The 57671-nt window shown below is 37.0% G+C and carries 45 protein-coding genes and 1 pseudogene (1 of these 46 running past the window's edge); 31 read left to right on the top strand and 15 right to left on the bottom strand.

What is annotated here, in order from left to right:
- From H4J62_RS12840 to H4J62_RS12795, 10 genes are all read left to right on the top strand, one after another.
- Window positions 1-466, top strand: partial view of a tetratricopeptide repeat protein gene (locus H4J62_RS12840; RefSeq protein WP_182231340.1) — the 3' portion only. 2792 nt of this gene lie to the left of the window's left edge; 466 of the gene's 3258 nt are visible here — the last part of the coding sequence; its start codon lies off the left edge, out of view; it ends in the stop codon at window positions 464-466.
- Between the two features lie 55 nt (window positions 467-521).
- Window positions 522-4475, top strand: a complete 3954-nt coding sequence (locus H4J62_RS12835; protein WP_182216561.1) for an AAA family ATPase — start codon at window positions 522-524, stop codon at window positions 4473-4475.
- Between the two features lie 165 nt (window positions 4476-4640).
- Window positions 4641-4883 carry a hypothetical protein gene (locus tag H4J62_RS12830; RefSeq protein WP_182216563.1) on the top strand — a complete coding sequence of 81 codons (243 nt, stop codon included), beginning with the start codon at window positions 4641-4643 and terminating at the stop codon, window positions 4881-4883.
- Between the two features lie 95 nt (window positions 4884-4978).
- Entirely contained in the window at window positions 4979-5731 is a 753-nt protein-coding gene (gene lepB, locus H4J62_RS12825; protein WP_182216565.1) for a signal peptidase I, read from the top strand.
- Between the two features lie 910 nt (window positions 5732-6641).
- Window positions 6642-7136, top strand: a complete 495-nt coding sequence (locus H4J62_RS12820) for a YqhA family protein (RefSeq protein ID WP_182216567.1) — start codon at window positions 6642-6644, stop codon at window positions 7134-7136.
- 55 nt (window positions 7137-7191) lie between these two features.
- On the top strand, window positions 7192-11043 hold the full coding sequence (locus H4J62_RS12815) for an AAA family ATPase (protein ID WP_182216569.1): 3852 nt from the start codon (window positions 7192-7194) through the stop codon (window positions 11041-11043).
- Window positions 11044-11336: 293 nt separating this feature from the next.
- Window positions 11337-12854 carry a hypothetical protein gene (locus tag H4J62_RS12810; RefSeq protein WP_182216570.1) on the top strand — a complete coding sequence of 506 codons (1518 nt, stop codon included), beginning with the start codon at window positions 11337-11339 and terminating at the stop codon, window positions 12852-12854.
- Between the two features lie 2 nt (window positions 12855-12856).
- Window positions 12857-13912 (top strand): PEGA domain-containing protein, encoded by a 1056-nt coding sequence (locus tag H4J62_RS12805; RefSeq protein ID WP_182216572.1) that lies wholly within the window; start codon window positions 12857-12859, stop codon window positions 13910-13912.
- Window positions 13913-14080: 168 nt separating this feature from the next.
- Entirely contained in the window at window positions 14081-14431 is a 351-nt protein-coding gene (locus tag H4J62_RS12800) for a hypothetical protein (protein ID WP_182216574.1), read from the top strand.
- Window positions 14432-14483: 52 nt separating this feature from the next.
- The gene (locus H4J62_RS12795; RefSeq protein ID WP_182216575.1) at window positions 14484-20150 is read left to right on the top strand and encodes a tetratricopeptide repeat protein; all 5667 of its coding nucleotides are present in this window, start codon (window positions 14484-14486) and stop codon (window positions 20148-20150) included.
- A 93-nt stretch (window positions 20151-20243) separates the two neighbouring features.
- Here the strand turns inward: H4J62_RS12795 and H4J62_RS12790 are convergent, their stop codons facing one another.
- Genes H4J62_RS12790 through H4J62_RS12775 form a run of 4 tightly spaced genes read right to left on the bottom strand, consistent with a single transcriptional unit; the run spans window position 20244 to window position 22681 of the window.
- The gene (locus H4J62_RS12790; protein ID WP_182216577.1) at window positions 20244-20564 is read right to left on the bottom strand and encodes a hypothetical protein; all 321 of its coding nucleotides are present in this window, start codon (window positions 20562-20564) and stop codon (window positions 20244-20246) included.
- 45 nt (window positions 20565-20609) lie between these two features.
- Window positions 20610-21380, bottom strand: a complete 771-nt coding sequence (gene lepB, locus H4J62_RS12785; protein WP_182216578.1) for a signal peptidase I — start codon at window positions 21378-21380, stop codon at window positions 20610-20612.
- Window positions 21371-22084 carry a protein kinase domain-containing protein gene (locus tag H4J62_RS12780; protein ID WP_182216580.1) on the bottom strand — a complete coding sequence of 238 codons (714 nt, stop codon included), beginning with the start codon at window positions 22082-22084 and terminating at the stop codon, window positions 21371-21373. The genes lepB (H4J62_RS12785) and H4J62_RS12780 overlap by 10 nt, the downstream gene beginning before the upstream one ends.
- A gap of 3 nt (window positions 22085-22087) precedes the next feature.
- A complete protein-coding gene (locus H4J62_RS12775) occupies window positions 22088-22681 on the bottom strand; it encodes a sigma-70 family RNA polymerase sigma factor (protein WP_182216582.1) in 594 nt (197 codons plus the stop codon).
- A gap of 193 nt (window positions 22682-22874) precedes the next feature.
- Between H4J62_RS12775 and H4J62_RS12770 the strand changes: the two genes are divergently transcribed.
- The 10 genes and pseudogenes from H4J62_RS12770 to H4J62_RS12725 all read left to right on the top strand — a co-directional run bounded on the left by H4J62_RS12770 (window position 22875) and on the right by H4J62_RS12725 (window position 30876).
- Entirely contained in the window at window positions 22875-23699 is an 825-nt protein-coding gene (locus H4J62_RS12770) for a hypothetical protein (RefSeq protein ID WP_182216583.1), read from the top strand.
- Window positions 23700-23745: 46 nt separating this feature from the next.
- The gene (locus tag H4J62_RS12765; RefSeq protein WP_182216585.1) at window positions 23746-24123 is read left to right on the top strand and encodes a hypothetical protein; all 378 of its coding nucleotides are present in this window, start codon (window positions 23746-23748) and stop codon (window positions 24121-24123) included.
- 7 nt (window positions 24124-24130) lie between these two features.
- The gene (locus tag H4J62_RS12760; protein WP_182216587.1) at window positions 24131-24481 is read left to right on the top strand and encodes a hypothetical protein; all 351 of its coding nucleotides are present in this window, start codon (window positions 24131-24133) and stop codon (window positions 24479-24481) included.
- Window positions 24482-24620: 139 nt separating this feature from the next.
- On the top strand, window positions 24621-26600 hold the full coding sequence (locus H4J62_RS12755) for a M10 family metallopeptidase C-terminal domain-containing protein (protein ID WP_182216589.1): 1980 nt from the start codon (window positions 24621-24623) through the stop codon (window positions 26598-26600).
- Between the two features lie 86 nt (window positions 26601-26686).
- A pseudogene (gene rimO / locus H4J62_RS12750) lies at window positions 26687-27079 on the top strand (30S ribosomal protein S12 methylthiotransferase RimO); the annotation flags it as partial.
- A 148-nt stretch (window positions 27080-27227) separates the two neighbouring features.
- On the top strand, window positions 27228-27932 hold the full coding sequence (locus H4J62_RS12745) for a porin (protein WP_182216590.1): 705 nt from the start codon (window positions 27228-27230) through the stop codon (window positions 27930-27932).
- A 209-nt stretch (window positions 27933-28141) separates the two neighbouring features.
- On the top strand, window positions 28142-28834 hold the full coding sequence (locus H4J62_RS12740) for an SOS response-associated peptidase family protein (protein ID WP_182216592.1): 693 nt from the start codon (window positions 28142-28144) through the stop codon (window positions 28832-28834).
- A 492-nt stretch (window positions 28835-29326) separates the two neighbouring features.
- A complete protein-coding gene (locus H4J62_RS12735; protein ID WP_310733550.1) occupies window positions 29327-29776 on the top strand; it encodes a methyltransferase in 450 nt (149 codons plus the stop codon).
- Window positions 29777-29967: 191 nt separating this feature from the next.
- Entirely contained in the window at window positions 29968-30417 is a 450-nt protein-coding gene (locus tag H4J62_RS12730) for a hypothetical protein (protein WP_182216596.1), read from the top strand.
- Between the two features lie 213 nt (window positions 30418-30630).
- Window positions 30631-30876, top strand: a complete 246-nt coding sequence (locus tag H4J62_RS12725) for a hypothetical protein (RefSeq protein ID WP_182216598.1) — start codon at window positions 30631-30633, stop codon at window positions 30874-30876.
- 49 nt (window positions 30877-30925) lie between these two features.
- On the opposite strand, the gene H4J62_RS12720 is transcribed toward H4J62_RS12725, so the two are convergent.
- Genes H4J62_RS12720 through H4J62_RS12710 form a run of 3 tightly spaced genes read right to left on the bottom strand, consistent with a single transcriptional unit; the run spans window position 30926 to window position 33328 of the window.
- Window positions 30926-31906: a biotin-dependent carboxyltransferase family protein gene (locus H4J62_RS12720; RefSeq protein ID WP_182216600.1), complete on the bottom strand. Its 981-nt coding sequence runs from the start codon at window positions 31904-31906 to the stop codon at window positions 30926-30928.
- Window positions 31899-32603 carry a 5-oxoprolinase subunit PxpB gene (pxpB, locus tag H4J62_RS12715; protein ID WP_182216602.1) on the bottom strand — a complete coding sequence of 235 codons (705 nt, stop codon included), beginning with the start codon at window positions 32601-32603 and terminating at the stop codon, window positions 31899-31901. The genes H4J62_RS12720 and pxpB overlap by 8 nt, the downstream gene beginning before the upstream one ends.
- On the bottom strand, window positions 32603-33328 hold the full coding sequence (locus H4J62_RS12710; RefSeq protein ID WP_182216604.1) for a 5-oxoprolinase subunit PxpA: 726 nt from the start codon (window positions 33326-33328) through the stop codon (window positions 32603-32605). Before H4J62_RS12710 ends, pxpB begins: the two co-directional genes overlap by 1 nt.
- Window positions 33329-34108: 780 nt before the next feature.
- On the opposite strand from H4J62_RS12710, the gene H4J62_RS12705 reads away from it, so the two are divergent.
- Window positions 34109-34882, top strand: coding sequence for an ABC transporter substrate-binding protein (locus H4J62_RS12705; protein WP_182231339.1), 774 nt, complete (start codon window positions 34109-34111; stop codon window positions 34880-34882).
- Window positions 34883-34907: 25 nt separating this feature from the next.
- On the opposite strand, the gene H4J62_RS12700 is transcribed toward H4J62_RS12705, so the two are convergent.
- The 4 genes from H4J62_RS12700 to H4J62_RS12685 are packed head-to-tail and all read right to left on the bottom strand — an operon-like array spanning window position 34908 to window position 41726.
- Window positions 34908-35936, bottom strand: coding sequence for a zinc-binding dehydrogenase (locus tag H4J62_RS12700; RefSeq protein ID WP_182218260.1), 1029 nt, complete (start codon window positions 35934-35936; stop codon window positions 34908-34910).
- A 15-nt stretch (window positions 35937-35951) separates the two neighbouring features.
- Window positions 35952-37388, bottom strand: coding sequence for a TolC family protein (locus H4J62_RS12695; protein ID WP_182218258.1), 1437 nt, complete (start codon window positions 37386-37388; stop codon window positions 35952-35954).
- A gap of 3 nt (window positions 37389-37391) precedes the next feature.
- Window positions 37392-40535: an efflux RND transporter permease subunit gene (locus H4J62_RS12690; RefSeq protein WP_182218257.1), complete on the bottom strand. Its 3144-nt coding sequence runs from the start codon at window positions 40533-40535 to the stop codon at window positions 37392-37394.
- Between the two features lie 9 nt (window positions 40536-40544).
- The gene (locus tag H4J62_RS12685) at window positions 40545-41726 is read right to left on the bottom strand and encodes an efflux RND transporter periplasmic adaptor subunit (RefSeq protein ID WP_182218255.1); all 1182 of its coding nucleotides are present in this window, start codon (window positions 41724-41726) and stop codon (window positions 40545-40547) included.
- Window positions 41727-41845: 119 nt separating this feature from the next.
- On the opposite strand from H4J62_RS12685, the gene H4J62_RS12680 reads away from it, so the two are divergent.
- Complete coding sequence (locus H4J62_RS12680) at window positions 41846-42790, top strand: LysR family transcriptional regulator (protein WP_182218253.1); 945 nt, start codon at window positions 41846-41848, stop codon at window positions 42788-42790.
- A gap of 23 nt (window positions 42791-42813) precedes the next feature.
- Here the strand turns inward: H4J62_RS12680 and H4J62_RS12675 are convergent, their stop codons facing one another.
- Both H4J62_RS12675 and H4J62_RS12670 read right to left on the bottom strand, forming a co-directional pair.
- Entirely contained in the window at window positions 42814-43506 is a 693-nt protein-coding gene (locus tag H4J62_RS12675) for a cupin domain-containing protein (RefSeq protein WP_182218251.1), read from the bottom strand.
- A gap of 89 nt (window positions 43507-43595) precedes the next feature.
- The gene (locus tag H4J62_RS12670; RefSeq protein WP_182218249.1) at window positions 43596-44213 is read right to left on the bottom strand and encodes a glutathione S-transferase; all 618 of its coding nucleotides are present in this window, start codon (window positions 44211-44213) and stop codon (window positions 43596-43598) included.
- A 190-nt stretch (window positions 44214-44403) separates the two neighbouring features.
- Between H4J62_RS12670 and H4J62_RS12665 the strand changes: the two genes are divergently transcribed.
- The 7 genes from H4J62_RS12665 to H4J62_RS12635 all read left to right on the top strand — a co-directional run bounded on the left by H4J62_RS12665 (window position 44404) and on the right by H4J62_RS12635 (window position 53402).
- On the top strand, window positions 44404-45516 hold the full coding sequence (locus H4J62_RS12665) for an FAD-dependent oxidoreductase (protein ID WP_182218247.1): 1113 nt from the start codon (window positions 44404-44406) through the stop codon (window positions 45514-45516).
- A 12-nt stretch (window positions 45517-45528) separates the two neighbouring features.
- Window positions 45529-45780 carry a glutathione S-transferase N-terminal domain-containing protein gene (locus H4J62_RS12660; protein ID WP_182218245.1) on the top strand — a complete coding sequence of 84 codons (252 nt, stop codon included), beginning with the start codon at window positions 45529-45531 and terminating at the stop codon, window positions 45778-45780.
- A gap of 76 nt (window positions 45781-45856) precedes the next feature.
- Window positions 45857-46387, top strand: coding sequence for a TetR/AcrR family transcriptional regulator (locus H4J62_RS12655; RefSeq protein ID WP_182218243.1), 531 nt, complete (start codon window positions 45857-45859; stop codon window positions 46385-46387).
- Window positions 46388-46623: 236 nt separating this feature from the next.
- Window positions 46624-47475 (top strand): DUF6279 family lipoprotein, encoded by an 852-nt coding sequence (locus H4J62_RS12650; RefSeq protein WP_182218242.1) that lies wholly within the window; start codon window positions 46624-46626, stop codon window positions 47473-47475.
- Between the two features lie 258 nt (window positions 47476-47733).
- Window positions 47734-49146 carry an efflux RND transporter periplasmic adaptor subunit gene (locus H4J62_RS12645; protein ID WP_182218240.1) on the top strand — a complete coding sequence of 471 codons (1413 nt, stop codon included), beginning with the start codon at window positions 47734-47736 and terminating at the stop codon, window positions 49144-49146.
- 9 nt (window positions 49147-49155) lie between these two features.
- A complete protein-coding gene (locus H4J62_RS12640; protein ID WP_182218239.1) occupies window positions 49156-52293 on the top strand; it encodes an efflux RND transporter permease subunit in 3138 nt (1045 codons plus the stop codon).
- Window positions 52294-52601: 308 nt separating this feature from the next.
- Entirely contained in the window at window positions 52602-53402 is an 801-nt protein-coding gene (locus H4J62_RS12635; RefSeq protein ID WP_182218237.1) for a hypothetical protein, read from the top strand.
- Window positions 53403-53648: 246 nt separating this feature from the next.
- On the opposite strand, the gene H4J62_RS12630 is transcribed toward H4J62_RS12635, so the two are convergent.
- Window positions 53649-53819 (bottom strand): CopG family transcriptional regulator, encoded by a 171-nt coding sequence (locus tag H4J62_RS12630; protein ID WP_182218236.1) that lies wholly within the window; start codon window positions 53817-53819, stop codon window positions 53649-53651.
- A 370-nt stretch (window positions 53820-54189) separates the two neighbouring features.
- Here H4J62_RS12630 and nhaD point away from each other — a divergent pair, with 370 nt between their 5' ends.
- Window positions 54190-55611: a sodium:proton antiporter NhaD gene (gene nhaD, locus H4J62_RS12625; RefSeq protein WP_310733551.1), complete on the top strand. Its 1422-nt coding sequence runs from the start codon at window positions 54190-54192 to the stop codon at window positions 55609-55611.
- Window positions 55612-55679: 68 nt separating this feature from the next.
- Here the strand turns inward: nhaD and speB are convergent, their stop codons facing one another.
- A complete protein-coding gene (gene speB, locus H4J62_RS12620) occupies window positions 55680-56621 on the bottom strand; it encodes an agmatinase (protein WP_259365005.1) in 942 nt (313 codons plus the stop codon).
- 213 nt (window positions 56622-56834) lie between these two features.
- On the opposite strand from speB, the gene H4J62_RS12615 reads away from it, so the two are divergent.
- A partial coding sequence (locus tag H4J62_RS12615; protein WP_182218229.1) for an adenosylmethionine decarboxylase occupies window positions 56835-57671 on the top strand: 837 nt, incomplete at its 3' end.

Raw genomic sequence — 57671 nt, 5'->3', positions numbered from 1 at the left:
ATCTCGTTTATGCTCTTATACAGGACAAAGTAAATTATCAGTAGAATATAGTCGCTCAGCTTTAAAACTTACGTTATCCATTTTCAGCGAAGAAAGCGAGCAACTAAATAATATCAAAGCGGCTAAGTTGAACCTTATTTTCGCGTTAATCGATAATAAAGACTTTCAAGAAGCGACCTCTATCTGTGATGAAATAGTAAGTTCAATTGGTATCAATGGCGATTCTGAATCTATTAAAAACCTGAATGATAGGTCTAGAATTCAGGAAAGTGTAGGAGACGCTTATCATAGAGCGGGTGAAAAAGAATATGCATTGAAATATTACCAACGATCTTTTAAAAATGGGCAAAGACGAATAAAAGAATTTCAATCTAAAAATGTGCGTAATGTTGATCGTCTCCCTCATCCTTTTGAGAAATTGAGAATAAAAATAGATGATTTATCCACTGAATTGGCAACTAGCTAAAACGAAGCCTTATAATGATTAATAAGCTTTCTATTAACACTTAAAGGGATATTTTGTGAAAACAACTCAACTAATAGAACAACTTTTCGGCGGTGCAAATGTAGCCTGCCGTGATATGTCGGTTGACTACGGTACTCTAGCTGGAGCAGATACCTTGTTACCCTTTTTATGTCTTCAAATTGAAAAGGTAGGCGCAGGTACAGACGAAGAAAATAAAATCATAAAATGTAGTTACATTAAAACGGAAGAGTCTTTAATGTTTTTACAAGTTGAAAATTTTGAATTGCTCAACGTTGACCGCGCAGGTGCAATAATAAATGATTTTACCGATACAGCATTAGGAAAAAACTTTATAGAACGATTACCTAGTGGCGATTATGACATTACTAATATTGTGGTGCATTTTAGGCAAGAGCTGCAAAATATTGAAGATAATAAATCTATAAGTGCGGATGCGCTTTTTGAACTAATTAGTGAAGTTGTGTTTACGCCTGGGTCAGGTTTTAATTTGGTTAATGATGAAAGTAAATTGAATACGCTAAAGAAAAAAGAAGAGAAAGTGAATGATGAACCAAAAAGTTCGTTTAGAGAAAACGACAAAAAAAGGCTATTAAAAGCCTCTCGTCATAATATTCGAACTGAGTTTCCTAAATCAAATAAGCCGTTTGATCTATCCTCTGTTTTAAGTGAACAAAATTCAGATGTTAAAAAGTTTTTTGAAGAAATAGCCATACTTCAAGCTGCCCTCCATTTAAATAAATTTCCCGAAAAACACATTACTGATCTTAAGGGTAAAGACTTACCTAAAGTAAGTATAGAAATGGTATTCAACGCAACTATTGCTTCTCCGTTCGCACTTAAGTGTTTGGCTGATTACTTTAGTACGTTGCCTTATCAATTAAAGTTTTTACCTAGTACATTACAGGTTAGGTCGATATTAGATACCGTTGTTGATAAGCGCACTTCACAAGCAAATGAACAAGGTTCTAAATCTTGGTATTGCTATGCAATAAAGAAGGCTTCTTTACTTGTTTTTGATGATGATGTTGGTTTATGCCTAAAGCATGCATGTTCAAATGGCCAAATAGATTTAATTAATTTCTTTGATTCTTTATTAAATACCGAACACGCTGCGGTAGTCGGGTTTAACAAAGCTAACAGGGAACCAATACAAACATTACAAGTTGTTAAAGCGAGTAAGGCTTTAAAAGCACAGCTTTTGACCAAAGTAATAGGTCAAGATTCTGCTATTAATAGTTTAGCAAAAGGCTTTTTAGCTTCAACATTAAAGCCTAGCCAAGGTCCTAGGTTAATATATACCTTTGTTGGACCTTCTGGTGTTGGTAAAACGTATTCAGCCTCATTATTTGCTGAGTATTTAAAAGAAAATGAAGGTAGCGATTATATTTTCTCAAGCTATAACATGGAAGGTTACGCTGATGAAAGAGATGCCATGAAATTGTTTGGTAGTGGTAGTCAATATGTAGATTCTGCTTTGGGGCTTTTAACTACGTCAGTACGAAATTATCCACGACAAGTCATTTTATTTGACGAAATAGAAAAAGCTCATAATACAGTGACTACCTCATTACTAACCTTATTAGACTCAGGTGTAGTCAATGACAATACAATACAAGTACCTGTAGATTTCAGCCAATGTATTATTATTTTTACCAGTAATCTCGGGCAAGAAACATTTCTAAAAAATAAAACTGAACAATCTTTGAGTGTATTTGACGTATTAAAAACAGCAAAGAATCCAAATACGGGGGTGGGCTTCTCTCCAGAGCTTGTTAATAGACTGTCTAAAGGTTATCCGGTTATTTTTAATTCTTTAAAAATGAACCATCTTATTCGTTTAGCTGAAAAAGAGGTAGCGTCAACGTTTAACCACAAGGGTATAAGTTTCAATTATTCACCTGAATTTTCGTCCTTTTTATTGCAATCGATTTCACCTGACATCAGTGTTAGACGCTTACAAACATCTATTGCTAAATTTCAAGCTGATGTATTAATTGATGCTATCGAACATATAAAAAGTGATGTAAATAATGTGGCTATTGATGTGAAAATAGCACAAGCACTTCAAGTTAAAAATGAAGAAATAAAAGTATTATTTTTAGATGATGATCATAGAGTAATTAATGCTGAAAAACGTTTCAATTTAGCGTCGTCAAATACTGAGTTTGAAGGTGTAGAGGTTAATCATTGTCATCAGGTAGATGAACTAGAACAGAGCATTATTCTTTTTAAACCTGATGTGGTATTGCTTGATTTAGAACTAATAACGACCGAAGAAAAACTGCAAAGTGCGATAAATCTAATTAATGGCTGCGATAAACAACTTGCCATATTCACGTATATTGTTGATGAACAAACTAAAGTAAGTAATCTGATTGGTTTGAATAACGAAGTACGAGAACACTTTGTTCTAAGTTCGAATAATGCTGCTATACAACAACTAGATCATTTAGTTGAGCGTATACGTTATTATTTGATCACAGAGCGTCAAGTAAGAAAAATAACCCAACGACACCAAGCATTAACCTATTCAATGGAGTTTACTCATACTGATGAAGGTTTAGCACTTACACTAAATAACTTTAACTATGAGCAGATGATCTTTTCTGATGATTTAACTAATAGCGAATTTTTTGATTTCACACTGCCCGATATTTGTTTGAATGATGTAATAGGTTTAGCTCGAGCTAAAAAACGTTTAACCGAAGTGATTGGTTGGATGAAACAGCCTAAAAAACTTGCTTCTATGCAAGTTGAATTACCAACCGGTTTTTTATTTGCTGGTCCTCCAGGAACAGGAAAAACGTTATTAGCAAAAGCACTTGCCGGAGAATGCCAATTACCCTTTTTTAGTGTTAGTGCCGCTGATTTATCAAGTAATCATGTTGGAGGAACAACTGAAAACATTAAAAAACTTTTTAAAACGGCTAGAAAATATGCGCCTGCCATTATTTTTATCGATGAAATTGATGCCATAGGACGTAAACGCACGCATGATAGCCAAGGTGAGAGTAACCTTGTGGTGAATACATTATTGACTGAAATGGATGGATTCAACCAATCAGATGAACCGGTGTTTGTGCTTGCGGCTACAAATTACCCTGAAGTGTTAGATTCTGCTCTTACTCGATCTGGCCGGTTTGATGAAACTATTATTTGTGATTTACCTAATAAAAAGGCACGTAGTCAATTTTTTGAAATGTTTATAAAGAAACATCTATTGCAGTGGGAGATTATTGACGTTGAACCGTTAATAAACCGAACTCAAGGTATGTCATCAGCAGAACTTGAACAAGTTTTACGTGAGAGCTTATATCAAGCATTAAGCGATGAAGAGCCTGCTACGGTCAAACACGTTAATGAGTGCATAACACGTATAAGCTATGGCCTACCATCTGACAAAGTGATCATGAGTGATGAAGAGAAAAAGCGCACGGCATATCATGAAACAGGGCATTTATTAGCTTATAAATTACTCTTTCCAAACTTACCTGTAGATTTCATTACAATTATTCCTAGAGATCAAGCGTTAGGTTTTGTAGCAACTGGCCGACCTGATAAATATAATGGAAATACACGAGTAACGATCGGCTACCACCTTCAAGTGATGTTAGCTGGCCGAGTTGCTGAAAAAATACTTCAGGGGAGTAGTGACTTAGTTAGCACTGGTGCATCTAGTGATATTGAAAAAGCAACAGGTATGGCAATGAGCGCAATATTTGAAGGCGGACTTAGTGATGATATTGGTTCGGTAAATTTGAGTGTACTTACCAAGTTTGAAGAAAGTAATTTATTGCACACAGCGCAAGAGAATGTGCGAAAGTGGATAGCAGACAGTGAACAAGAAGTAGAAAATTTACTTCAAGAGAATGTTGAGTTGTTTACTTATTTTGCTAACGCCTTATTACAAAAAGAATCGATGCACAAAGAAGAAATAAATGATGTTATTGATAGCTTTTGGCAACTAAAAAATGTCCAATCCTGCTAATATATATTAGTGGTAATATCAATGTTAAATAAATGTTATGCAAAAGGTTAACAATCATTTTGAGTACTATTAACTGCATAAACTGATGTTAATTACGTACCTTTGAATATCCATGTAAAAACGTTATTTTATACGACTAAGTGTATTTGTTGTTGGGTTAAATTAATGTGTGCGAATAGAACATTTTCTAAAAAATATAATGAGTATTTTGAAACGTCATTTCTCGTCGAAGTTTTCGATAAATACCTTCAGTACTGTGAAAAACATTGTTTTTCCCCACAGTATTTAGCGTATGAGTTCGAGCAACTATTATGTCATGAAATTCCTGATGGGTTCGTAACTCAATTACTTTACCATGCCAAGCTTGAAGGTATGGATTCGAAAGTCCATATTGTCGATGTGCCTTAGTTGTTATAACTTTGGAAGTAACTGTTTAATATGTCATAGAAGCTTTTTCTGAAATTTGAGAACCCGAATTAGATTGTTTATATTGAGGTATTCATATGTCACAGATTCAAAATATCGGAAGAAGACTTAAGGAGAACGCCACACTACAAAAATTTATATATAGTTATTTGGAAAACAAAAAATTATGCTGGTTTGTCATTATTATATTAGTTGTTAGAACATTCTTTGTTAGTTATTACCATATTCCAACATCTTCTATGAACCCAAGTTTAATGGAGGGTGATATTGTCCTTGTAAACAAGTTGGCTTATAACGTAAAAATTCCATTTACTGATGTATCCTTCAAGTTAGGGTCTCCTAAGCGTGGAGATGTTGTTACATTTGACATAAATGGGATTAACATGGCAAAAAGAATTGTTGCTGTGGGAGGTGATACGATTCAATTTATTGACAATAGACTTTATGTTAACAAGAAGGTTTTGTCTTTAAAAAGATCTTTTAACAAATTGGTCAATGGCAAGAGATTTGAAAGACAAAAAAAATATCAATACCTTAATTTTAGTGAGACAAATGATTATAATTATTCTTATGATATTGTTTATGCAACAGGATTTACTAAAGAGCATTTAAGTAGGTTAATCACAAATACAAAGCCATTTACTATTCCTAAGCATAAATATTTTGCTTTAGGTGATAATCGAAATTTAAGTAAAGATAGTAGGTATCTCGGAACAGTACATGAGAAGGATGTTATTTCAAAAATCGAGTATGTTTTCTTTAATTACACTTCTGTTTGGAATTATTTCTTTGGAGATGTCACATCATTGAGATTTTTTGAAGTAATCTAATGTAAAGGTCTACTTGCTATGAAGTCAGGTCCAGAATATCTAACGAATATATGCAGAATAATGACGGTAAATATAACGTTCCCGGTGCGAGCAATGAAATAACCTCGAATGATGTGGTTTAGTTTACCAATTTACTAATTATGCGTCAGAAAATCGATAGACGAGGCATATTCTCTTGAAAGAATGCATGATGAAATAAGTTTGAGTCAGTTAAGTCAAACAGAGTAGAGAAGCTATTTAAAATGCAGTTTTTAGTTGAAATTCATTTTGTCACTAGAATTACCCAATAAGCAAAAAATATTTAGATTGTGGTTAGCTGTAAAATCCGACAGAAAATTATCTTTTACGTGTGTGTGGGGGGAATGTGATGGATTTTTAAGTTATTGTTACGGAGGTTTTCAATCATAATATTACTAATAATATTAGTTGCTGATTGCTTAACATAGTTATTTTCAGATGAAAGTATATAATCGAGAGCTTATAATGATTGAAATAATTACATTATCTTTTTTTATCTTTCTTGTTTTAAATTTCATAGTCGGGATTTTTAAAGAATTGCCTATTATATCTAAAAATTCAGAAGGAATTAGTTATACAATCTACACAATATACTTCATCTTTCTTTTTGGACTATTTGTGTATCACGCCTTTAAAGATGTCAATCTATGGTAATTTAAAACCTCGCTGTTATGCCACCCTATAGTCTTAGCTGAACTTTGTTGCTGGTTTCGCTAACTTTAATCATGGTTAATTTGAATCGGTCTTTTATTTCATATATGTAAATATTCTCCAAAGCTGTTAAGTGTAAGTTTAAAAGCACATCCCATACTTAACATGAAATTGACATTTTAAAACATAAGCGGCACAATCATACTATTGAAAAATAAAGTAATTTTAATAAGGATGTTAAATGGAAAAGCGTTTCGAGTCTTTGCTTTGGAGTAGCCGATTACTTCTACTTTTTGGTGTTATTTGTTGTGTGATCACAGCGGCAACTTTAATATTATTGGGTTGTGTTGAGGTCTTTCATTTATTACAAGGAATGTTCTCTTACCTAATTACTTTTAGTTCAGATGTTTCTCGAGATAACCTAGTACTTATGGTGATCGAGATCCTTGATACCTTCTTACTTTCTTCTATCCTATTTATCTTTTCCTTTGGCTTGTATGAACTATTTATTAGCCCAATTGAAGACTCTAAACAGCATCAATCAAAAGCCTTTCAAATTAGCAGTATTGACGAATTAAAAGCAAAGCTAGGTAAAGTAATCGTGATGCTGTTAGTCATAAAACTATTTTCGTATCTTGTTGAAATTAAGCCTCAAAATATTGTTGAAATTTTATATATGGCCATCATAGTTCTGCTTGTATCCGTTAGCCTTTGGCTTGGGCATGCAAAAAAATAACGGCCTTGATTAAATGAGCCTTAGCTAAGTACTTCCTAAATTTAAGATAATCATAATGAATCTGAACAAATTGCTTAACACTTTTTTTGAATATCGCACGGTACAATGCTCTGAAATGCCAATGGATGATTCTATGTTAGAGCAATCTGATGTGGTTTTACCTTTGGTTTTACTTTATATCCAGTTAGCAATCAAAAATACCAAGCTTGAAGATAAAGTACTTAAATGTAAATTGGTTAAACAAACAGAGTCGTTGTGTTATTTGGCCGCAGAAAATATTGAATTTATCGATGAATATATTGCGCTAAATATTATTGAAGAATTGGGAGGTTATAATGCAATTGAGCAGATTGAAGATAACCGTCCCTGTTTTGTAGAGATAGAGTCTTTAGTAACAATGTTTCGTAAGTATTTGCAAAATATACCAGAAAGACAAAGTTTAGACGATAATGCAGAGTTTTATCAGCATTATTCCCAAGTTTTCAAGCTGGAGTTAGATGAAGACTTTATCGAAACACAAATAGAGATAGCAGAAAGTTATTGGTATGAGGATAAACTATCAGTAAATAGCGCCATAGAAGATGGTGAAGCTCGTAAACTACCGTTTGAGCTGAAAGAGCAGTATGTACGGCTAAAATCACCTACTCAGCATTTTTTTGACGAACTCTCGGTTTTAGCATGCTCAGTCTACCTATCTGCACATCCATCAATCGAAGTACAAAATATTAAGGTAACAGAAATGCCAGAAATTGACTGTAGTCTGGTCCTTTCTGCACTTATCGGAACCCCAAGCTTTTTGACAGCATTGGCAAGCCAATTTCAGTGTCAACCAAGTCAAGTGTTAATGCCTGACGATGTCTACCATGCACGTAAAAACCTAAAGCATAAGGCTGTTACCCGAAGTTTTTCGGTAAACAATGAAACGACTAAAAACTGGTATCAAATAACAAAAAGCTTTGCAGCTAAACTCGTACTTAATGAAAACGTAAAGTCTTGCTGTGATTCTGCTTTTATTGATAACGAGTTCAATGTCTCATTATTTATTAAAGCATTATTAAAAATCAAACATCAGAGTATTACGAAGCTTAGCGTGTTAAATCAATGTGGAAATCGTATTGGCAAAGCGATAAAAGTTGAACAAAAGCTGAAGCGAGACTTAAACAAACAAGTTATCGGCCAGCGAAAGGCTATTGAAAGTTTAACTAATGGATACCTAACCTCTAATATTGGTTTAAGTGAAGGACCAAGGTTGATATTTACCTTCGCAGGGCCATCAGGTGTAGGTAAAACTTATCTCTCTTCTATTTTTTGTGATTTGCTAAATAAATATGAACAATCAGGCTATGCTTTTACTACCTTTAATATGGAGCAGTATGCAGACAAACAAGATGCGATGAAATTGTTTGGTAGCGGTTTACAATACAATGAGGCTAACCTAGGCGTTTTAACAAGTGCTGTAAGATCACAACCAAGGCAGATCTTACTGTTTGATGAAATAGAAAAAGCCCATCCCAATGTCACTCAATCACTACTCAGTATTTTGGATAAAGGCATAGCTCAAGACCAAACCAGTCAAGAATTTATCAGTTTTGACCAGTGCATTGTTATTTTTACTACAAACCTTGGTCAGGAAGTACTAGCCAATAATCATCAAAAACATCAACTGAATATTTTTGATGTATTACGTCATGCAGAAAATCCGGCAACTAAAACTAAGCTCTCGGTTGAATTCATTAATCGGCTAGCCAAAGGTTATTCAGTTGCATTCACTCCTTTACAGATAAACCACTTTGTTTATTTAGCAGAAAAAGAACTCAACAAACGCAATGATCACCAAGAGATGCTTGATTTTACCTGGCCAGAATACTTTGCCTCATTTTTGTTGCAATCTTTGGCTCCTGAAATAACGGCAAGACAATTAAGCAATTGCTTGGCCAAGCTCAAGGCTGAGATTTTAGTGAAAGCAAGTAGCCTAATTACTGAAGATATGTCGCCAATATCTTGCGTTATCAGCGTAAATGAAAATACGCCTGATCTTGACGTAAAACAATTACTGCTATTCGACAATGATTCCAGACTTAAATCCCAGTTAGCACAGTCTGAACTTGCTCTCTCAGCTAACATTATTGATAATTTCGAAGATATTAGAACCATGCTGGAACAACATCGACCTGATGCCTTTTTAGTTGATATAGAATCGGTTGCCAATGGCCAATTGTCTTTAAATGAAGTCACTGATCACGTTAATCTCATTAACAGTCGTTTACCAATATTTAGTTACCGCGTGGCAGATACACAAGCAGACAGCCTTGAAGAACAAACACTGATTCATAATGTAAGAGAGCATTTTGAATTAGATTTATCCACTTTTGAACAGTCGTTTCCTGCCATGCTTAAACGCATTAACTATTATCTGACCATGGAAAAAACCTTATTACGAATGACAACGCGTAATGAGCAACTACAATATCAATGTCGAGTTAAACGCAATAATAAGGTGCTTGATGTTTCGTTTACCAACCTTTCTTGTCGTCAGGTTATACAATCTAAAGATTTGCAAGAAACTAGTTTGTTTAATCATAGCCTGCCTGATAATTCACTTGATGATGTTATCGGCTTAGAAAGAGCAAAACGTCGTCTTAGTGAGGTCGTTAGCTGGTTAAAGGCTCCTGAAAAGTTACTGAATTTTGGTGTAAAAATACCCACAGGCTTTTTATTTGCTGGCCCTCCCGGAACGGGGAAAACCTTGCTAGCAAAAGCGGTTGCAGGGGAGTGTGAATTGCCCTTTTTTAGTGTTGCGGCGTCGGAGCTTTCATCACCTTATAGCGGAGGAACCACAGAGAACATCAAAGAGCTATTCAATACCGCGAGAAAATATGCGCCTTCTATTGTTTTTATTGATGAAATAGACGCCATTGCCACGCAACGAACGAATAACTCCGATAGTAGTTCTCGAGATAAAAACTTAACGGTAAATGCTTTACTCACAGAGATGGATGGTTTTTCGACTGCTGAAGCCCCTGTATTTGTTATGGCTGCCACTAATCATCCGCAGTTGCTTGATAGCGCAATTACTCGGCCTGGTCGGTTTGATGAAACCATTTATTGTGACTTACCCAATAAAAATGCCCGACTGATCTTTTTTAAACGCTTTGCCTGTAAACATAAACTGAACTGGCAAGAGGAAGATCTTCAACAATTAGTTTCTTCAGCTCAAGGCATGTCATCAGCAGAAATAGATCAAGTATTGCGTGAATCTATTTATCAAGCCGTAGGCGATAACAAACAATTAACCACAGAGTATATTAAACAAACCATGATCCGTATTGTTTACGGGGCACCGTCTGAACATATATTACTTGGTGAAGAAGAAAAGCGTCGCACCGCCTATCACGAAGCGGGTCATTTATTAGTTAATAAGATATTGTTTCCTAAACAACGTATTGATTTTGTCACCATAGAGCCAAGAAATCAGTCATTGGGCTTTGTTGCTACCCGTGCGGCTGAAGAGTATGAAAGCTATTCAAAACGACGGGTAATGAATCAATTACAAGTATTACTCGCGGGCAGGGTAGCAGAAAAACTTTGTACCCAAGATAGCGATGAAGTCAGTACCGGAGCGTCTAACGACATAGAAAAAGCGACTCAGCTTGCCATGCATGCTATTTATGAAGGGGGTATTGAAGCATCTGTTGGGCCCGTTAATGTTGCTATGTTAACCAAGTTTGAAGAAAGTGATTTGTTGTCTAATGCACAACTTGCAGTTAAACAATGGCTTGAACAGGCTGAACAGCAAGTAGAAAAGTTACTAACAGAGCATTATCAGCAGCTAACGTTAGTTGCTGAAACCCTGTTAGATAAAGAGTCATTGTTAGGCGATGAAATTGATCTTCTTTTTGATAATTAGATATTTGGAAAATATTGGATATGTGTTTTTAGGAATACAAATTAAGGAATATAAATATTGCTAACCAAGGCTACTCAAGGGATTAAGCAAAACGTGGGTGATAATGATTTACAAGATTTTTTTGCCATTAGTTTTTATTGGAAAAAATATTTTAATGTTTAGACGGTTTTTCAAACCGTTATTAAATTAACACCTGAATCGATTACCCATGAGTTTATTTATCTCAAGGATAATTACTAAATACTTTTATAGATTGATGTAGATGGAGATATTCACATGAAAGGACATGATAGATGACATTTATTTTTAAAGTTTTGTTTTTTGATATTATTTTAGGCTGGGGAAGTCTCTTTATATTTTGGTCCGCAGCAATATATTTTTGTTTTTGCGGAACAAAATCTTTAGCTAATATTACTAAGGAAAAAACTAGAGCTCTGAGTCACTTTTTAATAGGCTTGCCGTTTTTTTTAGTATTCTATTTCATCATTAAAATTAACGGTGTGCCTGAATACATGGTCTATGATCACGTTAAGCCCTTAAAATCTGAATATGGCATCGTTTATCCTGCGGTACAACTCCACCCATTATTACAATTTAGTCGATTTGAGCAAGAAGGAATCATTACTGCTGATTTAAGTAAGTTTGTAGGGAATGTTAAATTATTTAATGCTTTTAAGGTTCAGAGAATTCAGAATTATTCTTCAATTAATGGTTATGTGTCTTATGTTAATGAGGCAACATTATTTGGCTTATTTATCTTGTGGTATTTGTTTGTAAACAGACTCCATAACTCTATTTCCACCACTAGTTTATATCGGCATGCAATTGAAAAACCTAAGGTTTGTCATTATAAAGACTATCTTGATGCTTCGCAGTCAGTACGAATGTTTCAACCATTTAAGCGTAAGAAAGCTAGGAAAGCGTTAGCTGAAATTTCTAATATCTATAATAAACAATTGGTCTCGTATCTGGGGTTGCTCAACCATAAAAATCCTCATTCAATATATGATTCACTTATTGAACAATTAAGTCGTTGCACGGTGCACTCTCCAACGCTTAATGTAGATGTTATCTTTGAACAAATGCCATCTAAGCAAGAAATAAAACTTATTGATGATGTCATGGATTATGGTTCAGACAAAACGTTGCCAACTAGTAAACAGTTGTCTGATGGATTTTCTAGTATTTTAACCACCACACTTAATAATTTTTTATCTGAAGATTACATTGTCTCATCCTCGTCACTAACGGATACAGATATCCAGATAAAGCTACCTTTTAGAGTCATTTTTCAACAAAACCCACTTATATATCTTCTAGAGGAAGTAGACAAAAAATTCACATGGATTGCTTTTGCTTCAATAATAAGTGCCCAAGGAAACAGCTTCCAATTTGATGGCTACTTTGAGAATAAACCAAAGCACACTGGTAAATTTGGTGTAGATAAATGGAAAGATGTTGCTACGATTTTTATGTCCAAAACATTAGTTGAAAAATTCCTTCAGGGAAATGCAAATAATCAAACAGCTTTTATTACCAAGAGTAAAGAAAAAATTGCAACAGAGTTAGCTGCATTAGCACAACAAAAAAACAACCTGTTCGATGATGTTTATAAAGAAACCTTAAGTGCGGCGAAAGGAGAAATGGTTGATCAAGCTATTGCTATTGCAATTAAACAAAATAGTGACTGCTTTGATTTGATATTTGCCAAAACTTATGATCTTACGATTACTAATTTAGATGGCGTATTTGCTGACTTGTTAAGTTCTGGCTTATTTAGTTTAGCTGACAGCTTAGAAGGAGAAGGTTAGGTATGCTTAGATTATGTATTTTTTTCTTACTTGCTAGTTATTCCATTTATGCCCACACAGGATCAGTAAAGAAACTTATCAAAGAGCAAGTAGTGTCTCAACCTTTAGAATACACCTTTAAAAAAGTATTTGGTTTTATAAATATCAATTACTTTATGACCCTTAAGCAAACAAATAGAGTTCATAGTGCGACTAGAGGTAAGGGGATAAAAGTAAAGATAAAAAACTTTCAGACGAACGCTAAGTTTTCTGTGGTACCGATAAATGCTATTGGGGTGCAGAAAAGTTTATTTGAATCAAATCTACTATTTCCAGGTTCTTATAAACTCATAGCGAAAAAGGGAACTAAACTTGGTAAGTTGAATGTTTCAAAAAATATAATGATAGATTATTATCAATTAATCAAAGCTACGGGGGTAAAGAGTGATTTGAATTTTGGGCGGTTAGAAGTTAACTTAAAACCTACGAAAGCTAAGGTTAAAATTGATAACTATGATATTCCTTACAATAGTGGCATGCAACTTCCCGTAGGTGATTACCGCATTTCTATTTCAGAAGCTGGGTATAATGCATCTACTAAAAAAGTTAGTATTTCAAAAAATAAAATAACTAAAATAAATGTAAGTTTGAAAGCACTTTCATCTAAACCTAAAGCCAAACCGTTAGTTTTAGTTAGTAAGCTACCTATCGTTGTTGCTAAACCACAAAATGAACGTAAAGAAAAACCTATAAAAATTCAGGATAAGGTTCATGTCAATGATTCAGTTGAACGAATCACTGTAGTAGGTCGTTTAGTACCCCGAGATATATTATTTCACTTTGAATTAAATAATAAACTGAGAGACCGAGTTACTCTGGTTATCGATAATGAGCAAATAGAACCGATAAAAATACGTAAGAAAACCAGAAATAAAACATTTGTATTAGAAGCTGAGATTTTACCTGGGAAGTATCGTGCTAAATTATATACTAAGAAGCACGGAGATTTTGATTTGGGTGAAGTTGAAATTAAAAATCAATCGATAAATAATTTGAATTACTTTTTAACCTTGCATTAAGTCAGCGACACTTTTATTTAGATGCCGGTTTATATTGGTTAAGGTTTTTGATGTATCTCATCCGATTAACTGGGTTTAAATCTTTATATTACAATGCAAGTAATATGAAATAGAACAATTTGGCTGACAGAGTTTAATGAACGTCAAATAAATGCGGAAAGCTAACTTATGACAAGTTACCCAAATACTATTAACTTTCAAAATTTTCACTTTATGGAGCAACTCCGTAAGGTCGAACTTTGTGTTTTTGATTTATACCCAGAGCAAGACGACTCCTTAGTAGATTGGCCATTTGAAGATAAAGTAGATTTTTATATTCAGGCTTATGCGCTCAATGCGTTGGAATGCTTACTCAATAAAAATCTAACATTTGACCAGTTTAAAGCCGCTTTTGAAAATAACATTGTGGCACAAAGCAAAGGTACTGGTGAAGAGTTTTTTTATAAAGATGTACGCTTATTCTCAAAAAAAATCAGCATGGATGATAATGCTGACATGTATTACAAGTTAGTTATTTAGTCAAAGTAGTAGAAATATACAACTAATATAAAGCAACAAATCAAGGAAGAATATGACAACTTTTTATAACGATTACATCAGTGACTTACAAGGCTCTCTTACCACTCCGCTACTTATTGAAGTTCAGAATAAACATATAGATCAACTCAAAAAAGATATTCCTGATTTTTCAGAAATAGCTGCTTATGAAAATGCATACAATGCTGAGTTATATGATGTCCCAATGACCAATGTCATCACTATTAATGCGCAAGCGGGTAAAGAAGCTCAGATATTTAGTGAAATATATCACCTTATTGGAAAGGAACTTAGGAATAAACTTTTAATAGACAGTGCATTGAAATTTTCTATTTTTTTTACTGCCCAAGGAATCGGCGATATCATTGGTGGAGCCTTAGACGGAAAGGTGTCTGAATCGCTGAAAGAGATTCTTCATTGGTGTAAAGAAAGCTTAGGTGAGAATCTTTTTACTGACAAAGCAAAAGAATATGTTGTTGAAAAACCGGCGAAAACTATAGCCGATAAAATAGAAGATGTTGCAGTTTTTGGCGCGAATAAAGCGAATAGTAAACAGAAACTTGGGCGCAAGCTTCATCTTAATGACAGTGCACAAGCAAGTTTGAAAGGCTTAGCAGTCCAAATGAGTGGAAACCAAACACCGCATCAAGCAATGCAATTTCTCCTAGATTTGTTAAATGTTTTAGGGAAGGATGCGCCTAAATTGATTGTTATTAACAATCCATTTAATTTAGACGCAGCTTCACTTTCTTTGCTTTCTTTATACTTTTCACATGCTAAAGACCTAAAACAAAAAGTTAGTCACACAGAGGAAGATAAAATAACCACATTACACCCAGGGGTGTCCGTGTTGTTTAATTATACTGAGCAGCAACCGTTTGATACGCCAACGGATGATAATGTAGATATTCAGAAAAAACTAACTCGTTTACGCCACATGGTGCAACGTTACGGCATGCTAGAAAAAGTAGGGGCAAGTATCCCTATTCCTGCCGTTCGTGCTAGTAGCTTTGTTGGTCGAAGTGATGAACTGGACAAGTTATCAAAAGAGCATTATGAATTTATTGAACAGTGTCAACAAGGTGAAAACCAGTCCCAAAAAAGTCAATTGACATTAATTAAGGGAGAACCGGGTACCGGCAAAACAGCACTAGTGAAAAAACATTTAGATAAGTTATATACTGGCTCGGATAAATTAGCCAGCAGTCAAGTTAGGTTAAAACTCTTAAACCAAACAGGCCACAGCTCAGAAGTCACTGGACTCGCCTCTTTACAGGATGCAATACAAGCAGAGTTGGTTCGGCTTACTCAGCTTTATCAAATAAAAAAGTTAAATATTGTTGAACGGCAAATTAACGACAAAAGAATAGAGTGGGAAAAGGCTGAAGCTCAGTTTGGACAAATAAATGTAAAAACTGGCTCATATAAAGAGCAATATGAAGCTTTAAAAGCAAATAAAACTAAAGTTATTAAAAGCATCGAAAAGTCAGCTAAATTTATCTTAGGCTTCTCAGGCTTTGGCTCTGCATATGACGGAGCTAAATCATTGTTGGATGGCTCTAGAATCAATCAGCATAAAAACCAAATTATTGACGCGCAAAAGAACCAAAACAACCAATATGCAAAACAAGAGCAATTCGACTTACTAACTCTAGCGATAAAAGAGCTTCAAACCGTATCAAAGTTCATCGATAAACAGGCTGTAAAATTGCCACTCTTATTATTTGTTGATGACTTTCAGTGGATAGATGAGTTGGCGGCTGAATTTATATTAGCCCACCTATTGCCTGCTTTCCCAACAGAATTATTGTTTACTGCTCGTGGATCAGACAGTGAAACCAGTTATAAACTGGCAAAAGAAGGTCAAAAACATTCGCCTTATAAATTAGCGCTGTTTGATGCCGCAAAGCTTTCAACCATTAATATAAATAGTAAAACACTACCAAACACTCTAGTCGAAAATAAACTGATTATGGTTCAACCGGAAATTGTAATTAAAGGCATGGGTCATAAAACACTGTCTGATTTAATAAAACAGACCTATAAAAAGTCGAGTGAAGCGCAAATTGATACCATTGCTAGTGCGGTAATAAAGGCATTAAGCACAGCAGACATTAACGAAACAACTCAGGTTGTTACATTATTTGCTATTGAAACACTTAACTTAATAAGTGATCCTGCTTTTTATCAAAAAAACAAACTGCTTACCCCGTTAATAATACAACCTAAAAAAGGTGTGTATGAAATTAACGGTTTAGCAAAGCAAGTGTTAATCAATACAGTAGAAAATATTTTTACGCTATTACGAGATGCGCATACGCAAGCGTATACTCACGACAGTTTACAAGGTAACAGCAGCAATCATTTTACTTTGTCTTCCTACGCCGTAATGGAAGAGCGTTTATTTATCATTGGTCAATATTTTAACGAATACAGCGATGCAGCCATCTTTAGCTTGCAATTGTCAGCACTTATAGGTACGCCGTTTGACAGTGACCTTGTGCGTGAATTAATAAGTGGCTTAACTAATATCAATGAAGAAAAACATCCTGGATTAACACCTATAAAAGAGTTATTGAAAAATAATTCTCAACAAGCACTTTCGCCAGAGCACTTAGAAGTATTAGAAGAGGTGTTTGCAATACTTAAGCGCTTACAAGGAGGGGATACTAAGTACCAATACCATCATGGTTTATTTGCTGTGTTTTTACGTCAACAGGTTAAATATCGTTTAAATGAGTTGTTTAATTATCAAAAAAATACGTATGCGGTAAATAAATTTATTTCCTATTGTCAAAAAACATTAGCAAGTAAACTTAAGAAGCTGAATGATGCAGAGCAACTGTCATCTGAGATGTTTGAGGGTAAATTATACCATTTAAACTCTCTTTTTTTGTTGCATACTTTGGCTTTTGAGATAGATGAAGATCGCTGGGCCGAAGATTACATTAGCAGCATAAATATCCTTGCTAGATCTTATCATAGCGTAGGTCGATTGAATGAGGCGATAACTCTGGGAGAAGAGTCTCGTGATATTGTCAAGGAGCTATATGCTGAGCAACCAAGTAGCTGGGCAGAAAATTACATTAGCAGCATAAACATACTTGCTAGATCTTATCATAGCGTAGGTCGATTGAATGAGGCGATAACTCTGGGAGAAGAGTCTCGTGATATTGTAAAGGAGCTATATGCTGAGCAACCAAGTCGCTGGGCAGAAAGTTACACTATCAACCTTAATAACCTAGCCTCCTTCTACAGTAGAATTGGTCGAGTGACTGAGACGAGAGTGCTGTTAAAAGAAGTGCGTGATATTGTCAAGATGCTCTATGCTGAGCAGCCAAGTAGATGGGCAGAAACATACACAACCAATCTGAATAACTTAGCCTCTTTCTACAGTAGCGTTGGTCGAGCAACTGAGGCGATAGTGCTGTTAGATGAGTCACGTGATATTCTAAAGAAGCTCTATATCGAGAAGCCAAGCTGTTGGGCAGAAAGTTATACCACTAATCTTAGTAATCTAGGCGCTTCATACCAAAGTACTGGCCAAGTGGTTGAGGCGATAACGCTCTTAGATGAATCGCGTGTTATTTTAAAGGAGTTCTATGCCGAGCAGCCAAGTCGCTGGACTGATAGTTACACGAACTGTCTCAGCAACCTAGCCAGTTCTTACCAAAGTTTTGGCCAAGTGAATGAGGCAATAGCACTCTTAGAAGAATCGCGTGATATTCTAAAAGTCCCTTATATTGAGCAGCCAAGTCGCTGGGCAGAAAGTTACACCAGCAGCCTTAATAACCTAGCAGTGAGTTATCAAAAAGTAGACAGAGTGGACGAGGCGTTAGTGCTGGGAGAAGAATCGCGCGACACTATAAAACCACTCTATATCCAGCAGCCAAACCTTTGGACTGAAAGTTATATCAATAGTCTCGGAACGTTAGTCTATTTCTACAAAAAGGTTAATCGAGTAGCTGATGGAATAGTGCTGGAAGAAGAATCGCGTGATATTGTCAAGGAGCTCTATGCTGAGCAACCAAGTCGCTGGGCAGAAAAATACACTACCAACCTCAATAACTTAGCCTACTCCTACTATCGCGTTGGACGAGAAGATGAGGCGATAGCACTGGAAGAAAAATCGCGTGATATTGTCAAGGAGCTCTATGCTGAGCAGCCAAGTCGCTGGACAGAAAAATACACAACCAACCTGAATAACTTAGCCTCATCCTACTGTCGTGTTGGTCTAGAGGGGGAGGCGATAGCGCTGTTAGATGAATCGCGTGATATTCTAAAAGAGCTCTATGACGACCAACCAAGTCGCTGGGCCGAAAGTTACACAGCTAGCCTTAGTAACCTAGCTGTTTCTTACCAAAGTCTTGATCAAATGATTGAGGCGATAGCACTGTTAGAAAAATCACGCGATATTGTCAAGGAACTCTATGTTGAGCAGTCCAGTCACTGGGCAGAAAGTTACGTCATCAAGCTCAATAACCTAGCCGCTTGTTACCAAAATGTTGGTCGAGAGGGGGAGGCGATAGAGCTATTAGAGGAAGTGCGCAATATTGTAAAGGTGCGCTATGCTGAACAGCCAACTTGTTGGGCAGAACGATACACTACTAATATTAATAACCTTGCCATCTTCTACAAGAGCGTTGGCAGAGTAGATGAGGCGATAGCACTGGAAGAAGAATTGCGTGATATTCTGAAAGTGTGCTATCCGAAACAGCCAAGTAGTTGGGCAGAAAGTTATACTACCAACCTAAATACTCTAATAGCCTTCTACAAAAGTGTTAACCGAGTGGATGAGGCGTTAGGGCTGGAAGAAGAGTTGCGCGATCCATTAAAGGTGCTCTACGCCAAGGATCCAAGTCGCTGGGCCGAAAACTATACTAGTTGCCTCATTAGTCTAGCAGCCAGCTACAGCAGTATTGGCCGAGTAGATGAAGTGATAGTACGCTTAGGAGAAGCGCGAGATGTTAAAAAAGTACGTTATGCTGCACAACCAAGTCGATGGGCAGAAGATTACTCCAGCCTCCTAAATCCCCTTGTATTCTCTTACAAAAAACTTGGACGAGTGGCAGAGGCTATAACAGTGGAAGAAGAATTGCGTGATATTCAAAAGGTGCGCTATGCCGAGCAGCCAAGTCGATGGGTAGAAGATTATACGCGCAGCTTAGGAAACTTAGCGGTTAGTTATAAATCGATTGGCCGCACCTTAGAGGCGATAACCCTTGAAGAGGCAACGTTAACGATAAGAGAGAAGCTTTATCAAGAAAACAATGTTCGCTGGGCGGAGCATTACACGCGCAGCCTAAACAACTTAGCTGATAGTTATGACGACAATAATCAAAATGAAAAAGCATTTGCTTGTTACAAAAAACTAATTACTTTAGTTAAAGATAAAAGTAACGGTGATTTCAGTAAATACAGTATTAACTTATTGCGAATATTGAATCGGTTAAAAGAGTATGAAGCTTTTGATGAGCTAGCGCTAAAACATCAATCGGAATTAATGCAAAACACTCTCGAAACTTGGATACCACATAATCAAACTTGGTTATTAGGCGTTTGGGGAAACTCTTATCATGAACGCGGATTAACTCATCAAGCTAAAGAGAAAATCAGTCAGATGAATTTACTTATTCAAGAACATAATTTGGAAGGTTTTGAAGCATTTGATGAACTAATCCAGCAGTATGTTTTGAGCTAACGACGCGCTAAGATACGCAGGTTTTAATAATCTATAAACCAGCGTATCGGCTTTATTTAGCTATGCATTGCGATAGAGTCTTAAAGCTACATTTTATTTACAGTAATGCTCATTATTGTCATATACATGGTAAATAAGACCAACTAAACACAGTCCTGGAAATAAATAAGTAAAAAAGGGAAAACTATGCGAAATAACCAGACCAAAGCTAATGTGGGAATATTTAAACCAGACAAAAATAATGGCTAAAATAGCACTTAATATTAATGATAGAACAGCCATAACCCTAATTAATGAACCCGTACAGTAAGGTTTATTTGGAAAAATGTCGTTGTGTAACCAAGCATGGAGAAACTTGATAGCAATACCCAAAGGTATTCCCATATAAAATGCTTCTATAAACTCTACTCGCATACTTCTTCCCTATGTCGTTAATTTTGTTATTTTAATACGTATAAGTTACGGGTTAAGCTGTTGCCAAATCCTCAGCTTCTCAATCGTTTTTTGCTGGGTTATTTTATTCCATAGTTGCCTGTAGTTAAATAATACACGGTCAATACTACCAACAATTTGTTCTCTTTCTATAGAGCCAAAATAACGTGAGTCGTGGCTCAGTTTACGGTTGTCTCCAATCATGAAGTACTTACCCGTTGGAACAGTGAATAGAGGGCTCTTTGTGACTAAGCTACTTTTAATATAATCAGGTAAGTCACTAGCAAAAATAATATTATAATTTTTCTTTTTTGAAGCAGATATATTGTTAGTTTCTTGGTATACACTAAATGAATACTTACTGGAATAGGACAGTTCTTTGTTTTTGATAACGTTCATTGTCGTGGCTTTCAAGGGGTGTATGCTGCCATTGATATAAAAATTATTGTTAATAATTTGTACGGTGTCACCGGGTATCGCCATTACTCGTTTAACAAATAATGACCCTTTATTGTCAAAAACGACAATATCACCACGTTGTGGATTATTTATCGCGAATAGATTTTTACCCCAATAAGGAATTTTAATATCAAAAGCGAGTTTGTTTACTAAGGCATAATCACCTTCAATTAGGTTGGGGTTCATTGACACAGACGGAATGTAATTCCAATTAATAATCGTACTTCGAATAAAAAATAAAGTTAATAAAAACCAGAAAAAACCTTGGTTGTTTTGATATAAATTTACCTGTAAATTTCTAAGGTTATTTGGCGTCAAATTTACATTCATTATACGCATAAAGGTTGCGTGTCATTTGTCGTTGAATCGGTAAAATTAGCGATATCAAAATCGACGATATTGGCGTTGCCATTAATATCCACCAGTACATTATTTTTAGTTAAATCCCCATGAGTAATAGCTTTGCTTTTTGCATGTGCTATGGCTGTTTTAAGTGTTTCATCAACTTTGTTTTTTGCCGCTTCACTTGGTGAGCTATTTAAAAATTCATATAGGGTGATGCCGTTTATATATTCCATCATAATGTTTGGCTCTTGATGATCATCATGACCAATATCAATAAAGCTGGCGATGAATTGATGATCAAGGTTTGCCAATAACTGCGCCTCTTTTTTAATCATATTAAGGGCTGTTTTATTTGAGTCGGCTAAGGCGAAATATTTAATAGCAACGGTATGTTCTATTAAGCCGTCTATTCGCTTGGCTAGGTAAACATCACTCATACCACCTTGGCCAATTAACGATTGAATTTGATATTTGTTGTTTATTAAGCGTCCGATACGAATACTTGTATCTTCGTTATTAATGATCCCAAGATGTAAGTATTCGAGCATCTCGTTGGCTGAAGAACCACTGTGTTCTAATAAGCAGGATAACTCGGTTGCTACTGTTGAATTCTGTTGATGCAGTTGTGTCATTTTCTGCGCTAATAATTCTTTTGGCAAACTTGAGTATTCTGTAAATAATTCATAAAGCAAAGACATAGGTTAAAACCCGTTGAAGTGGCTATGATACCAAGCATGCGCAAATTTGAGTTCATTTTGTACTGTACGCAGAGATATACTATACATATCAGCAATTTTCTTTGCATTTAATCCAGCAAAAACATTGAGCTGAAGAAGTTCTGCTGCCCGGGGTTTCTCCTGTACCAGCGCATTATAAACGCGTTCCAAGTCACAGATTGTTTCCGCAATGTTACAGTCGTATTCAGGCTGTTTTTCTTCCTGAGGCAGGGTGTTTTTCTGCGCATTTTTACTGCGAGATTGATCCTTCATTATTGAATAAACAACCTTACCAATAAGTCGATAAAAGTCTGCTCTGTTATCAAGTTTTGCACTGGTTACTTTGCCTAACCGAGGATAAAGGTGATTGATAATATCAGTGGTTGAATCAATACATACAGAGACTTGATTGACATTAGTTTGTTGGTTATTTAGGTTTTGAATTTTGCTCTTGCGTATTTGATGTCGAAACTGTTGGTAGCATTGAATAAACAATTCATCGTAGGCAGTTTCATCGCCATTTTGCCATTGAGTGAGTAGCTCAGTTACCGGCACGTCTGATAAAAATTTTATGTCCATATATCTGTTTTTATTTGAGTTGTTATAAATATGCTAACACGTGACATTTAATGCTTCTAGTTTAATGATCGTTTATTTAACAAAAAATAAATATTATATTTTTTTCGTTTTTAGTTCATTGCAACGTGTCTTTTCGTTTTAAAAATAAGTGTCTAAGGTGACATCATAATTTTTTAAAAGGTAATTTGTAAATATGGAAAATCAACAAGTTGTGAGTTACAACAAAACTAATGCTTTAGGCCATTTTCAAGTGATGAACAAACTTGGAGCAACGTTTTTCATGCTCTTTATAGTAGGTGCTTTTTTACCCCTAGCTGATTTAGGTGGCTGGTCTGATCAAACATTTAGTTTATACAATATTGCAAACCCAATGGTGTTGTTGGTTATCGCAACCTTAGGTGTGCTTGTTACCTTAACTGGCCTTAGCCGCACAGCTTCAAGATTGTTATCTTTAGTGTTTGTGGCTCTTGTTGTTGGCTGGTTTTTAACTCAGCTTTACGACATTTATGATATGGCAAAAGTAGCGAGAGAAATAAGAGGGCGTGACTTTGAGTTCAAACACTTTGCGCGTTCAATAAAAAGTATGGCTCAAGGCTTGCCAATCAACAGCGCAGACGACCTTTTTTCGGTGGCTAGTATTTTATTAATGGCTTCTTTTATTGGCTTAGTGGGCTGTATCTTTTCTCCTCGTTATAAAGAAAACAAGCAATTTAAAGCGGCAATTTTAGGTCAGCCAGTTGAAGTAAATGAATCAACATCAACAGGAGATAGCACAGAGGTTAATTCTGCTAAAGCCTCTTCACTTGTAACTAACCTAAAAAGTACTTTGAGCTTAGTTATTACTAAAGCTATAGCGTTCATTAAATATGTTTATCAAATTGTTAAGCCCTTGATTAATGCACTGCTAGATAAAGGCGCAGATATTATTTGCAAACAACAACCCAACTTAAAACGTGAACAAGTAAAAATGGTATTGCTTGGGGTCATAGTTGTTCTAATTTATCTCATCATTTTTTGATTTTTAATCACCTATAACGAATAAAAAATATAATAAAGGACAGATTATGAAATGTATAAAATCACTTGGTTTGGTTGCTATAACACTATCTCTAACAGCATGTGGTGGAATAAAAAGCCAAGCAGAAATTACACAAATGTCACCAACAGAAGTCGCTGTGCTGGCTTGTAATGCATATAAAAATATTGAATTAGAGCAGCTTCAGTTTTTATTTCCTGAAAAAGCGTACAAAAAGTTTATTAGTAAGACAAGTAAGTATCCAGAGAAGTTTGCTGCGTATGTAGAAAATGCAAATTGTAAAATTAAAAATACAGAATCCATAACTTATAAAAAGATAGATTCAACTCGTATTACTTTTGAAAAATTCGATGTTATTAAAGTATTTAAAGTAGATGGTCAGTATCAAATAGCAGTAGAAGGATAAACACATTATGAAAAAAACAATAATACTCTCAGTTCTAGCAGTCTTAGTATTAAGTGCTTGCGGCGACCCAAAATATGAAGCCAATGAAATTGCACAGCAAGCGTGTATTGCCGATAAAAATAGCGATATAGACACCTTAAGTGACTTGATGAACGATGAGATGTTTGAAATGAACAAGGCAATGCATGAAAACGCGGATCCGTTAATGAAAAACATATTAAAAATGCTTAACTGTGATTTGAAAAGTACGGAAGTATTAGATGATGGTAGTTATATCGTTAATTTCAAAAAACATAATAGTTATGAAGTCAAAGAGGTTGATGGTGATTTAAAAGTTGTTGGCGAGCAGTATTTTTAAATTCATTCTGTTTAGTTTCGTATGATAATCATCTGAAATTAAAGATGATTGTTATTTGTTTTCCGTTTATCATTGCTGTCTATATTGGACTGGAAACTCTCTAATAATGACAGGGAGTTACCACTTAAAGGATTTAAAAATGCTCACAAAATTTGTGCGTTCAGCACTTTCAATTTCATTTTTCACGGCAACATTAGCAATGGCAACATTTGCAAGTGCCTCAGACCTCGTTGACTTTAATACAACACACGTTTTTCCAACTGATAATTTTGACTTACAACGAGCTGTTGAAGGCTTACGTCACGCCCCTTATGATTATTGGACTGATATTCGCTGGAATGAAAAATCTCCATTGGGTACACCTATAACTATCAAGTTTGCTTTTTCAGGAAAAACGATAGGGGGACGTGATGTCCGTGATTTCTATCCGCGTGAAAAAGAATTAATTATAGGTGCTTTAACTAGTATTAGCCGAGTTTCAGGGATCAGCTTTGTTGAAGATGATCCTATAGATAGGACTGAACGGTATGACCTGTTATTCGAAAATATTGCGGGTGATATATCTTTCTCAGGGCTACCAAGTGGCCATAGTTCACCAATAAATAGTGATGATTGTGATAACGGAGGAACTGACTGTGAAATAGGTGCAAGACTTATAGATCTCAGTGTTAATGGACTACTTGACTATCTTAATCCACAACGCGAATTCGATGAGGCCAATTGGGTAGTAGACTATAAGCACGATTTATCAAAAGCCAAGTCTGAATTGCTTTACCATATATTGCAGTCGCTAGGTGTTTACCCTTCAGATCATGCAGGGGTAAATGTAAAGCTAACCAGTGAATATGATAATAAGTTTTATACTTTAATGTCTTCAAATATTGGGAATTCTTCATCTGAAGTATTTTATCCTACTGATTTAAAAAAATATGATGTAGCGGTATTACAACACCTATACGGCAAAGCTGAAAATACCAATACGGGTGATACCTTGTATACCTATGATGATTCATATGATTTTCATCAGATCATTTATGATGTTGATGGAGTTGACACCCTTAGTGTTGCTGATACTGCCCGAAATAATATTATAGATTTACGCGCAGGCGCCTTTAGTTCAATAGCGCCAAATCCTACTGGTTTTTATGATAAAAATATTGGAGGAGAACATTTAAACCGTAGTAACAATAATTTATCAATTTCTTATGATGTGGTAATCGAGAACGCCATTGGTGGTAAAGGGGATGATGTTTTAGTTGCTAACTCTGTAGCTAATATGCTTGATGGTGGTGGCGGTATTGATATCGCTAAGTTTGCTGGCAATAAAGCTGATTATACTATTGAAATCATAAACGCTTATACGGTAGAGGTAACATCGGTGGTGGTTACTGAAGATAAAGATAGTTTGGTTGATTTTGAATTTATTCAATTTGCAGATGAAACCATTGTCATTAATAAAGCGCCTGTAGTTACTATGCCTGAAACAATTACAGTGAGAGAAGGGTTACAAGCGAATATTGCGGTTACAGTTACACAACCAGATAATGATATTCATAGTTATACATGGACTCAACTTGATGGTATAGAATTAACACTGGAAAACGCAGATAACTTAAATGTTAATTTTGTTGCCCCTAGCGTTGATGCCCAAGAAACTATTAACCTGCAATTAGTAGTTTCAGATGGTGCTAACGTTATAACCAACACTGTTACTATTATTGTAGTTCCAAACAACACACCAATAATAACTAATGTTACAGCAGACCAAACTGTTGATGAACGAACAACGGTCATATTAACTGTTACCGCTACTGATGCCGACAATGATGCGCTAACTTACCGTTGGGTTGTAAATGACGCAACAGTAATATTAACGGGTGATACGACTGAGACTGTTTCATTTACTGCCCCAGATGTTACTACGTCAACTAACTTAACCGTTCAAGTATTTGTGACAGATGGTTTTGATGAGGTTAGCAGTGAAATACGAACAGTAACTGTTAATAACATTGATACAACGCCAGACCCAGTTGTTACTCCAGCTAAAGAAAAAAGTAGTGGTGGCTCTTTTGGTTATCTTATCTTGCTAATTGCGGGTTTAAGATTATTTAGAAAGTAAATATACTTAGCGTTGGCCTCGTTGTACAAGAAAGCCAGTTTTATTAATTAACTAAACTGGCTTAACTTAGCTGAAAACAGCCAAGAATATTATCAAAGCCTTTAAACATAAAGCTCTCCTGTGGGATTGGTGTAAGGATGCTCGGCTGCCCAAAGAATTTAGTCGACAGCGAGCGCATCCTTACTCAGCTTCGCACTGAAGGTTACGATGTAACCAATAGCTACGATGATGCAGAATTAGTGATTGTAAATACCTGTGGTTTCATTGATTCAGCCGTTCAAGAGTCTTTAGATACAATTGGTGAAGCACTTGCTGCCAACGGTAAAGTATTGGTTACTGGCTGTTTAGGTGTTAAGAAAGACGAAATCATCGAATTACATCCTAATGTTTTAGGTGTTACGGGACCTCATGCTTACGATGAAGTGTTAACACAAGTACACAAACATGTAGCCAAGCCTGTTCATAACCCTTTTATTGATGAGTAATGACTTCCATCGAATTGCGTTTTCTTACAATTTTTCACACAACGCTGACATTTGATAGACAAAAAGCCTCAGGAGCCGAACGCAATAAGTTTTTATAATACCCCCATAAATTACAAAACATAAACTTTAGGGAACAATTATTATGAACAAATCACTTATTAGTACGGTATTACTTTTAGCTTCATCGACTGTTTTTGCAGAAACTGAATATCCTACCAATCCAATATTAAGACCTTTAACATTAACTGATGGCACCATTGCAGTCAGTGGTGCCTTAGCGTGGGGAGAAGAGGAGGATGAAAGACACGCAGCGCTAAATTTAAATCTGGGCTACGGGCTGACTGACAATTTAACGATTGGTTTGAATGGTATTAGTTACCGACTTTTAGCTCGCCCTGACAATGAAGCAGGCTTTGAGTTAGCGGTTGGGTTAGGTTTAAGGGGCTTTCAAGAGTCAACCATTAATGGAGATTCGGTTGCTTATGGTACCGACTTAAAGGGTAAGTATGTCTTTGATAAAAACTTAGCTCTGATTTTTTCTTTAGGTTATGTAAAGTGGGATGAAGAGAAGCTACAAAATAAAGATGAATACCGTTACTCTGTTGGTGTGCAAACCCACTTAGCAAAAGATTGGACGGCTAACGTTAACTATACTTATCGAGATTTAAAAGACTTTCAGCAAAAATCCGCTCATGAAGTTAGTCTTGGTGTTAATTATAATTACAGCAAACAGACCGACATTGGGATGTTTGTTGGCTATTCAAGTTTCGATGCGCAAGAAAATGGTTATCAATATGATAATAATTTTGATTGTGTGGCAGGTGTTTACGCCACCTATCGTTTTTAACTTAACTTAACTTAACTAATTGGGTAACTACCCTTGTTAGTCATATAAAAGTGAGTTGAATAGGCTCACTTTTATCATAAAAACATCTTCTTTTTAATCATCAGTCGTCACTAAGTTATTTTTCTCTTTAACACTAAATTGTTACATTCGTTGGCAAGACACAGCTAATATTCGTTGCTACACTGGCCGATATAAATAAGGATAGCATTATGTGTGGTCGGTTGAATACGACGTTTGATAGCGGTGTAAAAAAGCTTTATACCCACTTAAAAATAAATAAGGTTATCGATAGGCCGATTGATCGTCGCTTTGTTAAAGCAGCAGACACCGTTTCCATTGTGAGGAATGTGGGTGAACAACGCCGAGTAGAAAGTGCTATGTGGTGGTTATTGCTAGATCAAACTGAAAATGACTTTAAACCCTCTCGGTTTACTTCATTTAATACCCGATTTGATAAGCTTAATACTCCCCAAAGTGCAGGTTATCAGGCGTATCGGAGCGCTAGGTGTATTATTGCCGTTAAAGGCTTTGGTGAAACTGAATTTGTCGATAAAAAGCCGGTTCATTACTTTGATATGCAAGCAGAGTCTGGCGGTTTAATATTGGGGGGCTTGTATAGAACATGGCAGCACAATAAAACGGGTGAAATAAAACTCAGTTGCTCGGTGATAACACTGCCCGCACATGAAAAATTAAAACATATCCACAGCAAAGCCATGCCACTGATACTCCCGCAAAATTTATCACTCATAGACAAGTGGTTAGATCCACAATGTGATGAACTTAATCAATTTGAACATTTGTTACAGCCGCGCTTACCTCAGTCTTTGATTGCCCATCAAATTGATAGACCCATGACTCATCAGCCAATTTCTTCGCCGCAAATCATTCCTTATGATTGAGCATATGAAAGTAAATTTAACCGTAGCTGCCCTTTTACTTGTCGAGAGTAAAAGGGCAGAGCATCGTTCTTTATTTATGATTGAAAGTCGATAATACGCTAAGTTATCTGAGATAATTGATAGTAGGTGTAAATAGCGTAAAGGGAACAGAAGGTTTTAGCGTAGAAGCACATTTAAAAGCTGGTGTTGTGTGTTTAATAACCGTTTATTATTTAGACTTAGTTGATGTAATATTCTGAAAAGCCTAAGGTGTTCTTATTGAGAGTATCAATTTTTAAGAAGGGATAGAATGTCTTGTTAATTTTTATTAAAGGTAAAATGAACAGTTGGCTTTTTCCGCTTATTGCGGTGTTAGATGTAAGCGAAATCATCAGCGTTCAACTATTTTAGGCTATTGTTAACATGGACTTTTTTTCTCTAATACTTCTTGTCATAGTTATTCTAATAGTATTATCCATTGTTTGGAGTACGCTGAAAACGGGGATTTCCCCTATGATGAGTTCAAGCAAAGCGTGCAAAACCATGCTTGCTGAAATAGATACGTATGAAAAAGGACCTTTAATTGATCTAGGCTCTGGTTGGGGCACGCTGGTTATAGCTGTTGCCCAAAAACATCCCAATCAGCAAGTTATCGGCTACGAGTTATCTTGGTTTCCGTGGTTGGTTTCAAAAATTTTGAAACACAGTTTACGTTTAGATAACCTTACTCTCTTTCGTAAAGACTTTAAAAACGCTGATCTCAGCACTGCCTCGACCCTAGTTTGTTACCTTTTTCCTGAAGGCATGGTCGCTCTTCAAGAAAAGTTAGTAGATGAAGTCTTTAATAAGGTTACTATTGTGAGTAACACCTTCGCCTTACCTTTATGTCAACCAACAAGAGTCATCAAGCTTAGAGATTTCTACCAAACACCTATTTACGTATATCATTGGCCACCAAAATGAGCTTTGGCTTTATTAAGGCGTAATGACGATATACTATATTCTAAATTTCAGTATCTAGCTGACAAAGCCACTCAATAATGAAAATTAACAATTGGCTGTTTTTATTTCGTTCAACATTTCAGTAAACTTTTAATCTCTCCTTATTGGAGTGTAGCTAAATAGTATTAGTGTGTTTTACCTTTGGAGAATAAATGAAAAATGGATTTGTGGGCGTTTTTGATATTGCGTCAGTAACAAAGACTTTAGCTCTTTGTATTCTAAGTATCGGCTCATATTTGATATATAAGCTCTACCTGTTGTCTAAGCAAATTAATAAACATACAGCGTTAAAAATATCTAAGACTTTTATTTTTATCACAATATTTTTATATATTATTTCGTTTGGCACCCTAATTCACGCACTAGCAAACTGGCAAGAACCCGGTATTTTAAATTTCACCTTAGGTTTTCATATTATCTCATCTATTTTCGATATCACCTGGATAATTATGGTGCGTAATCGTATTAATCTAATTGCAGGCGCTAATAAAGGAGACAAACTTTGGTTAAACCCGTTTATTACATCGTTGTTACATGTGGTTTATATGCAACATAAAATAAATCAAGGTTTGGCTAAAAACGCTACTGAGTATCAACGTTGAAGAGCGACCAAATATGAAAGCCCAAATAGTGTTGCAAAACTATTCAGAATCAACTGTAGAACTAGACGAGTTAATATCTGCAGTTGAAGTACTAATAAACGTAGGCTTCTTCATTATTATTAGTGTGATATTGTTTTTATTAGGTATTATTCTAATTTTTATAGATATAATGAAAATTAGAATAATAAGTTGTTAGCTTAATAAGGGCAGTTAATGGGTGTAGGTGTTAAAAAGTTAGCAGAAGATGATTGTTATTTTACCAGTAAAATCGTTTTATTCGGCGTTGTTGTATTATGTGCACTTTTTGGGCTTGGTCTAAGTCTATTGGTTAGTTTAGTTCTACTTGAGCCATCAACAGGGCAGTGGGCTAATTTATTAAGTTCTATTATTTTCCCTGTACTCGCTTCTGGTTATGTTTTGCATTATTACTATAAGCAGGTCTTTACTCGCGCTAAGTAATACAACCATAGCTTCAAACTAAACCAATAGCTTATTTGTGTGACTTATATTAATCACAGACGCTAACTTGGGTTTGTTCAAATAAGCTTAAATCTTCGAGAATAAGTTCACGTGCCTTTTCCATCGTAATAGGCGCAAAGCGTACTTTACCGCCTTGAGATAACTGACCTAATTTGGCGGTATCAATGGATATAACTGCACCGATTTTAGGATAGCCACCAATTGTTTGACGATCATTCATTAATACTATTGGTTGGCCATCGCTAGGAATTTGCACGGCACCATGACAAATACCCTCTGATAAGATGCCGTTAATATCAGAGACAATTTTTTGACCTTCTAAACGATAACCCATCCGGTCAAAGCTTTTACCAACGCTATATTCACTTGAAAAAAACAATTTTTGCTGTTCTACACTGAAATGATGTTGCTGATAACTAGGAATAATACGCAGCAGTACTTCTTGGCTATATTTAGGTTGGTCTTCTATAGATAAACTAACTAATTGAGAATCTTTTGTTGTTACACAAGGGAGTATATCGTTCGCGGCTAATTTTTTGCCCTTTAATCCCCCGATACCTTCACGGCAAACGGTTGCAGTGCTGCCAAAACTGGATGTTATATTAAAACCACCAGCAACAGCAAAATAACTTCGCATACCAAGGTTAGTAAAACCTAGTTCGACTAAGTCACCGGCTTTCACCTGATAACTGCGCCATAACGTTTTTACTTGACCGTTAATGGTTAATGGCATGTCAGCGCCTGTTACGGCAATAACAGCATCTACTTGTGCAATGATGGCAAAACCACCAACACTCACTTCAATAGCACTAACATTAAGGGCATTATTACATAAGCGGTTTGCCCAGTGAAAAGCCAGCTTATCAATCGGACCACCATTGGTTAAACCGACATTAAAAGCACCATAACGACCCTCATCTTGAACAAGACTTAACATGCCTGGTCGTTTAACAATAAAACCTAAGTTTATTGCCGGTCTTCTTAAAGAAGCTTTACTTTGACTAATCATATGTTGCACCTAATACACCACCTAGTACAAAAAATTCATCTTTGGAAATCGCTTTAAATTTAACCCTATCACCTACTTGAACGGGCATTGTTGGCGTTTTATTGGCGTTAAACATTTCAATAGGGCAAAGACCAATAATATTCCAACCACCGGGAGAAGTACTTGGATAAACAGCTGTTTGCCTGTCAGCAATACCAACAGCCCCTTTAGGCACTTTTATACGAGGAGTGCTTAATCTAGGCATCGCAATACGCTGATCAACTTCGCCTAAATAAGCAAACCCAGGCGCAAAGCCAATCGCATAAACGTTATATTCTTGTTGCTGATGTAGGGTAATTATTTGCTCTATGGTTAAGTCTTTAGATTTAGCCATAGCCGCTAAGTCGGGTCCTGACTCGCTTGAATAATAAACAGGTAATTCGATGAGTGCCCCTTGATTATTATTAATTATTGGTGAGTTTATTAATAGCTTTTGCAATTTGTTAGTGATCTGATGATGGTCGATATTGTGTAAATTAAACATCACTAATATTGAAGCATAAGATGGTATTAAATCAATAATATCATTGCTCATCTCTTGCCTGATCAGCCATTGTGCTTGCTGTACTTTTGCGGCAACTTCATCATTAACGGGTTGGTCAAAATAAAGGATCAAGCTGTTTTCACCGGCAATTTCTATTTTAAATGTTGCTGACATTAACGAACAAGCTCCCTAATAGTGGCTATTGCTTCTACGCCCTCGAGGTTGTCACCGTGCACACACAAGCTGTCTACTTCTAAAGGTAAGCGCTTACCATTAATAGTGATGACACTGCTTTGCTCTTTTAACAGTTTAACTTGTTCGATCATTTTTTCTCTATTATGCACCGCACCTGTTATGTTACGTGATAATAAGCTGCCATCATCGTTGTAGCATCTGTCAGCAAAGGCTTCAGTGAGTATTTCTACGTTAAATTTTTCTGCTTGAGCGCGATGTTTTTTAATATTTGAGCTTGCTTGTATCATTAGCTTAAGTGGTTTGTGATATTGGGCTATGGCTGAAAGTATCGCCTCGCGCACTTCAATATTAGTCATCATGTCGTTATATAGTGCACCATGAGGTTTTACATAGCTAAGCTCAATATCTAAAGACTGAGCAACGCCATCAATAGCCGCCACCTGATATAAAACTAACGCAATAATTTCTTCTGTGGAGCACTTCATTGAGCGACGACCAAAACCAACTAAATCAGGGTAACTAGGATGAGCGCCAACACTAACGTTGTGCTGCTTAGCTAATTGTAATGTTTTTTGCATGACCAAAGGATCGCCGGCATGGAAGCCACAAGCAATATTTGCTTGATCAATGTGCGGCATTACTTTTGCGTCTGAGCCCATATTCCAAGAGCCAAAACTTTCGCCGAGGTCGCAATTTAACTTCATTTCATTTCCTAAAAATATTACCGTATATGCAGTGAAGAATTATGATTACTTTAACTATACTCTGACCAAGCATCGTTATTTTAAATCTTTAGCATGCTGTTAAGTGACAAAGATTAGCCAGCATCTTACTAAATTTTAGGTGTATAAGGCTAATAGTATCTAAATAAGAGAGGCTAGATTACTTAAATCAAATGGCTGAGATAAATATAAAAAGATGTTAATGATACTTTTGGGGAGTGTACAACAATAAAATCAATGCAATAAGACACTTGCCAGTTCAATAAATGATCATTTTTGTGTACTTATTGATCCTACATAATTTATTTTCGCAAGTAATAAGATAAAATGTTATCTGTACATTTCCTTGCATGTGTTAATGTCATTATTTTAGACTTTACCGGCAGTTATGGTCTGTAGTCCTGTTAAGGCAAAGACTTGATTTAATGCTAGGTTTTCAAATAAGTAGTTGCCACAGACATGATAAAATGACGGAGTGTATTGATTACAATCACGGGATGAGTGGCCAGTTGTTTGACGAGCGACTTTACATTAGCAATGCCTGTAAGGTATAAATTGGTATTGTTACCTTTGACCCCAGTAACAAGCAATCGGTCGTTTCTGTTAAAGTTAAAGTTACTGTTAAAGTTAAAAATAAGCTAAGCTTTAACAAGCTAAAGGCTGACTATTGTTATAATTATTAACATACCAATAGATCTACTTACATTCTTATGGGGGGGACCTAATTTCACCGTTGAAATTAGGTAAAAACGATGGTGCTAAATGTCGAATAAATATCTATTATTTATTGTTTTTTCATGGTCACTGCAAGTTGAGGCAAATGACACCATAAACATTGCTTCAGACGAATGGTGTCCTTACATTTGTAATGAAGATGATAAGCCAGGTATATTAATTGAAATCATCAGTGAAATTGCTGAAGCTCAAGACTATGATGTTAGTTTTACCCTTATGCCGCTGGCTCGTTCATTAAGGCTTCTTCAACAATCAAAGTTAGACATGGTCCTCGCTTTAACAAAAGAACACATTGAAGCTTTTGATTTAAGGCAAAGCCAACAAGTTTATGGCGGCTTGTATAATGACTTTTATGTTAGTAACGAAACTCAATGGAAATTTTCTACCATAGAGAACCTTAAAAACTTCATTGAACAGGGCAATATTCTTGGGCTTATTAATGGCTATGAATACGGCAGTGCAGTGAGTGGCCTAAAAGAAACCTCGGGTGAATTTATATTTTTAGCCTCGGGAGATAAGCCGTTATCCAGTGCTTTAAAAATGCTCAGTAAGCAGCGTATAACTGTGCTGCTTGATTCGCGTTTTAATGTTGAATATGAAATTCAGGATAAAAAAATCACTAACTTACAATATGCCGGTACCCAAGGTATATTTGTTCCGCTTTTTATCGGCTTTGCACCAGACACTAAGCTTAAATATATTAGTGCCTTTGATAAAGGCTTAATAAAACTAAGAAAAAAAGGACAACTGTCAAAAATATTGCAGCGTTATGGTATCTCAGATTGGCACTCAAAAAAGTAGCCAGCCAACGGACTAAATAAAACCCTCAGGCAAGTATTTTTACCACTTGTTTACCGGTAAAACCTCCATCAACTTGAATGTGCAGGGCACGAGAAACCTGCTGTGCGTTAAATTCAATTAAGGTAATATCAGGCGTTTGAATACTGCCTTTTGCTAGTGCATCAAGTAATTGATTACTCTTAAAACTCATTTTTTGTTGTGCGCACAAGCTATTGGCTAACCACGCACCAGCGAGTGATACTATGCCGATATTGGGCGCTTTTCTAAACATGAGCTCTTGGTCAATGTTAGGCAAGGGACGCAAGCAAGCAATACGACCACAAAACCTCATCAGCTCAATATTACGCATTGTTGAGTCACCACCAACAGAGTCAAGTACGGCATCAAAACCTTGTGGTCCTAATGCTAGGCGAATTTTTTGACAAAGTTTTTTATCGTGGTAATCAAATATTGCATCAGCACCGAGTTTCTTTACTAATTTATGATTATGCTTAGCAGCCGTGGTAAACACATCTGCACCACGTTCCTTGGCAAACTGAATAGCAAATTGCCCAACAGCACCTGCACCAGCCTCAATTAAAATAGTATCGCCTTGTACTACTTGTAATTTATCTAAAGCAATTAAAGCCGTCATACCGGCACAAGGAAGTGTTGCCGCTTCACTTGCTGTAACATTTTTTGGCACAATAGAAACGGCAAAGTTAGGGACTTTAGCGTACTCACTTAGCACGCCTTGTTGACCAATATTGGCATGCCACATAACGCGGTCGCCAATATTAGGAAACAGGCCTTTTTTAGCTTGAACGACAATGCCAACTGCATCTAAGCCAAGAATATGAGGATATTGCCATTGAGAAAATCCACTTTTAGCGAAATGAGCATCAATAGGATTGAGACCTACATATTCAACCTTAACTAACAGCTCGTGTTCATCGCACTCAGGTAACGGCAATAGCACGTCAGATAAATGGATTTTTTCGTTTGCCTTTTCAAGCACTATAGCTCGCATAGAAGTAGGTTGGTCAATGTTGGGCAATATCTCAGTAGTTAGCATAAAAAAACTCAAACTTTACAAGGTGATTAAACCGTAACTCCACCGACCATTAAAAGCCTGATAGGCACTTACTTTGGCCAGAGATGAAGAAATGGTCGCGTTTACTGCATTTTCTTGGGCTATTAAAACATCCTGCCGCGCATCTAACAACTCTAAGTAAGGAATTTGCCCCTCTTGATACATAGCGTTAGCTTGCATAAAAGCTTGATGAGCAAATTGAAAACGTTTATCTGCAAAGCGTTTTTGTTCAAGGTGCTTTGTCAGCAATTGTAACGATAGTTCACTGTCATTAATAGCCGCTAAAACAACCTGCTGATATTGGCTATAAGCCGCTTCACTTAAATATTGCTGCGCGTCACGTTGCGCCAGTAAAGCTGGATAGCTTAATAATGACCATTGTATTTGTGGCGCGACTTGCCATTGATGCTGGCTATTATTTAATTGACTACTGCCAAGGCTTAGCACACCAACAAAGGCACTTAAACTAATGTCAGGTAACAAGGCTTTACTTGCGGCTACACTTAACGAATTAGCTTGGCTAAATTGATATAAGGCTTGGCTAATATCAGGACGTAAAGCTATAGCCGAACTGGGTTGCGCTAAAGTGACCTCAAAGGGTAAGTCAAAGATCTTTTGTTCATTATTAAGCTTTATATCGCCGCTTAAACGACCGGTTAATAAGGCCAACGTAGATAAATCGTTATATAATGCATAACTTGTTTCAGGTAATAATGCTTGTTGTTGACTTAACTGGGCACGAGTGCGGTTTAAGTCAAGTTCATTAGCAATGCCTTCTTCAACCCTGGCGGAAAGAACCAAGATACTTTTTTTAAGCGCAGCAACTTGCAGACTAATAATCTCTTGCTTTTGCATATTGCCCTGATAACTAATGAAACCTTTAACAACAGACGAAATCACTTCGATTTGCAAGGCGCGTAATTGTTCAGCCTGGCTCATCGCTGATGCATTGGCGGCATCAACTAACGCATTAATACGACCAAATAAATCGAGTTGCCAACTTAAGGCTAGATTAGCACTTGATTGACGACTAATATTATCAGCTATGCTGGTGCGTTGCGCACCAATCTCAAGCCCACCTTGTGGTAGAAAATCACTCTTTTCTACCTTGAGTTTAGCTAAAGCACTTTGCAATTGTAACTGACTTGTTTTTAAGTCATGGTTATTGGTAAGTGCATCTTTAATCAATTGATTCAATTGTACTGAGTTGAGTTGTTGCCACCAATTAATCTCGTCTTGACCGGTCAACTGTGTGGCTATATCAGCATCAGCAATAAAACTTTTCATTAATTGTTGATGCTGTTGCTCATCAATTTTGGTGGCACATCCCGATAATAAGCTGGCGACTAAAACGACACCGACAGTTAACTTGGTTTTTAGCGGTTTAGCGCTAAATTGCTTGGCTTTTAAACTACGGGTAAGTAACTTAATCATTGGCTACTCCTCAACCTTTTTTTGTTTAGTCTTGGTCACTAAAATATAAAATACTGGCGTAAAAAGCAGGCCAAATACAGTCACGCCTATCATGCCTGAGAACACCGCATTACCCATAGCATGGCGCATTTCTGCTCCAGCACCTGTAGCAAAAACTAACGGTAGTACCCCAGCCGTAAAGGCTATCGAAGTCATGAGTATTGGACGTAAACGCAGCTTACATGACTCAATAATAGCGTCAAAGTGAGATAAGCCTTGCTCGTTTTGATCCTTAGCAAACTCTACCATTAAAATAGCATTTTTCGAGGCCAGTGCGACCAGAACAATTAACGCAATTTGGGTGAAAATATTGTTGTCTGAACCAACGAGCCAAACACCTAACAAAGCAGAGAATATAGTCATGGGTACAATGAGAATAATGGCTAAAGGTAAACGCAAACTTTCATATTGTGCAGCTAAAACCATAAAGACTAAAAGCACCACTAGCGGAAAAACATACACCATAGTGTTGCCGGCTAATATTTGTTGGTAAGTCACTTCTGTCCATTCATAAGCAATACCTTTGGGTAGGGTATTGGCCAATATACCTTCTATTGCCGTTTGTGCTTGGTCTGAACTATAACCAGGGGCAGGGCTACCATTAAGCTCAGCACTTGGGTAACCATTGTAATGCATTACACGGTCTGGACCTGTTGTTGGCGTTACGGTTAAAACAGAACCTAACGGCACCATATCACCATGGCGATTGCGCACTTTGAGGTTTAATATTTGTTCAGGGTCTTGGCGAAACTCAGCTTCTGCTTGCGCTTTTACTTGATAAGTACGACCAAACATATTGAAGTCATTGACATAAACTGAGCCTAAATAGACTTGCAGCGCATTAAAGACTTCATCAAGTGGAATTCCTTGTATTAAGGCTTGTTCACGGTCGATATCTATATCCATTTGTGGAACTTGAATTCTAAAACTTGAAAACAGTCCTACCAATGCAGGGTCTTGTCTTGCTTTGTCAATAACTGCCTGTAAGCTATTAAATAACACTTCAAAGCCTTTGTTACCACGGTCTTCAATTTGTAACTTAAAGCCGCCGGTTGTACCTAAACCTTGGATTGGTGGTGGTGTAAATACCGCAACAAAAGCTTCATCTATGGCTGTAAAACGTTGGTTTAATTGCGCTGCAATTGCCATAGCTGATTTACTATCATCAGTTCGCAGAGAAAAAGCATCTAAAGGAAGAAAAACAATCGCACTATTAGGACTATTAGTAAAACCATTGATCGACAAGCCAGGAAAAGCAACAGTATGAGCAACACCTGGTATATCTAGAGCAATTTTTTCCATTTCTCTAACCACCGCATGGGTACGGTCAAGACTTGCTGCGTCAGGTAATTGAGCAATAGCGATAAGATATTGTTTATCCTGTGCTGGAATAAAGCCACCGGGCACACTGCTAAATAACTGTACCGTTCCACCCAAGAGTGCGATATAGGCAACAATAACGATAACACTCATACGCATTAATTTTTTAACCAGCTTCTGATAACCATGGCTACCACGTTCAAAAACACGGTTAAAAGGCGCGAATAACCAACGGCCAAAAAGTTTATTAAGTAGGCGTGTTAATCGATCTGGTTTACTATCGTGTGATTTTAATAACAATGCCGCCAATGCTGGCGATAACGTTAAAGAGTTAAAGGCCGATATTATCGTTGATATCGTAATAGTTAAGGCAAATTGTTTATAAAATTGCCCCGATAGGCCACTAATAAATGCCGTTGGTATAAATACCGCACTTAATACTAAGGCGATAGCGATAATAGGTCCGGTGACTTCTGTCATGGCAACGCGTGTTGCTTCTAAAGGGCTTAGCCCTTTTTCGATGTTACGCTCGACATTCTCAACGACAACAATAGCGTCATCGACGACAATACCTATTGCCAGTACTAAACCAAAAAGTGATAGGGTGTTAATTGAAACGCCAAGTAATTGCATTACCGCAAAGGTACCAATTAACGACACGGGTACGGCAATTAACGGGATAATTGAAGCACGCCATGTTTGTAAAAATAGTATTACCACAATCACAACTAAAACAATGGCTTCAATTAAGGTCGTTATTACTGCATCGATAGAGTCACGGACGAAAATAGTGGGATCGTAAACTATGTCGTATTCGACACCAGCAGGGAAGTCTTCAGATAATAACGCCATAGTTGCCCGTACTTGATCTGATAACTCAATAGCATTAGAACCAGGTCGTTGAAAAATAGGCATAGCTAAAGCAGGTTGCCCGTCTAACATGGCACGCAAGGCATAAGTATTTTGTCCTAGGTCAACACGAGCGACATCTTTTAATCGAGTCAGTTGGCCTTGTTCGCCGACTTTAATAATAACTTGTTCAAACTCTTCAATGTTATCAAGGCGGCCTTTTACATTGAGTAATACTTGAAATTGACTGTCGTTAGCAGCAGGTTGAGAGCCTAAACTACCGGCAGCAACTTGTTGGTTTTGCTCACGTAATGCATTAATAACATCGGTTGCGGTTAATTCACGCGCAGCTAATGCATCTGGGTTAAGCCAAACGCGCATCGAATATTGACCACCACCAAATAATTTTATATCACCAACGCCGGGTAAGCGGGAGATTTTATCTTTAACGTAGAGATCGGCGTAGTTAGATAAATATGCGGTATCATGGCTTTCTTGGGGTGAATATAAATGTACCACCATAGCTAAATCAGGCGATGATTTTTCTGCAACCACACCCAGACGTTGCACTTCTTCTGGTAAGCGAGATAATGCACTATTAACGCTATTTTGTACTTGTACTTGCGCGCGATCTAGATCAGTTCCAAGAGCAAACGTCACCGTTAAGGTCATACGACCATCGCCAGTGGCTTGTGAAAACATGTATAGCATGTTTTCAGTGCCGTTGATTTCTTGCTCAAGTGGGGTTGCCACTGTTTGTGCAATAACCGAAGGGTTTGCCCCCGGGTAATTTGCCGTAACCACCACGGTTGGTGGCACAACACCAGGGTATTCACTAACGGGTAGTTGAAAAAGTGAAAGTCCACCAGCAAGCAGAATGACAAATGACAAGACAGCTGCGAATATCGGGCGTTGTATAAAAAAATGTGAAAAGTTCATGGTTAACTCTTATTCTTCTGACGTTAGTTTTGCCGTTAAACTGGCATCAGCAACAGGTGATAAAGTAAAGGCAATACCAGCACTATCAATGGTGACATTATTAGGTGCGACAGGCATGCCTGGACCTACGCGGGCAGGGCCATTAACAGCAATAACATCTGTTGCTTTTAGCCCGGAAGTAATCGCCTGTAAACTGCCGTAACGCTCACCCAATTTAACCAGCTTATATTGCAAAATATTATTTTCACCAACAGTTAAAACAAAATTATTTTTTAAGTCGGTACCAATAGCGCGTGAAGGCACGATAATTTTTTCGGTAATGGCATTTGCAGCCAACTTGATGCGTGCAAAAGAGCCTGCACGGAGTTGGTTTTTCTCTTCATTAAATACCGCTCTTACCCGCAATGTGCCGGTTGCCGAATTTATTTGGTTATCAATAAAATCAATATAGCCTTGGTAAGCAAACTCACTTTGTCCTACTTTTTGCATCATGACTTTTTGCTGATCGGAGGCACTAATATTAGCAAAATCGCTATTCCAAGTGCGCTCATCAATGTCAAAGTAAGCAAACATCGCTTGGTTAGAAACAATCGTTGTTAGCACACTTTGTCCGGCGATAATGTTATTGCCTTTGGTAATGTTGGCGCGAGAAATAATACCGTCGATAGGTGAACGAATAGCGGTAAATTCTAAATCAAGTTGTGCTGCTGTTAATTGTGCTTGTAATGCAGCGAGTTGTGCTTCGCGCTGACGTAATGTTGACGTGCGAGACTCTGCTTGTTCAGTGGATATCGCTTTTCGTTGAGTTAAACGTATTGCACGTTCTTCTTCACTTTTTGCTTGATCAAATGCAGCTTTTGCACTGTTTACTTGTGCTTGAAGGCTAGCAACAATAGCTAAAAAGGGTCGATCATCTAGTTTAAACAGGAGATCGCCCGTGTTAATTTGCTGACCCTCATCAAAAGCAATCGACTCTATTACCCCTGAAACACGTGGTTTCAAAGCAACTTGCTCGGGAGCTTCTAAGTGGGTGGTATAGGTGTGCCAATTTTGTACAGATTTGACTAGCACTTCTGCCACATCAATCGACTGTAGTTGTTGCTGCTGTGTTTTTTGACTAGGCGCTTCTGAGCAACCTAATAAAGTTAAGCTTGCCATAGCAATAGCTACTGCGATTAAATGTTTATTCATAATAAGACCTCTTTTAATTTGAGCGCAATTTTACGTAACAAACCTGTTGATAAAAACCATAGATTTTGCATTTGATTAGTGCCAAAATGGCACCAATAGAATTGTAATGGTAATAAAATATGGATACGACTAGCCGATTATTGATGTTGCTTGAAGTGGTTGAACAAGGTTCTTTTATTAAAGCGGCTGAAGTACGTAATATTGACCGTTCGGTTATTTCTAAACAGCTCAGCCGCCTTGAGGAACAATTAGGCGTTAGATTACTTAATCGCACTACACGTTCATTTTCCTTAACGGCTGCTGGCGCTGAGATGGTTAAAAAAGCAGCTGAACTTAGAGAGTTACTGGGCGAAACAGTACGAATGGCTGAAAATTATCATTTGGAGCCCCAAGGAGTCCTCAAAATAACGTCTTCTACCTTATTTGGGAAACGTTACTTACAGCCAGTCATTAACGATTTTCAAATGCGCTTTCCGCAGGTTGAAGTAGAATTGCGTTTAGATGATCGTGTTATTGATATTGTCTCAGAAGGGTTTGACCTTGCGTTTCGTATCGGTGAGCCCAAAGATTCGTCGTTAATTGCTCGTAAAATAGCGCGTAATCGTTTGTTAATTTTAGCGACCCCGACATTTATTGCTAATTATGGTTTACCTCAAACTATCGAAGATTTAACGCAATTACCGGCAGCAAGTTACGCTAGCACCTCGTTTAAAGTCGAAGGTGTTCGCTACTATGATAAAAATGGTGAAGCCAAGGAACAAAAACTCAATAGTATTTTTAGGGCAAACGATGCCGAAGTTTTATTGATGAAAACATTATCAGGTAGCGCGTTTTTTGTTGCGCCAGCTTTCGTACTTGATAACGAAGTGAAAGATGGTCGTTTAGTACCTTTATTAACCGACGTTAGATTAATGGAGTATGGCGCTATCTATGCAGTATATCCACATCGCGATCTACCCGTTAGAACGCGATTATTTTTTGATGCGGTTCGTGAGTATTTAGGAAAAGAAATACCTATTTGGGAACGGGCTATTCCTAACTTTGAACAGTTATATACCCGGTAGATATTTGTCTGTGCTATTAAATATTAACCCGCCAATTTTACTCGTTTTATTTGCTTATTTACCTCAGTTAAATTACCTGTCTTAAGCCAAATTCTTGCGCCAGCACTACCAGCGGTTACCGTTAAGGTATCGCCTAATGGCAAACGTACCCAACTATGCTTTTGTAATAAATCACTGGGTGTTTGTAACTCCCCTGATAACACTAAAACTTCAGCCCCTTGAGTCGCGACAATATTCATTACTGCGCTCGGTTCAAAAGATAAAATAGCGACCTCTTCGATTGTATCTTGGTGTAGTGGGATAATTGAAACGCCTAGTATTTCTGTCGGTGTTGCAGACATTTGCTGTGTTTGTAAACAAACATGGCTTCTATCTTCTGGCTGAAATTGCCAAAGTTTTACAAAAATAATACAGCCTTCATCAGAACGAGGTGTATGAGAAGATTGTGGTGGGTTTCTAATATATGAGCCGACAGGGTAGTCGCCGTGTTCATCTTGAAATACACCTTCAAGTACAATAAATTCTTCACCACCGGTGTGAACGTGGGCAGAAAACTTGCTTCCTTTTGCGTATCTTACTATCGATGTTGCTCTGGCCACTTCACCGCCTACTCGGTCTAACGGTCTTCTGTCTACGCCAGGCATAGGTGAAGCTAACCATGCTAATGAGGTACTGTGCACGATAGCTCTTTGTTCAAAGTTAGCTAAAATTTCCATAATCAATCCTATTTTAAAACAGTAAGGGTGAAAGTGAGTCATTTTACATTTAGTAAAAACCTTCATGTAAAATGACTATCAGTCATTTTTTATTTAACGCTTGGACGTTCAGCAACCTTAGCACGCCAATTGAGTAAATGTGTGTATTCGTCGGGTACGGCTATTTTTGCAAAGTCAGCAAAACCAAGACCGGCAAACAGGGTAATATCAGCGACAGTAAAAGCTTCACCTGCGACATAAGTCTGGTTGCTTAAAACAGTGTTAAAGTATTTAAAACCAGCAAGTGCTTTCTCGCCTTGTTTCTTACCCCATTCTTTATTTTGATATGTTTCAAGTTCAGGTCCTAGGCCGTCGGTAGCATGATGAAAATAAGTAGCGACAGCATCAAGTACCATTAATTCAGCTCTTCGTTGCATCATGCTAATAACGGCACGAGATTTTGCCGTTGACCCTGTTAACGATATCCCCTCAAAAGTGTGGTCGATATATTCAATAATAGCAGAACATTCAGCGATGTAAGTTCCATCATCTAATGCCAATACGGGTACGCTGGCTAAGGGGTTCATAGCGATGAAAGCGTCACTTCGATGTTCTTTGTTCATCACATCAACAGCAATAAAAGTGACCTTGTCAGAGGCGTTTTTCTCTGCTAACGCCATGCGGACACGCAATGGGTTAGGAAAACCTTCTACATCATATATTTTCATTTTATATTTCCAATTAATTTGGTTATCGTTGTTTACTTGACTACCTACTGGTAGGTAGTCTGCGTATTTTTAATTATTTTGTCAAATTTTATTTAAAACTCAAGTCTTCTAAAAAATTAAAGTTGCTTTTACAGGTCGAGCTAGCTAATATTTATCTATCAGTAGATAGTTTTTTTTAAAGTTTACATATATGAATAATAAACGTGTGATTATTGTCGGTGGGGGATTAGCGGGTTTATATACCGCTTATCAACTAGAACAGTTGAATATTCCTTATCTTCTTTTTGAAGCAAAAGATGTTTTTGGTGGCCGTATATATAGCGAGCAACCGAAAGTGTATGATGAAAATGAACCATTACATGATTTAGGTCCGACGTGGATATTTCCGCATCATCATCAGATGAAAGCATTAGTGGCTGACTTGCAAACACATTTGTTTGACCAACATATTGAAGGTGCGGTTGTTTATCATGCGGATCAGCATACTCAGCCACAAATTATTGAAAATGGTCAAGGGCCACTTTTACATCGTTTAGCTGGCGGATTATACAAGCTCATTTTAGCTTTACAGGCTAAGCTATCTAAAGATAACTATCAGCTTAGTTGTCAAGTCGAGCAATTAACAAAAGTGCACGATAGCTGGCAAGTGACAGTAAATAATACTAAAGATGACTCGACATCTATTTTTGAAACCGACCATTTAGTTTTAGCTTTACCGCCGCGGATCATTAATGAATTTTTAACACCCATTCATTGGGCAAGTAAAGCTTTAACCGCAGCCCTTGTCGCTGTGCCTACTTGGATGGCAAGCCAAGCTAAGTTTATTGCAACTTATGAAGAGGCTTTTTGGCGAACGAAAGGCTTAGCAGGGCAAGCCTTTAGCCGTGTTGGACCTATGATAGAAATTCATGATGCCTCGGCACAAGTACAGCAAGATTTCGCTTTATTTGGTTTTATTGGGCTTTCGTCACAAGCGATAGAAGGTTTATCTGTAGAACGGGTTAAAGCTTTGTGTATTAATCAACTGAGCTTATTATTTGGTGATGAGGCCCAGCAATACTTACAGTGTTATTTAAAAAGCTGGGGTAATGATCATTATGTTGCCGTTGAAAAAGACAGAGTGGAGCCACCAAATCATCCTTATTTTAATATGAAGGGGTTTGCTGGCGAATTATCCTCATTAAATTTATATTTAGCCGGTAGCGAATTTGCTCAGCAAGAAGCCGGTTACCTTGAAGGCGCATTATTTGCCGCAAATACAACCATTAAGTCATTAAAAAAAGAATTTAATGACCTTAACTAGAGAGAAAATATAATGAGTAAAAGTTCTTATGCTTTATATCACAAGGTTCATTGTCCATATTGCCGACAAGTCATTGCCGCAATGAAAACTAGCAATGTTACGCTTGAATTACGTGACACAGAGAAAAATTTAGCCTTTAATAAAGAGTTAATCGAACAAGGGGGAAAGAAACAGGTACCTTGTTTAAAAATTACAGAAAATGGTCAAGAATCTTGGCTGTATGAATCTGGAGATATTATTAACTATTTGAATAAAATAGCCTAGTCATTGATAATGGATGAAATTATTAAATTTATTTAATAATTTCATCATTTACTTCACCTTCAAATAGCATTTATTTATGAATAAAAAATCTCAAATACTCAAATTAGCTGAAAATAAAGTAAGATCTGGTGGCTATGGTAATTTTAGCTTTAGGGAACTGGCTGATGAAATTGGCATTAAAAGCTCAAGTGTTCATTACTATTTTCGTACAAAAGCTGATTTAGGTGCCGCACTAGCACACCAGTACGTAGATGATTTTTTAGCGTTATTAAATGCTGAGAAAGCAAAGTTAAAGGGCCGTAGTGCGATTAATCTCTATATTAATGCTTTTAAAACGGCATTAGAAAAAGACAATCAAATGTGTTTATGTGGCTTGTTAGGCGCACAGTCTGATGCACTGCCAGAGCAAGTCAACATAGAAATAAAACGCTTTTTTGAATTAAATATAAACTGGTTACAAGCAGTGTATATAGACGAAAAAGGTTTAGCAGTAGACATTGCCAAAACTAAAGCTATTCAGTTATTAGCTACTTTAGAAGGGATGATGATTTTAGCAAAAGTGTTAGACGATACATCGGCTTTTGACAGCCTTACCGACTTTTTTTAGTCATCTTGTAGCAAGTAAATCCTTATAATGTCGTTCACACCGTTGTCATGGTTGATGACTTCCGTCGATAGTACTGACGATAATTTATGGTATCTAAAATAACAGCGATTGATCCTTGTTTTACGCTACAGCGTATTAAAATAATGTTGGCAAATATTCCCCGAGCTGACAGTAATCTATATTTCATTACTTTAATCATGCTAGTTATCAATCACAAATAAAATAAGGTCAGGTATATGCAACGAATTATTAAAAATGGCATTGTTGTGATTTTTAGTTCATTTTTGCTATCAGCCTGTAGTTTTAGTTTTATTTATAACCACTTAGACTGGTGGAGCAATTGGTATCTTGATGATTACGTTACCTTAAGCCAAGAACAGCAAAAAACATTTGATACGACATTTAATGAGCTGCATACATGGCACCGACGAACACAACTCAGTGAATATAGTCGGCAACTTATCACGCTAAAAGACCAAGTAAATCGCGGTATTACCGTAGAAGAAGTCGACGATCAGTTAGTCATCATCAAACAGCATTGGCTTGCAGTGCGAGAGCAAGCAAAACCGGCACTGATATCGTTAGTTCATACCCTGAGTAGTCGCCAAAGAAAACAAGTTGTCGATGAAATTGCCAATAATAATGAAGAACGTCTCGACGACTATGATGAGTTATCTCAAGAGCAATGGCTTAAAGAAACATGTATAGAACGACAAGACCAGTTCAAAAAATGGTTGGGGAAGTTAACTGAAAGTCAAAAAGTTGAAGTATGTCAACTGACCAAAAGTCTAGCACCGACATTTAATCATAGAATGGATTATCGAATAAAATGGCACACAGGTTTAAAGCAGGTATTAGCCATGGGATTAGATAGGCAAGAATATGAAGTGATGTTTACCGAACTTATTTCTGAACCAGAGTCATTAAAGTCTGAGCAACACAAAACATTATCTAAAAATAATAGTGATACCTCTGTAAAAATATTTCACATTATGATGAACAGCTTAACAGATAAACAGTTGAATCGATTTAATAAAAAACTTGATGATTTAATTGATGATTTAAATGAACTGGCTATAAACACTTAGCACCAGATATTGTTTTAAAGCACTTATATAAGACAACTTTTATAAGACAACTTTGCGTTGACGTTGTTATTTTCCTCCGTGTTTAATTTTAATGATCTCTTCTTTGTTGTACCCGCCTGAAAATAAAACTATTTTTTCACATGAAAAGTAAACTTAATCTTGGTTTTATCGTATAACATATATTAATTTATACATATCACCGGTAGTAAGTGCGATTAACGTGCAGACACCAGCAAAAATAATTTAAGAGAGTGCTAAATGAACGATATTAATTCACCACAAAAACCGGTGGAAGTGACCCAAAAACCTGTTGTTTGGGGAATACATTTGATTGTAACCATCGTGATTTTTGCTATTGCTTTTGCAATTATTGCAGCGATGTTTGCTAGTAAACCTACTCCACGGAAATGGGGAGGAGGACCGCCGGCTTCTGTTGGTGTTGAAACAGTACAACTAACGGCTACGGATTACCCTGTTTGGATTGAATCTTACGGCTCAGCTGAGCCTTTAACTAGAACGCAATTAGTTTCAGATGTCAGTGGGCGTGTTATTGAGGTCGCTAATAATATTCGTGCAGGAGCATCATTTAAAGCGGGTGATGTTTTACTGGCGATTGATCCTCGTGATTATCAGATAGAAGTTGATGTTGCAAAATCAACGGTCGCTAATGCTTGGGTAAAATACAAAGAAGAGTTGGCTCAAGCAGATGTCGCTGAGCGCGACTGGAATGTTAGACCCGGTAGTAAAGCGGGTCGTGATTTAGCACTTCGCATTCCACAAGTTGCGGCTGCACTCGCTTCTTATGATGCATCTAAAGCGCAATTGGCGAAAGCCAAACTCAACCTTGAGAGAACTCAAGTTAAAGCCCCCTTTGACGGAAAAATTTTGAAGCAAATGGTTGATTTAGGGCAAGTTGTTAATCCTTCTCAAACTATTGCTGAGATATATTCCACTGATTATATTGAAGTAAGATTACCTGTAAAAGCCCAAGACCTAGCGCACATCTACTTACCCGATGAATACAATGCACCAGGCAACGAGCCTACAGACAACAAGGAACATCAATCTGTTGTTCTTTTTGAAGGTGAGTTAGGTGGTAAAACTTATACGTGGAAAGGTAAGTTAGTACGTAGCGAAGGAGCTTTTGATTCATCTACTCGTATGCTTTACGTTGTTGCCAAGCTCGATAATCCTTTTGTTAGCTCTCCACAACTCCCCGCATTACGTGTTGGGCAGTTTTTAAGAGCAAAGATTGAAGGCACACAATTGAAGAATGTCTATGCTATTCCAAGAAGAGCAGTAAGTCAGAATAATATGATCGCGGTTGCAGAAGATGGTTTATTGCAAAAACGTGCTATTGAACCTTTATGGACAGATGTTGAGTCTGTCGTTATTTCGGCTTCTTCACTTGCTGGCGACATTTATAATTATGCTGGCGCTATTGATTCTACCGATAAGCTTATTTTAACGCCAACGGCCAATTTAGCCGCGGGTACCCGAGTTAAATCATTGAATGACATTAATTCGACAACCAATGAAGAATTAGCTAAAAAGAAAATGACAACACCCGCAAGGAATCAAGAGATACAAGACAGTGATAGTGAAAAGCAAGAAGGTTTACCGGCTTTAAAAAAATCCCCAAGTAATTCATCCACTTCGACTACGGACTAGGAACTCATTATGCATGGTTTAATCGCTTGGTTTGCTCGTAATGACGTTGCTGCTAATCTTCTTATGGTGGTCATCGTTGCTGTTGGACTTTATAGTTTGTCTAACAAAATCCCTGTAGATTTATTTCCTGAATTTGAAATAAATACTGTACAAGTTAGTGCTGTTTTACCTGGCGCTTCACCACAAGAGGTTGAAGAAGGTTTAACCATAAGAGTGGAGGAAGCGATTCAAGATATCGAAGGCATTCGTGAAATGACTTCGCGCTCTAATGAAGGCAGTTCAACCGTGACTGTTGAAGTAGAAGACGGTTTCGACGTTAGAGAAGTTCTCGACGAAATGAAAGTTCGCGTAGATGCGATTAATAATTTCCCTGTTGAAGCTGAACGTCCTTTGGTGACAATGCCTAAGCGTATGCGTGACGCCATTGGTGTGGTGATGTATGGCGATTATGACAGCTTAACATTACGCCGCTTTGCTGAAGATGTTCGAGATGAAATAGCTTCGTTGCCTGGGGTTACTCAAGTCAGTGTTGATAACTCTCTGCGTTTTGAAATATCGATTGAAATACCTGAATGGTCATTAAGAAAATATGATATTACCTTAGAGCAGGTTGCCGACGCTTTACGACGTAACTCTACAGATGTATCCGCCGGTAATTTGAAAACTGAAGGCGGAGATATTTTTATCCGCAGTATTGGTCAAGCTTATAAAGCAAGTGACTTTAGCCAGCTACCGATATTAACTGATAAAGATGGTACATTAATCCGTTTAGGTGATATTGCTGTTTTACGTGATGAATTTGAAGAAACCCCCTTGAGAACAAGATTTAACGGTATACCCGCAATAGAGGTAGAGGTCTTTCGCGTTGGTGATCAAAGTATTATCGAAGTAACCGATGCCGTTAAAAATTATATCGCAGGTAAACAACAAGCATTACCGGTAGGGTTAACGATGACTTACTGGCGCGATCGCAGTAAGTCGATAAAAGCACGTTTAGCTACGCTTACTACAAGCGCTTGGCAAGGTGCGCTATTAGTTATTCTTCTCTTAGCTTTATTTTTACGACCCGCCGTTGCATTTTGGGTGTGTCTTGGCATTCCAATGTCATTTATGGGTGCATTTATATTGATGCCATTTTTTGGTATATCTTTGAATTTAATGAGCCTATTTGCTTTTATTTTGGTGCTAGGTATTGTTGTCGATGATGCGATTGTTACGGGGGAAAATGTTTACGAACATATGCAACGCGGTACTGATCCCCTTACCGCTGCCATTAGAGGTACTCAAGAAGTTGCCGTACCGGTTACCTTTGGTATTTTAACGACTGTTGCAGCCTTTATACCCCTGGCTTTACTTGAAGGACGAGGCAGTTGGTACCAGAGTATTCCTTACGTTATTGTGCCGGTTTTACTCTTTTCATTGATCGAGTCTAAATTGGTATTACCCGCGCATCTTAAACATATTAAACCGCGAACAGGCGCGCCATCGCGGCTAACACGTATTCAAATGGCAATATCTACCTCTTTAGAGACGTTTATTGCTAAATTTTATCAACCAACATTAGCATTAGCGCTGCGCTGGCGTTACGCGACGCTGGCAATTATGTTGTCGTCACTTTTTATAGTTATTGGTGCGCTTTCAAGCGGACAGACAAAATTTGTATTTTTCCCTCGTGTGCAAAGTGAAGTAGCAACAGCAACACTAACAATGCCAACAGGTACCGCTTTTGAAAGTACCGATCGTATTGTTCAACATATGACTACGCAAGCAAAGTTATTACAAGAGAAATATATTGATCCCGAATCTGGTGAGTCTATTATTAAGAATATTTATTCTATTAGTGGTGGACGTAATTCAAGTACGGGACGTGTTCGTGTCGAAACAATCCCTCCAGAAGACCGCAGCACAGATATTGGCACGCAACAGATAGTTGCAGAATGGCGTAAAATGGTTGGACAAGTCGCTGGCGCTGAGCAATTAAATTATCGAGCTGAGATTGGTTGGAATAGACCCGCTATTAATATCGAATTGCGTGGCAAGAATGCTAATGATTTAGCTGAGCTAGGCGATAAATTCAAAAGTAAATTAACGCAGTACTCAGCAGTTTCAGATGTTGAAGACTCAATGTCTGATGGCAAAGAAGAACTACAATTAAAACTTAAGCCCGAAGCAACGTTACTTGGACTTAATTTAAATATGGTTGCAAGACAAGTTCGTCAAGCAGTCTACGGTTTTGAAGTTCAGCGTATTCAACGTGGGCGCGAAGAAGTGCGAGTTATGGTGCGCTATCCTATTGCTGCTCGACAGTCGATTGAGACGTTAGAGCAGATGATGATAAGAGTCGAAGCAGGTCAAGAAGTTCCGCTATGGCAGATTGCTGATATAGTGCCTGGATTAAGTCCTTCGAGTATTTTACGTATTGATCGACAGCGAACACTTTCTATTACGGCTGACTTTAACAAAGAGCAAGGTAATTTGTCTGCGGTACAGGAAGAGTTAGAAGAATTTTTACAACAATCGATAAGTACGTATCCAGGCATGAATTATGAAATGGCTGGTGAAGCTAGAGATCAAAAAGAGTCTTCCCAAGAACTGAAATTTGGTATGTTTGGCTTGTTATTGGTGATTTATATCCTACTTGCTATTCCGTTTAAAAGTTATTCTCAGCCTTTAGTGGTGATGATGGTTATTCCTTTTGGCATTGTCGGTGCGGTTATAGGTCACTGGATAATGGGCATGGATTTAACCTTATTGAGTCTGATGGGGGTCTTAGCGTTATCGGGTGTTGTGGTTAACGATTCACTGGTCCTGGTCGACTATATTAACAAAAAGCGTGCTGAGGGGAGTGCTGTTTTTGAGGCTGTTTATGCGGCAGGTGGTCGTCGCTTTAGGCCGGTTTTACTGACATCATTAACAACGTTTGCTGGTTTAATGCCACTTTTATTTGAAAAGAGTACTCAAGCACAGTTCTTAATTCCGATGGCAGTAAGTCTGGGATTTGGTATTTTATTTGCGACAATCATTACATTATTTTTAGTGCCGATAAATTATTTGATTATGGAAGATATCAAACGCTATTGCGCTCGTTATAAAAATGACATGCGTTGGTTAATACGCAAAGGCGTTGATAAAGGAAAATCGTCATAACGTCAGCCGTTAAACGTTTAACTATGTTGTTGCAATAACATTAAAAAATTGCCAACCTTTCATTAGGTTGGCAATTTTTTTATTTATCATAAAAATTTAACTTCATTATTATCTGCAGTGCTGATTTCTTCAAATTTTATTAAAAATATGCTCAGTAGAGTAAACTGTTTACTTAAAATAACGCTTTGGCTACAATATTTCATCAAGGTTAGCTGTAATACTGATATTTATTAAAATATTTCTTGACCAATCACCCCCCTCAACCCACTCTTTGCCCACGAATTTATTCAAATGTAGAGATTTAATTAGTGAGCCAAGAATTAATGTACGACAAAAATAGCATTATCATTATTATTACCCTTTTTATTTTGATGTTAATTATTAACCAAATAGGCTACAGCTTCGGTTTACGTAATAAAGACGCAGAAAACACCGAGATGAAAAGTCAATCTACGGCTATTCAAGCCGGCATTCTGGGTTTATTGGCTTTGCTGCTGGGTTTCACGTTTAATATGTCGCTGCAACGGTACGATGGACGAAGCAGCGCGGTTATTGAAGAAGCGGGTGCTATTTCAAGAGTAGCCATGCAAGCAAAACTATTGAGTGGTAAAGTAAAAGATGACGTTTTTGATGAATTAGAGTCTTATCTAGCACTACGTATTTCACTGAGCCAAATAGATTTGAGCAATGCAGAGCAACGTATGGCTGTGAACAAAAAGGTCAGTAAATCACAAGCGAAACTGATTGAATTAGCACAACAAGAATTGGAAAATCCAAGATCATTGTTAATTGCCAATGGTTTTTATCAGTCATTGTCTAGCATGATTCAAATTGAAAACAAACGATCGGCTATGCTTAGACTCCATGTCCCCGAGCCGGTATTGTTTTTGTTGTTCAGTGTTTTTGTTACTGTTGGCGGCATGCTTGGTTACAATAGCGGGTTAGGGAAGAAGCGTCCCGCATTTCCCACGATATTATTATTCACCTTAATCATCTTGGTGGTCTTTATTATTATTGATTTAGACAGACCTAAGCGCGGTATTATCCAAGTAAACCAAGATAGCCTGCATGATGCGGTCATGACCCTTCAAGATTATAAAACTGAATAATGTTAACGTTTATTTAAGCTAGGGATAATAAAATTTAATAGCTATTTTGGGTCATTTAATAATGAATAGCTATTAGATATTCCCCTTTAAAAGGACAAAGCACCAAAGCTTCGGCTACAATCTCACCTTATATTTGTTCGAAAATATCGATACTAGTCCTGTCGATACCAGTCTACCTAGCTAAGCGCTTTATAGGGATAATAAAGACTATAAAAGTTGATAACGACCAAGCTCTTAAAATATTATTTATTTAAAAACATCGCCTTGCAAACTTTCTCCTGATTTTTCCTCAATATATTCCTCGATCATTTGTCGCACTTTCTGATACGCATTAACATCATCTAATGCAGCCAGTTTTTCAAAGTTCGCCTTTTTATGATCAATGAATACTGTAAGTCTGGCTGTTGTTTTTACCACCTTTAATGTTTGTATAGCGACATGTTATTTTCATTATCATTTAATTAGAATTGTATTGTCTTTTAATTGGAATATAATTGTCGTTTTGTTGGCTGTCGTGTGAAATATTAACCGATAAATTACGCTTATATATTGATGATATTTACCGATATTTATTTTATGTAAGCAAGACATGCAGATAAACCCCCAACATACTTATATTATGGCTGTTCTTAATTTTCAGCCTTTAAAAGCGTTAGCCACAGGCTTTTTTTGATGGTGGCCGTTGCCTTGTATTATCTTTGCTTACTCTGTCAAAGGAATATCTAATGCAGCGCTGCTCGCTGAGATAAAACGTTTTTTGACAAATTTTAAATTAACTCAGAGAAATATCGTGAAAAAACTAATAACGACTGTATTGCTGCTCCTCTTTGCAACACCTGCTTTTGCCGCTGGAGCCGGTGAAATTGATCTCACTAACACTATTGCAGGATTTACTGCATTAACGATTTTTATTATCGCTTACCTACTGGTTATTAGTGAAGAGTTTCTTCATCTGAGAAAGTCAAAACCGGTATTGGTCGCGGCTGGTGTCATTTGGCTGATTATTGGTTGGATTTACACCCAACACGGCATTCCTAAAGCGGCAGAAGAAGCTTTTAATCATAATTTATTAGAATATGCTCAGTTATTATTATTTTTATTAGTCGCGATGACTTATATAAATGCGATGGAAGAGCGAGGGGTGTTCGATAGCTTACGGGTTTGGATGATTTCTAAAGGGTTAAGTTTACGCAGTTTGTTTTGGGTAACAGGCATGATGGCATTCGTTATTTCTTCATTTGCTAATAATCTAACGACGGCAATGTTGATGTGTGCCATTGTCCTTAAAGTGGCTCCTAAGGACCTTAAGTTTATTAACATTGCCTGTATCAATATAGTGGTAGCCTCTAATGCTGGCGGGGTGTTTAGTCCATTTGGGGATATAACCACTTTAATGATATGGCAGGCAGGCTTAGTTAAGTTTGAGCAATTTTTCGTACTATTTATACCTTCGCTGGTCAACTTTTTAGTCCCTGCTATTATTATGAGCTTTTTTATCTCTAATGAAAGATCAACACCTATAACCGATGAAGACTTCATGCTAAAACGTGGCGCGAAGCGAATTATTTTCTTATTTATACTCACCATCGCTACGTCAGTTGCCACCCATAGTGTTGTTAACATGCCACCCGTGTTAGGAATGATGATGGGCTTAGGTTACCTCAAGTTTTTAGGGTTTTATTTAAGAAGAAGCCTTCCTCGTTCATTAGATAAAAAACGTACCTTAGCAACTATCCGTCATGATGAAAAAGCCCTGAAAAGGTTAGGTAATATCGTTCCTTTTGATATTTTTGAAAAAATAGCACGCGCAGAGTGGGATACCTTACTGTTTTTTTATGGGGTTGTTATGTGTGTTGGTGGCCTCGGTTTTATGGGCTATTTAAGTTTAGTATCAGACTTATTATATACCAACTGGGATCCGACCTATGCCAATATTGCTGTCGGCGTACTTTCAGCCATTATTGATAATATCCCTGTTGTTTTTGCTGTCTTAAGTATGAACCCCGTGATGGATTTACAGCAATGGTTATTAGTTACAATGACCGCTGGGGTAGGGGGAAGTTTACTGTCGGTTGGCTCTGCGGCGGGTGTTGCTTTAATGGGGCAAACGAAAGGCAAATACTCGTTTGTTGGCCACCTTAAATGGAGTTGGGCTATCGCTTTAGGCTATAGCGCCAGTATCTATGTTCATTTTTTAATTAATGGCTAAGTAATCTGGAACACCTTTAATGTAACTGCTTTATATTAAAGGTGTTTTCTTAGGATATTGATCCACTATTAGGCCGTGCTTGGCCCCGCTAAACAAAGTAATAATTCCCGCACGACTTTCGCCGCAAAAACATCACTATTTCCTGTACTGTCAATTTTAGGCGCTAACTCGACTACATCGCAGCCAACAAAATATTTAGATCGCAATATTTTACATAAGCTAATCAATGAATGAAAATCTTCTCCGCCTGGTTCAGGTGTTCCGGTACCTGGAAAAAAGCTTGGATCAAAATAATCTAAATCTAAGGTTAAATAAATAGGTGTATCTTGTGCAATAGCGTCAACACTGGCAAGAAATTCAGCTCTGCTTTTTTTGAGTGTTTGATGTGCTTTCATCCATTGATATTCTTCACGAGTACCTGAGCGAATACCGTATTGTATTAGCTTATTATCTTTACCAAAATGATCGGTAATACGCCGGATAATAGCAGCATGGGAATAATGATATCCTAAGTAACCATCGCGTAAATCAGCATGTGCGTCGAGATGCAATATGATTAAGTCAGGGTATTCGCTCAAATACTTCTTTATTGGAGCGTAAGAAATAGAATGTTCGCCGCCTAAGGTGACAATGCGAATATTATTTTCTTTTAAAGCAACATTTTCAAATAAGGTGTTAAAAGCATCATTAGCATTACTATAGGCGTTTTCTATATCAGCTTGACAACTTTGTTCATTAATAGATAAATCAATCGGTAAATTACCTAGATCAACAAATGAAATATCTTCAAGGTCTGCGTCTAAATACGGAGAATACGATTCAATACCATCAGAAACGGCTCGAAGTGCGTTAGGCCCATCTTTAGTGCCTTTTCTAAAGCATGCGGTACCATCAAACTCAAAGCCGATGATGTGGCTGGTATTTTGAAAAATACCTCGCTTATCTTTAGCTCCTTCAAAAGGTGTTGGCGGGGATATTAAACCCACATTAATTTCTTTAACCATATTCATCGAGTCGTGATACCTAACGGCAATATTTTCTTAATTATCCAAAATAAAGGCTAAATGTATAGTTTTATTTATAAAATATAGTGTTGTGAATAAAAGTAGGGCTATTGGATGGCAAGCTTGTTGTTTATTTTTTAGATGTTAGCTACATTATTTTATTGATAAAAATGAAATAATTTGTAAAATGACGCACTATTTTTTTAATGAGGAGTTGTTATGTTTTTTGAGGGATCAGAAAAAAAAGCTGAAATCTTAATCGATGGTAAGCAGCTTTCTTTACTTAACGATATTGACGACGAATTTTGGTCAGCATTAGTTAATCGTAGTCAAGCTCAAATACTATCTTCGATTGAAAATGAGTATTGCAAAGCTTTTTTACTGTCCGAGTCGAGTTTATTTGTCTGGTCAGATAGAATATTAATATTAACTTGTGGTGAAACGCAGTTAGTTAAAGCGGTAGAGTTTTTTATTCAAAAATTTGGCACAAAAGTGATTAAACAGCTCACTTATCAGCGAAAGAACGAATATTTTTCAAACGCTCAGCCTAGCTGCTTTGGTGATGATATCAAATTAATTAATCAATATTTACCGGGTAAGGCTTATCGTTTTGGTGAAATGGACAGTCACCACAACTACGTTTTTCATTTAGATAACGACTTTACTGCTGATACTGATGACATTACCTACGAGTTACTCGCCTATCAAATAAGTGAGCAGGCTTCGAAACATTTAACACAAGCTAATTTGTCAGCTGAAGAAATTCGTCAGTTTTTGTGTATTGATAGTATTCTACCTGGCTTTATTATTGATGACTTTGTCTTTTCTCCTTACGGTTATTCACTTAATGCGATTAACGAACAGCAATATTTAACCATTCATGTGACGCCTCAAATGGACAGTAGTTATATTAGCTTTGAATCGAATATAGATTTACTTTTGCTTGCGCCAAAACTTTTAGAGATACTGGCACCAAAATCTTTTGATTTAATGAGCTTTAATGAACAAGCTTTTGAGCAAAAATTAAGGGTGTTAATTCCAACACAATATGTGAGT

The organism is Colwellia sp. BRX8-5 (genome assembly GCF_014077325.1).
GTDB lineage: Bacteria > Pseudomonadota > Gammaproteobacteria > Enterobacterales > Alteromonadaceae > Colwellia_A.
Note: the sequence above shows the minus strand (reverse complement) of the source record. Positions and strands in the feature narration are given on the sequence as shown.

Bases quoted from the DNA above. Each gene is read 5' to 3' on its own strand.
- H4J62_RS12730 (WP_182216596.1), top strand. From the start codon at position 29,968: ATGAAAAATGGATTTGTGGGCGTTTTTGATATTGCGTCAGTAACAAAG.
- H4J62_RS12775 (WP_182216582.1), bottom strand. From the start codon at position 22,681: ATGGACATAAAATTTTTATCAGACGTGCCGGTAACTGAGCTACTCACT.
- H4J62_RS12765 (WP_182216585.1), top strand. From the start codon at position 23,746: ATGAAATGTATAAAATCACTTGGTTTGGTTGCTATAACACTATCTCTA.
- lepB (WP_182216578.1), bottom strand. From the start codon at position 21,380: ATGCGTATAATGAATGTAAATTTGACGCCAAATAACCTTAGAAATTTA.
- H4J62_RS12640 (WP_182218239.1), top strand. From the start codon at position 49,156: ATGCATGGTTTAATCGCTTGGTTTGCTCGTAATGACGTTGCTGCTAAT.
- lepB (WP_182216565.1), top strand. From the start codon at position 4,979: ATGTCACAGATTCAAAATATCGGAAGAAGACTTAAGGAGAACGCCACA.
- H4J62_RS12650 (WP_182218242.1), top strand. From the start codon at position 46,624: ATGCAACGAATTATTAAAAATGGCATTGTTGTGATTTTTAGTTCATTT.
- H4J62_RS12690 (WP_182218257.1), bottom strand. From the start codon at position 40,535: ATGAACTTTTCACATTTTTTTATACAACGCCCGATATTCGCAGCTGTC.
- H4J62_RS12655 (WP_182218243.1), top strand. From the start codon at position 45,857: ATGAATAAAAAATCTCAAATACTCAAATTAGCTGAAAATAAAGTAAGA.
- H4J62_RS12660 (WP_182218245.1), top strand. From the start codon at position 45,529: ATGAGTAAAAGTTCTTATGCTTTATATCACAAGGTTCATTGTCCATAT.
- H4J62_RS12770 (WP_182216583.1), top strand. From the start codon at position 22,875: ATGGAAAATCAACAAGTTGTGAGTTACAACAAAACTAATGCTTTAGGC.
- H4J62_RS12700 (WP_182218260.1), bottom strand. From the start codon at position 35,936: ATGCTAACTACTGAGATATTGCCCAACATTGACCAACCTACTTCTATG.
- H4J62_RS12790 (WP_182216577.1), bottom strand. From the start codon at position 20,564: ATGCGAGTAGAGTTTATAGAAGCATTTTATATGGGAATACCTTTGGGT.
- speB (WP_259365005.1), bottom strand. From the start codon at position 56,621: ATGAATATGGTTAAAGAAATTAATGTGGGTTTAATATCCCCGCCAACA.
- H4J62_RS12810 (WP_182216570.1), top strand. From the start codon at position 11,337: ATGACATTTATTTTTAAAGTTTTGTTTTTTGATATTATTTTAGGCTGG.
- H4J62_RS12645 (WP_182218240.1), top strand. From the start codon at position 47,734: ATGAACGATATTAATTCACCACAAAAACCGGTGGAAGTGACCCAAAAA.
- H4J62_RS12735 (WP_310733550.1), top strand. From the start codon at position 29,327: ATGATGAGTTCAAGCAAAGCGTGCAAAACCATGCTTGCTGAAATAGAT.
- pxpB (WP_182216602.1), bottom strand. From the start codon at position 32,603: ATGTCAGCAACATTTAAAATAGAAATTGCCGGTGAAAACAGCTTGATC.
- H4J62_RS12705 (WP_182231339.1), top strand. From the start codon at position 34,109: ATGTCGAATAAATATCTATTATTTATTGTTTTTTCATGGTCACTGCAA.
- H4J62_RS12795 (WP_182216575.1), top strand. From the start codon at position 14,484: ATGACAACTTTTTATAACGATTACATCAGTGACTTACAAGGCTCTCTT.
- H4J62_RS12800 (WP_182216574.1), top strand. From the start codon at position 14,081: ATGACAAGTTACCCAAATACTATTAACTTTCAAAATTTTCACTTTATG.
- H4J62_RS12740 (WP_182216592.1), top strand. From the start codon at position 28,142: ATGTGTGGTCGGTTGAATACGACGTTTGATAGCGGTGTAAAAAAGCTT.
- H4J62_RS12820 (WP_182216567.1), top strand. From the start codon at position 6,642: ATGGAAAAGCGTTTCGAGTCTTTGCTTTGGAGTAGCCGATTACTTCTA.
- H4J62_RS12665 (WP_182218247.1), top strand. From the start codon at position 44,404: ATGAATAATAAACGTGTGATTATTGTCGGTGGGGGATTAGCGGGTTTA.
- H4J62_RS12755 (WP_182216589.1), top strand. From the start codon at position 24,621: ATGCTCACAAAATTTGTGCGTTCAGCACTTTCAATTTCATTTTTCACG.
- H4J62_RS12710 (WP_182216604.1), bottom strand. From the start codon at position 33,328: ATGAAGTTAAATTGCGACCTCGGCGAAAGTTTTGGCTCTTGGAATATG.
- H4J62_RS12685 (WP_182218255.1), bottom strand. From the start codon at position 41,726: ATGAATAAACATTTAATCGCAGTAGCTATTGCTATGGCAAGCTTAACT.
- H4J62_RS12805 (WP_182216572.1), top strand. From the start codon at position 12,857: ATGCTTAGATTATGTATTTTTTTCTTACTTGCTAGTTATTCCATTTAT.
- H4J62_RS12680 (WP_182218253.1), top strand. From the start codon at position 41,846: ATGGATACGACTAGCCGATTATTGATGTTGCTTGAAGTGGTTGAACAA.
- H4J62_RS12670 (WP_182218249.1), bottom strand. From the start codon at position 44,213: ATGAAAATATATGATGTAGAAGGTTTTCCTAACCCATTGCGTGTCCGC.
- H4J62_RS12745 (WP_182216590.1), top strand. From the start codon at position 27,228: ATGAACAAATCACTTATTAGTACGGTATTACTTTTAGCTTCATCGACT.
- H4J62_RS12760 (WP_182216587.1), top strand. From the start codon at position 24,131: ATGAAAAAAACAATAATACTCTCAGTTCTAGCAGTCTTAGTATTAAGT.
- H4J62_RS12725 (WP_182216598.1), top strand. From the start codon at position 30,631: ATGGGTGTAGGTGTTAAAAAGTTAGCAGAAGATGATTGTTATTTTACC.
- H4J62_RS12695 (WP_182218258.1), bottom strand. From the start codon at position 37,388: ATGATTAAGTTACTTACCCGTAGTTTAAAAGCCAAGCAATTTAGCGCT.
- H4J62_RS12675 (WP_182218251.1), bottom strand. From the start codon at position 43,506: ATGGAAATTTTAGCTAACTTTGAACAAAGAGCTATCGTGCACAGTACC.
- H4J62_RS12815 (WP_182216569.1), top strand. From the start codon at position 7,192: ATGAATCTGAACAAATTGCTTAACACTTTTTTTGAATATCGCACGGTA.
- H4J62_RS12720 (WP_182216600.1), bottom strand. From the start codon at position 31,906: ATGATTAGTCAAAGTAAAGCTTCTTTAAGAAGACCGGCAATAAACTTA.
- H4J62_RS12780 (WP_182216580.1), bottom strand. From the start codon at position 22,084: ATGTCTTTGCTTTATGAATTATTTACAGAATACTCAAGTTTGCCAAAA.
- H4J62_RS12830 (WP_182216563.1), top strand. From the start codon at position 4,641: ATGTGTGCGAATAGAACATTTTCTAAAAAATATAATGAGTATTTTGAA.